Raw genomic sequence first — 55564 nt, forward strand, 5'->3', positions numbered from 1 at the left:
CAACTTCGCCCGAGCACGGTTCACTTCATGTGCATCCACACACCCAACATGCCCCCGAACAGGACCGCGAGACAGACGTAACGGAGTCCTACTAGGCGTCTGGCGCGTTGGGTGACGAGCGATGACTGGTCTGCCCTAGACGATGCTGCTAGGGCAGCCGCCGTGGGCCAGTTCCGTCTGGCTGTCGTTCAGGTTTTCGCCGCTGTGGGGGCCGGTATCGCCCTGACCTATACCGCCCGTACGTTCCGGCTCACTCGACGCGGCCAGGTCACGGACCGCTTCACAAAGGCACTGGAGCGGCTGAGTTCAAGCGAACCGTATGTGCGTCTCGGGGGAGTCCTGGCGATGGAGCAGATCGTTCAGGATGCGCCGGATCAGGGCGATCATGCGGCACGGGTCCTCAACGCGTTCGTGCGAGAACAGGCACCGGCCGCCGCGACGACGCCAGTTGCGGCGACGCAGTTGGTGAGGAAGCCAGATGAACAGGTGCAGGAGGCTCTGCGCGCGCTTACGGTGGCACGCTCGCGGCGCGGTGGCAGGCGGGCGCCCGTGGATTTGGCTGGTCTCCATCTGAGAAAGGCACAACTAGCGGACGCCTATCTGAACGGTGCTCTCCTGGAGGGCACTACTCTCAGTGAAGCGAACCTGCGCGGCGCGCGACTGAAGGGCGCCGATCTCAAGGGCGCCGATCTTAAAGGGGCGGATCTTACAGGCGCTGGTCTCAAGGGCACCGATCTGACCGGCGCTGACCTGTCCACGGCATTGGGTCTGACTGTCACCCAGGTCCTTCAGGTCAAGAGTTTGCTCGGGTGCCAGCTGCCGAATGCCCTAGCGGCAGACAGCTCAGTTGCCGCACGGCTTACCACGAGTGAGTGAACGGCACCCGCCTCAAGCCTTCATTCCGCCTCGGCCGGCTGTGGGCCGGAGGCACCGGAAATCAGGCTTCCAGCGCCCAGTCCGCGATGGGCTCCGGCAGGCGATCCAGGACCTCCGTGCGAGTGGTCAATTCGCGCAGATTCTGCCAAAAGCGGCGTCGGATCATCTGTGGTGTCGTGGCGTGCAGCTCGGCCAGGCGCTGTTCGAGCCGGGTGACCACTCCTGGACGGGTCGCACCGGTGGCCCGCCTGCTGGCGGGAAAGTCGGTTTCGGGCAGCAGTCGCTGCAGGGGAAATGCGGCCAGGACATCGTCTGGCATGGCGGCGTTCACCGAGAAATAGGCACCTAGGTCGATGGCCTGCTTCTGCTCTGCGGGGCTTCCGAGGAACCAGTGCAGGATGATCCCTGGATGCGGGTGACTGGTGAGCAGGTCCATGAGTGGGCCGGTGCGCCCGCTGCTGTGCACAGAGAGAATGACTGGTTCGTCGCGCGCAGCGGCGAGGATCTGGGCGAGGACGGAACGCTGCGTTTCGAAGTTGCCACGTCGGTCGAGCCCGACCTCTCCGATGAGACAGGTCTGCTGCAAGGTGGTCCGGAACTGCTGTGTGTTGAAAGCCTTAAGGGCGGTAGGCACCGCTGGATGTACACCGGTGCCCCAGACCAGGGTGGTATCCCGGCGTCGGATGGCATGGCTCGTCTCGGCCGGTGTACGGGACATCGCGAATACAACGGCGCCGTTCAGTGCCTCGACCTGAGGGGCAGTCACGTCAGGCGCAATATGAGCGTGGCAGTCCAACGCAGGCAGTTCGTTAGGGAAGAGGGACACGGCTCAGTTCCTGAAGGCCGCGCTGACACAGGTCCGCGACGGCGTCGAAGTCGGTCTCGGAAGGCAGATCACCCAGGGCGAGGATATCTATCTCGTCGATGCCACGGAGGACGGCCTGTTGGACATCCAAGACGTCTCTGCGGCGGCGCCTGAGCAGCGACTCCCGCGCAGAACCTGCAAGATGCTCGACGAGGTAGATGGTGCGGTCCTGGCGAGGGCCGACGGTGAACGAACCCCGGCGGACCAGACAGGCCACGCACAGCCCGCAGTTGAAGTTGGCGTTGCCACCCAGGTAGCGGGCTCCGTCGAGTTTGCCGCACGACACTGTCGCGGCGGCCACGGCGAGGAGCGCGTCGCCGACTCGGTCGTGAGCCCGTTCCAGCAATTCTCCCTTGGTGCAGTGGAGATAGGGATTGCCGACCGTGACGGGGATGTCCACGGCGGTCAGGAGCGCATTGAGACGGCTGAAGGTTCCGGGGTGGGTGGACCGAGTGGTCAGGGTGCCCCCGCGGGCGGTGGTTAGCGGCGGATTGATGCTCGTGAAACCGTTCTCCGGCACCGTGACCTGTGGGCTTGAGACGGTGGCCGCGGTCGCGGCTGCGAGCGCGGCGAACAGCAGGCTCCGGCTCCGCGAGGTGGGTTCACCAGGGGTGCCGTTCTGGCGGATCTTGATGCTGTGGTGCCGCAGGCGATAAGAGGCGTGACTTCGCAGCCAGGATCCGGCAGTGGTCTGCGCGCGGCGTACCGCGGTGCTGCCGTCGTGGTGGCTGAGGTGGATCCGTGCCCTTCCGTCCGGAAGGTGGTCGACGGCGCCGCACAGCGAGTCGAGACCGCCGCTGAGAAGCATCACGTCGTCGGCTGGTGGGGCGGGCGTGAGGGTCCGGTCGGTGGGGGTGGCGGGCACGGCGTGCAGATGCCAGACATCACCGGTGAGCCAGTGCAGGAGCTCTTCGGTGAGCTCGCCGGGTGCGCTGTTCCAGGGTTCGGGATTGACCGTGTGGGCAGTGAGCTCGATCGTTCTGACGAAGGTGGTGGGACGGGGAGTTCTGCGGTCGGCGAGATACGCCGAGACGGCGACGCGCACGAGGTCGGCGGCTGCCACAGGGACAGGGCCGATCAGGTCGAGGTCCCATCCAAGAGTGCCAGCCACCTCCGGGGTGGGGCTGTTGGCGGAGGTGCGAGCCCAGTGCAGGTGCGTGGCGGAGCGTTCATGCTGCTGAGCGTCGTGCGGCAGTACTTCGATAGCGGTTGTCATGAGCGTCGCGCGCGGAGCATGCGCAGTGCCTCCCCGGTCACCTCGGCTGCTGTTGCGGTGAACTCCCGCACGGTCATGCGTCGCGTGTCGGGCACGTTGATCTGTTTCAGGCGACGCTCCAGCCAGGAGCGGACCAGTCGTTGTTTTCCGATCGCTTCCTGCGCGGTCAGGTTGCCTTCAGCCTTTTGCGATCCGAGCTCGACCAGGGACAGCTCGTAGATCCATTCAGTGACGAGTCCCCGCAAGGCGTCCTGCTGTACGAGTGGTTCAGGATCGACGAGGACGGCCTTGACATATCTTGTGGCAGCCTTTCGTAGAGCAGCCTCGTCGGGGTGGCCTGCGTCGCCGAGGACTGCCTGCAGGATGCGGGAGACCTGCGCGAGCGGGCGCAGGCTGCGCAGTTCGGTGAGATCCAGGCCGAGTTCTTGCAGGCTGGCTGCGTCACCGTTACGTAGCGCGTAGGCGCCGGCCAGGGCAGCAGCGCCGCGGGCAGAGCCTTTGATGACTTGGCGTCGTGATCCTGCGCCGGCTCTTCCGGTGGGTATGCGTGTCCCTCCGGCCCCTCCTCCCCCGCCGCGGCCGCCCCTGGGGGAGGTCAGCAGGGCGGAGAGCGGGTATCCGCTGGCGGGTGGACTTCCGTGGTCCGCATCATCTTTGTGCAGTGCCGTAGACAGCGCGCTAAGGAGGTTGTCGAGGAGCTGCTGCTGACCATCCGTGGTGTCGGGCGGGTTTTGGAGGCCGGTGCCGGAGGGCGAGGAGCTGGGCAGAGCGTCGAAGGCGTCATGGGCTTGCTTCCAGTCCGCGCTGCCGCTGCCTCCGTAGGAACCGGAAGTACCCATCAGCTTTTCCGCTCCACCGTGACCTGCGCGATTTCCTGCGTCGCCGGCTCGATATCGGTGGCCTTGGCCAGCCGGGGAATCAGCGCCTGCAGTTCCTCGACGCCGCTGTTGTCCATGTCGACGATGGCGCCAGGACCGAGGTATTTGCGGATCTCCCACAGTCCCTGTGCGACAGCTGGACGCAGCTGGGGGGTGTGGATCGCGATGTGCGCAAGTGATTCGGCCAGCGGGTCGGTTTCACTCTCGCGGCGCGCCCGCTGAACCAGCGCATCGACGACGGCCTGTTGGTCGGCGATCAGCGCGGCCACGATCTCGACCTGGGCATCACGTCGGTGAGGTTCGGAGGCACTGGCCAAGTCGCCCACCCAGGTGAGCTGTTGCTGAGTCAAAGAGGCTGCGGCGGTGAGGCTGACGAGGGATGCGGCCAGACTCAGATAGGGACCGATCGGAGCTGTGGTCAGGTCAGGGTCGGATGCGGCCCATTCCTTGCTGTCCTCAGTGACCTCGGCAGGCTTGTCCTTCTGTTCGTCCCGCCCCCAGGCCTGCCAGCGTTCCAGCAGCTCGACACGCTGAGCCTCCTGAAGTCGGACGAGGGTCTCGAAGTCCTTGGCGTGGCTGTCTTCCAGCAACATGAGCTTGGCGATCACCGAGGGGTCGATGTTGATGCCGTGCCGTTCGGCAATCCGAGTGCGGAGCGCGAACGCGTTGAGGAATCTCTTGATGCTGCGAGGGCTCCCCGAGCGGTGTGCGGCCAGACCTGCCGCGAAGCGGCTGGCCAGCCCCAGGGTGACGGCGTCGGGCACCCACGGCAACTCCTGCATGTCGGCCAGGACGGGTGAGCGTCCTAGAGCGCGACGTTGCTGCGCGTGAGTGACCAACTGCCTGTAGTGGTCTTCCTGTTCGCAGCGGCGTTGAGAAAGAAGAAGAGCGATGAAGGCACCTGCTTCGTCCGTGCTGATGCGCGGCAGCGACAGCGGCAGTTGGACAATCTTCTCCAGATAGCGGAGCGCGAACTGGTCACCCCGCCCTGTGGCGTCAAGGCTGACAGCAATGGACTCCCGCACCATCTCCTGATCGGCCGCCAGGACGAAGGCCACCTTCTTGACCGACAAGAACAACTTGATGGCTTCCAGGGTGGCCATCACTGCATCTGGCAGGCATCGGTCGAGGTCGTCCACGAGGACGACCAGACGCTTTAGAGACCCCAGGCCCTGCAGCAGCTTGGCGAACTCACTGCGGAATCCCGCCAGGTTCTTCGCGTCCTCCCTCGGCTGCGGAGTGAACGCTTTGACGAGCTCTGCGGTCTGAGCCACCAGTTGGCCGCGGGCCATGCTGGCCGCGACACGTGCCCAACTGATGCGCTCCAGAAGCCCTTTAACCGGACCCTCAAGCTTCTCCTGCTCTTCCGGGTAGGCGGTTAGCAGGTCCTGCAATACTTCACCGACGACGGCGCCGCGTACGTCGAACTGGTCGTCGAACTCCCACGGATCGAGGCGGATGACGCGATAACCGTCCTCCCCTTCCAACGCACTCTTCAGGAGGCCCAGGACGGTGGATTTCCCTCCGCCCCATGGAGCGTTAATCCCAATGGTCACGGGGTCCAGAGACGCCGACTGCAGGGCAGCAACGACAGTCTCGACGATTGAGGTGAACCCCAGGAGGTCATCCGTGGTGGGGTTGTCGTCCCACAATTGCAGTTCGCTCATCAGGCGCCCCCCGGCAGGCCGATCCTCGCGCTCCCCGTCTCGCCTCGTCAGCCGGGCAGATCTCAACGAGCCGAACGGCAGGTAGAGCAGCGCCGCCACGGCAGCGGGCCTAGGTGTTCGAACGCATGCAGAAGACTCTGATGTCAGCCTCACTGCACATCATCTTCATCAGGACCATGCTTATCACAGCGCTGATGTGGCCCGAGGACGCGACACGCCGCCCGGCACGTCGTCGTATCAGGTCCCCGTCTACCCAGGACCCCCGCCGGAGCAAGCCGACGGAGGTTCTCACGTGTTACGAACAATCACAGGCGGGTCACCAACCCGGCGGACCCAGCATCCCCTCCAGGGAGCAGCACCAAGGCGCTCCCGCTACGGCCACCCACACCTTGTGGAACTTCCACAAGACGACAGGCCGAGCATCAAGTCCCCGTACCGGCGTGTGACTCGGTCACTCGCCAAGTCGAAATCCGTCCGGTGGCCACCCAGCCTGCAACGACCGCCCTACCGCCACAAAGGCAGAACACTAACCCTGCCTGACATCTGATGACGCGTCAGTAGAGTTAGCAAAGGGTTAGCAAGAGTCCTGCCACAGCCACCCACAGACGGAGACACCGTGGAATGGCGCAGCACCGCACATCGGGCGTGCAACGCGCCCAGCCGCCCTCCCGCACACGACGGAACTGCGGAAGACAACGCACGGCGGCGAGTCATCACCCGTCACCGACCAATCAGCCGTTTCCGCAGGTCAGCGCACCCTTCCCCGCGGCTTCAGACGCGTCACCGGCAGGTCTGGAGCCGGCAACGGGCCCCCGTCGTACCCCTTCACCTCGCCGAACCGTGTCCCTTCCATCCAGTCCCGGCGGGCCTGTACGATCTCCTCCTGCGACCGTCCGATCCAGTTCCAGAACATGATCAGTTCCTCCTCGAACGGCTCGCCGCCCAGGAGCATCAGGTTCGCGTCCGACTCCGCACGCAGGGGCAGTTCGCTGCGGCCGCAGCCGAGGTAGAGCATGGAGCCGGGGAGGACGGGGACGCCGTCGACACGGGCCTCGCCGGACATCGACAGCACGGCGTACTCGAAGTCCCGCTCCAGGGGGAGGCGTACGTCCGCGCCCCGGGCCAGGGCCAGGTCGGCGCCGACGATCGGGGTGTAGGCCGTGCCCGGTGAGGTCGCGCCGTCGAGGTCGCCGAGGATCAGCGTGGCCGTGAGGCCGGGTGCGGTGACGACCGGCAGATCGGCGTGGTGCTCGAAGCGCGGCTCGGTGTGGCGGTGAGCGTCGGGGAGTGCGACCCAGAGCTGTGCGCCGTGCAGGAAACGGGCGTGGTCTCGCGGGCTCTCCTCCGAGTGACTGATGGCCCGGCCGGAGGTCATCAGGCCGAGTTCGCGCGGGCGGATCGTCTGGAGGCTGCCCGTGGAGTCGCGGTGCAGTACCTCTCCTTCGTGCAGCCAGCTCACGGTCTGCAGACCCATGTGAGGGTGCGGCGGCACCTGCATACCGGGCTCGTCGGCGATGTCGTCGGGACCGTAGTGGTCGACGAAGCACCAGGCGCCGATCATCCGGCGGCCGAGGTTGGGCAGCAGTCGGCGGACCTCGCTTGACTCGCCCAGCTTCACCCGGCGGGGGCTGAGGAGTTCACGCACCGGCTCCGCCACCACGAAGCCACGGCCACCGCACAGGGAGGGGGCCGCCTCGCGCTCAAGATTGCTCATGGCGCACAACCTAGTCCGGCACGAGGGCCTGCGTCAGCGTCACGTTCGGGCCGCGCCGCGGGCACCCTGAAAACAGTAGCCAGGTCGTCCACGGACTCCTCCAGCAGATCCTCCGTCCCCTCGGCGGCCTCGACGGCCAGCGCACGCGGGAACTCACGCGCGAACTGACGGCCCTGCTCGACGCACCTCTTGAACCCTTCAGCGAGAACGAGGCGCAGCAGTCATGACCTCGGCCACCACCACACCCCTCGTCGATCCCCGTGTCATCGCCCCGGCCCGCCAGGCCCTCCCCCTGACTCCCCCCGACACCTGCCGGCGGAATACCGGACGGGCGGATTCGGTTGTCGGCCTCGAAGGAGGCCCCGAGTGAACACCACGCAGGACACGACGTACTACGCCCACGGCACCCCGGCCGAGCGCTGGGAGCGCGCGCAGCTGTTCTTCGACGCCAAGGACTACGCCGCCGCCGCGCGCGTCCTGGCGGGGCTGGTCGAGGAGGTGCCCGAGCAGACCGGGCCCCGGCTGCTCCTGGCGCGCTCCTACTACCACTCCGCCCAACTGCGCCGCGCCGAGGGCGAGTTGCGGACGATCGTCGAGCGGGACCCCGTGGAGCACTATGCCCGGCTGATGCTCGGCCGCACCCTCCAGCGGCAGAACCGGCACGAGGAGGCGGAGTCGCACCTGCGGATCGCCTCGGCGCTCGCGGGTGACTTCGAGGAGCGCTGACCCGGGCCGTGACCGAGGATGCCCGGCTCCGAAAGGAGCCGGGCATCCGTGCGCCGGGGTTCCGCTACCCGGCCGGCGTCCCGTACGACCGCCGCCCCCGCCGGTGGGCGATCTCCCCCAGCAGGATGTCGACGGCGAGGAACGCCGCCAGCGGAATGCCGAACAGGGGCAGGAAGTACCCGAGTACGGCGATGCCCGCGAGCAGCGGTACCAGGATCTGCGGCGGGACCTGCTGCCAGGCGCCGCGCGGGACCGGGCGGCCGAAGGCGCTGCCGCGGCCGCGCTGCCACCACATGCGGTAGCCCCAGACGATCAGCAGGATCAGGGACAGCGCGAGCAGCATCAGGGCGATCTGGTTGGCCAGGCCGAAGAGGATGCCGGTGTGCAGGTCGATGCCCCAGCGGGTGAGCTTCGCGAGCACGGGGTGGTCCGCGAAGCGCAGCACGTCGACGACCTGCCCGCCGGCCGGGTCGACGGCGACGGCGTCCTGCTTCGACGGCCAGCTGCGCTGCACCTGCCTGACGACGTACGCCGAGTTCGCGTCGGCGGGCGGGACGATCTCCACCGGGTCACCCAGCCCTTGGGCTCGCGCCTCCGCCAAAACCTTGTCCAGGCCCACGCCGTGCTTGGCGTCGCCCGCCTGCCCGGCGGCGGAGTCGTGGCCGTGGTGCTCACCGCCGGCGGACGCCGAGACCGACGGCGTGGCCTGGCCCAGCGTGGTCCGCAACTCGTCGATGTGGGCACCGGCGTGGGCCGACCAGGTCAGACCGGTCGCCGAGAGGAAGAAGAACCCGGCCGCCGCCCACACGCCGACACTGCCGTGCAGCCCGAGGGTGCGGCGCCGCCCCTTCGTCCCCCGTACCTTGCGCAGGGCACGGCGGCGGGAGAACCACAGCACCAGTCCGCCCGCCGAGATGACCCCCAGCCAGCTGGCCGCCAGCTCGCTGTACAGCCGCCCCGTCTCCCCCAGGTGCAGATCCCGGTGGAACTCGTCGATCCAGGTGCGCAGGGGCAGCGCGCCGGTCGAGCCGTACTGTTCGAGGGAGCCGCGCACCTTCGCGGTGTACGGGTCGACGAACACGGCGAGCGTGTGGCCCTCGCCGACGCCCGGGACGCCGGACAGCATCACCCTGGTCGTCGCGTCGGCCTCCGGTGAGGGGCGTACGGCCGAGATCGTGCCCTCGGGGTGGGCCTTGCGGGCGGCGGCCACCTGCTCGCTGATCGGCAGCTTGTCCCCGCCCACGGGGACGGTCATCTCGTGGTCGTACACGAGCTTCTCGGCCTGGAAGGAACCGGCGTATAGCAGGCCGGTGACGGCGGCGACGAGGAGGAAGGGCGCCACCAGCACCCCGGCGTAGAAGTGCAGGCGGAGGATCAGCGGGCGCAGGGGTGCCCAGGCGCTCTTCGACGGTGCCGGGGCGGCTGGTTGGGGGGCCTCGTCCGTGGTGGTCGGGGGAGCGGTGGTCATCGGCGGGCTTCTCCGGGTGATGTCTTCTGGGCCGTTGCGGTCTCGGCGGTGGCCGTTGCGGTGCAGTAGTCGGGGCAGCGGGGCGTTGAGTTCCCGGAGAACCCATGTGACGTGCATCACGTGGGAGCGGTGGGTGCCGTGCCATGCTGACGCGATGGGAACTCCGGACGATCGCGCACCCCTGGCCGAGCGGGTCGGGCAACTCCTGGAGCGGGGTCTGCCGTTGGCCATCGTCGCGGCCGGTGACCCGGTGCTGAGGCGCGGCACCGAGCCGTTCGACGGTCAGCTGGAGCCCGCCCTGCTGGCCCGCTTCGTCGAGGCCCTGCGGATCACCATGCGCGCGGCGCCCGGGGTCGGTCTGGCGGCGCCGCAGGTCGGCGTGCCGCTCCGGATCGCCGTGATCGAGGATCCGGCGCCGGTACCGGAGGAGGTGCGCCTCGTCCGCGGCCGGGTGCCGCAGCCGTTCCGCGTCCTGGTCAATCCCTCCTACGAGCCCGTCGGTGACGTGCGGGCGGCGTTCTTCGAGGGCTGCCTGAGCGTGCCGGGCTGGCAGGCGGTGGTGGCGCGGCACGCCGAGGTGCGGCTGACCGGGCAGGACGAGTACGGGCGAGCCCTGGACGAGGTGTTCTCGGGCTGGCCGGCCCGGATCGTGCAGCACGAGACGGACCACCTCGACGGCGTCCTGTACCTGGACCGCGCCGAGTCGCGTTCACTGTCCTCCAGTCAGGCGATGGCGGAGCGCTGGGCGCAGCCGGCACCGGAGGAAGCGGCGCGGGAGCTGGGCTTCGAGCTGCCGTAGCGGGCAGTTCCGTCCGGCCGGAATGCGGAGGCGTCCGTCGGGGCGCCTCCGCTGCCATGACCGCATGTCTACGCCCACTGGACCCGGCCTCCCCGGGCGGAGGTCCTGGCCGCGGTGGGCACGTACCCGGGCGCGGTCGTCATGGTCACGCACGACGAGGGCGCCGTCGACGCGCCGCGGCCGGACCGCGTGCCGCTCCTGCCGGAGGCGGAGGAGGACCTGGCGAAGGAGGACCTGTGGGACGGCGAACACCGTGGGCTGGTGGTGCCCCGCCGACGCGTGATTCCAGGCTGCGCCGACCGGGGCGCCGACCGATCGGCAGGTCACGCGTCCCGGTAGGCCTCCAGCAGCCGCAGCCACACCTCGCTGATCGTCGGGTACGACGGGACGGCGTGCCACAGGCGGCCGACCGGGACCCGGCCGGCGACCGCGATGGTCGCGGAGTGGATGAGTTCGCCGACGCCGGGGCCGACGAAGGTGACGCCCCGCAGGATCTCGTCCTCGATGTCGACGACCATGCGGGCGCGGCCCTGGTAGCCGTCGGCGTACAGGCCGGCTCCGGCGACGGTGGACAGGTCCACGTCGACAGCCCTCACCCGGTGGCCCGCCTCTTCCGCCTCGGCCAGGGACAGGCCCACGGCCGCCGCCTCCGGGTCGGTGAAGACGACCTGGGGGACGGCCGTGTGGTCGGCGGTCGCGGCGTGGGCGCCCCAGGGCTCCGCGAGGAGGGCCTCCCCAGTGGCCCGCGCGGCGATGGCGGCGCCCGCGATGCGTGCCTGGTACTTGCCCTGGTGGGTGAGGAGGGCGCGATGGTTCACGTCGCCGACCGCGTACAGCCAGTCGTGGCCGGTCACGCGGAGGCTGTCGTCGACGGACAGCCAGGATCCGGGGGCGAGGCCGATCGACTCCAGGCCGATGTCGTCGGTGCGCGGGGCGCGGCCGGTGGCGAAGAGGATCTCGTCGGCTTCGATGCGGTCGCCGGTCTCGGTGACGGCCACGACCGTCCCGTTCTCCCGGGTCACCGACTCCACCGAGGTGCCCGTGCGGACGTCCGCTCCGGCCTCGCTGAGCGCCTCGGCGATCAGCTCCCCGGCGAAGGGCTCCATTTTGGGGAGCAGGCCCTTGCCACGGACCAGCAGCGTGACCTGCGAGCCGAGGGCCTGCCAGACCGTGGCCATCTCGGTGGCGACCACGCCGCCGCCGATCACGATCAGCCGACCGGGGATGGCCTTGGAGCTGGTGGCCTCCCGGCTCGTCCACGGCTTGACGGCGTCGAGCCCGGGGAGGCCGGGCAGGGCGGCGCGGCTGCCGGTGCAGACGGCGACGGCGTGCCGGGCGGTCAGGACGCGCTCGCCGCCGTCGGGGCCGGTGACGGTCACCGTGCGCGGGCCGCTGAGTCGGCCGTGCCCGCGGTGGAGGTCGGCGCCGATGGAGTCGAGCCAGCCGACCTGGCCGTCGTCCTTCCAGTCGGAGGTGTAGTAGTCCCGGTGGGTGAGGACCGCGGACGCGTCGAGGGGGCCCTGCACCGACTGGCGCAGGCCCGGCACGCGGCGGGCGTCCGCGCGGGCGATGACCGGCCGCAGCAGGGCCTTGCTGGGCATGCACGCCCAGTAGGAGCACTCGCCGCCGACCAGTTCGCTCTCCACGACCGCGGTGGTCAGTCCGGCGGCGCGGGTGCGGTCTGCGACGTTCTCCCCCACGGGCCCGGCACCGAGCACCACGACGTCGTACACGTTGGTTTCCGTTTCCGTCATGGGGTCAGTCTGGTGGGTGGTGTGCGCCCTGGCCACATGGGTAGGGGCGCGGAATACGTGTCCGGTCGGCCGTGTTGTGCCGACGGCTTGACCCCACTGCAGGAAGAGGGATGTACGCCATGAGCAGCACCGTGGAGCTCACCAAGGAGAACTTCGACCAGACGGTCACGGACAACGAGTTCGTCCTGATCGACTTCTGGGCCGACTGGTGCGGGCCGTGCAAGCAGTTCGCCCCGGTGTACGAGAAGGCGGCGGGTGAGAACCCTGACCTGGTGTTCGGCAAGGTGGACACCGAGGCGCAGCCCGAGCTGGCCGCGGCCTTCGGTATCCAGTCCATCCCCACGCTGATGATCGTCCGTGACCAGGTCGCCGTGTTCGCCCAGCCGGGGGCCCTGCCCGAGGCCGCCCTGACGGACGTCATCGGGCAGGCCCGCAACCTCGACATGGACGAGGTGCGCAAGTCGATCGCCGAGCAGCAGGCCCAGGAGGGCCAGCAGGCGGGCTAGCGGACCCCCGGGGCGGCCACCTGGAGCGGGGCCGCCCCCAGGAGCGGCCACCCCCTCCCTAGAAGGGGTACGGGGCCACGTCTCCGCGTACCGTCGTCCAGCGCAGGTCGGTGAAGGCCTCCAGGTTGGCCTCACCGCCGAAGCGGGCGCCGGTGCCGGAGGCGCCGACTCCGCCGAAGGGTGCCACGGCCTCGTCGTTCACGGTCTGGTCGTTGATGTGGACGATTCCGGTCGGGATGCGCTCGGCGAGGTCCAGGCCGCGGGCCGGGTCCCTGGTGACGATGCCCAGGGAGAGGCCGTAAGGGCTCTGCGCGGCCAGGGACGCCGCCTCGTCCGTGGTGGTGAAGGAGCGGACCGGCGCGACGGGTCCGAAGACCTCCTCCGTGTACGCCGGGGTGCGGTCGTCGACGTGGGCGAGGACCGTCGGCCGGTAGAAGAGCCTGTCGTGGGTGCCGCCGGCGGCGAGCTTTGCGCCCGCGCCCGTGCTGGCCTCGACCAGGCCGCTGATCTTGTCGAGCTGGCCCGAGTCGATGATGGGGCCCAGGTGGACCTGGTCCCGGTACGGATCGCCGACGGCGAGAGAGTCGGCCTTGGCGGCCAGCCGCTCGACGTACTCGTCGTAGAGGGACGCGTGCACCAGGTGGCGTCCGGTGGTCATGCAGATCTGGCCCTGGTGGAAGAACGAGCCCCAGGCGGCCGTGGAGATCACCGCGTCGAGGTCGGCGTCCTCCAGCACGATCATGGCCGAGTTGCCGCCCAGTTCCAGGTGGGCCCGCTTGAGGTGGCGCCCGGCGGCCTCGCCCACGGCCCGTCCGGCGGCGGTGGAGCCGGTGAAGGAGATGACCGGCACGCGCGGGTCGGCTACCAGGGCCTGTCCGGCGTCCGGGCCGCCGGGGAGCACGTGCAGCAGTTCCTCCGGCAGGCCCGCGGCGGCGAAGACCGCGGCGAGGGACAGCCCTCCGCAGACGGCCGTGCGCGGGTCCGGCTTCAGCAGGACCGCGTTGCCCAGTGCCAGGGCCGGTGCGACGGAGCGGATGGACAGGATCAGGGGGGCGTTGAACGGCGAGATCACGCCCACCACACCGGCCGGGACGCGGCGCGTGTACGACAGGCGCGGCGCCTCGCTGGGCAGGACCTGGCCGGCCGGGCGGGAGGCGAGCGCGGCGGCCTCGTAGCACTCCTGGGCGGCCACGTGCAGTTCGAAGTCGGCCTTGCCGGGGACCGAACCCGATTCGCGGACGAGCCATTCACGCAGTTCGTCGGCGTGTGCGGTGAACAGGTCGCCCGCCTTGCGGAGCACGGCGGCACGGGCGAAGTGCGGGGTGCGTGCCCACTCCCGCTGCGCGGTGGCGGCCCGCCCGGCGGCGGCCCCGACGTCCTCCGGGCCGGCCAGGGCGAGGGTGCCGAGGGCCTGGCCGGTGGCGGGCTCGGTCACGGTGTACCCGGGCCCCGCGAGGCGGCGGGGCTGCCAGGTCCTGGTGTCGAGCAACGGCATGACGGCTCTCCGATCGATCGTCACCGGCTCACGGGGTTGATGGAACTCCCGTATGTGCGCGGCCGGTTCGGCGGTCACATGGCGGGACGCGCCGGGCGGGCGCGGCGGTGTGCCGCGGCCCGCACAGGAATGCGCCCCCGTTTTGTTGAGCATGCAACATCCTAGCCGTGCCGCGACACGAAAACCTGGTCCCCCGCCGCCTGTCGGCCGGGTGAGTGCCGAGGCGTCAGCTCGATTCGCGGTGCAGCACCGTCGCCCCCAGCACCTTGTGCGTCTCGGGTTCGGTGGCGGGCTTGCGTACCGCGCGGTCGACCAGTTCGGCGAGTTCACGGCCGCAGGGCAGCTCCAGACGGACCGTGCTCAGCCGGGGCCGCAGCAGCCGCCCGAGCACCAGGTCGTCGGCGCCGACCACGGCCGTCTCCTCGGGGATCCGGACGCCCTCGTCCAGCAGGGCCCGCATGAGCAGCATCGCGTACTCGTCGTTGTAGGTGAACACGGCGTCCAGGCCCAGGGTCCGCCAGCGGGCGGCGAGGCGCGCCGCGGCCTGTTCGTCGTAGGCGAGGGGCAGTTCGGTCACCGTGGCGTCCGTGCCGCGCACGGACTGGCGCACGCCGTCGAGGCGGGGCGCGGAGAACGTCTCCAGGCCGGGCTCCTGCGGGACGACGACGCCGATCCGCCGCCGACCGCGGTCGTAGAGGTGGGCGCCCGCGCTGTGGCCGACGACGTCGTGGTCCATGAGCAGGGCGTGCGCGCCCTCGATGGTCTCGGGACCGAGGGTGACCACGGCCCGCGCCCCCGAGCGCTTGAGCACCGCCACCCCGCACGGGCCGAGTCCGGAGCCGGGCACGAGCACGGCCACGGGCCGCAACTCGGCCCAGGCGCGGGCGGCTTCGTCGCCGTGCGGGTCGCCGGTGCCGTGCTGCACGACCGTGTAGTCGAGGGCGGCGAGCGAGTTCTGGAGGTCGGTGAGGAACCGGCTGTAGAGCGGGCCGACGGGGAAGGTCGGCGCCGGGATCAGGACCATGCGGCTGTGCCCGGCGCGCAGGCTGCGGGCCGCCGCGTGCGGTACGTAGCCGAGCTCCTTCGCCGCCTCGTGCACACGGCGGCGGGTGGGTTCGCTGATCCGTACGGCGCTGGTGTTGTTGAGGACGTAGGAGACGGTCGCGCGCGAGACGCCGGCCAGGCGGGCCACATCGGCGCTCGTGGGCACGGAGCGCGACGGTGCGGGGGACGGGGGCGCGGGCGTTTTCGGTATCTGCACCATGACGTACGGCATCTTGGCAGAAGCCCCAATGCGCGCCTTCGGCGGGGGAGTTGTGAGGAAGCGGTGAGCGGTCACGGCGATCAGCGAGCGGACCTCAGCGGGTCGGGGCCGTACCCGTCACCCGGTCGACCAGGTCGGTCCACGCGCCCTCCAGGCGGGCCATGGGCAGACCGCACTGCTTCGTCAGGTGGTGGATCAGGGCCGGGTCGAGCTGGCCCATCAGCGCGTGGGAGAGCAACTCGCAGTCGGCGTCCGGGGCCGCCTGCCGCAGCAGCATGGCGACGTGGTGGCGCAGCACGCTGCGGGCGGGGTTGGTGAAGCGGCGGGGCGCGCACGGCTCGGCGGCCAGCTGGAGCTCCAGATCCTCGGCCGACCGGCGCAGCATCGCGCAGCCGAACGCCCGCAGCCGCTCCACGGGCTGCGCTCCCGGCCCGAGCGGCGGCGGACCGGTGAGGAACGAGGCCTGGAACTTCTTCTCCGAGTGGTCGAGCAGCGCCGTCAGGAGGCCGGTACGGTCACCGAACCTGCGGAAGACCGTGCCCTTGCCGACGCGGGCCTCGGTGGCCACCGCCTCCATCGTGACGGCTTCCGCGCCGCGCTCCGCCACCAGCCGCGCGGCGGCCTCCAGCAGCCGGGCGCGGTTGCGCGCGGCGTCGGCCCGCAGGCACGGCTCGTCGCCCTCCAGGGCGGTCCTCAGCTGCACCAGCTCAGGGTGGCCGACGGACTCCTGGGGCGTCGGAACGGGGGGCGGGACGGCGGACATGAAGCCAGCGTAAAGCATCGGGAACAAAACTGGACCACGGTCCGGTTTGATGCTACAAAGTTTAAGCGGACCCCGGTCCGGATCTTCAGCAGCCTTCGAATCAGTGCCTCAGATGTGGGAGTCAGCATGTCCGTTCGTATCCTCGCCCTCGTCGGCAGCCTCCGCGCCGGTTCACACAACCGCCAGCTTGCCGAGGCGGCCGTCAAGCTCGCCCCCGAAGGTGCCGAGGTGGACCTGTACGAGGGTCTCGCCGAGATCCCCTTCTACAACGAGGACATCGACGTGGAGGGCAGCGTCCCGGCCGCAGCCGCGCGGCTGCGCGAGGCGGCGAACGCGGCGGACGGCCTGATCCTCTTCACCCCCGAGTACAACGGCACCATCCCGGCCGTCCTGAAGAACGTCATCGACTGGCTGTCCCGCCCGTACGGCGCCGGTGCCCTCAGCGGCAAGCCGGTCGCCGTGGTCGGCACCGCGTTCGGCCAGTACGGCGGTGTCTGGGCGCACGACGAGACCCGCAAGTCCGTGGGCGTGGCCGGCGGCAAGGTCCTGGAGGACGTCAAGCTGTCCATCCCCGGCTCGGTGACCCGCTTCGCCGAGACCCACCCGGCCGACGACGCCGAGGTCGCCCAGCAGCTGACCGAGGTCATCGCCCGGCTGCACGCTGACGTCTCGGAGCCCACCGCGGCCTGACCGTCCTCACCCCGCATCCACGAAAGGGGCCGCGGCCGGCAACGGCCGCGGCCCCTCCGGCATGCCCGAGCCGGGTCGCCGACGGCCGCCCGGGCCGTTCAAGCGACCGCCGTAGGTGCCAGGACCCGCAGTTCCTCCAGGGCCGCCGCCACCGCCGGCCGGGCGTGCCCGCCGCCCCGGGTGCAGGTCAGGAGCTTGCGGTGGGGGTTGCCGGTGCAGCGCACCCGGGCGATCGGCAGGTGCGGGGTCAGATGGGCCAGGCGCGGGATGAGGGCGACGCCGAGCCGGTGGGCCACGAGGTGGGCGCTGACGTTCCAGTCGAGGGCGTGGTGGACGACCTCGGGGGTGAACCCGGCCGCGCCACAGGCGGAGAGGACGTGCGGACGGCAGGGACTGTCCTCGACGGGCGCGATCCACGCCTCCCGCGCCGCCTCGGCGAGATCGACCCGGGCCCGCCCCGCCAGCCGGTGTCCTTCGGGTACGACGAGGTCGAACGGGTCGTCGAGCAGCGGCTGCTGGTCGAACCGCGGGTCGCTCAGCGGCGGGTTGTGCGGAGTCGCCTCGACGACGGCCAGGTCGGTGCCGCCCTCGAAGAGCAGATCGAAACTCTCCGGAACGCCCGCCTCGGTGATCCGGACGGACAGCCGCGGATGCCGCTCCCCCAGCCGGGCCGCCATCGGCGCCAGCAGCACCGAGACGGCCACCGGGAAGCCGGTCACGCGCAGCACCCCGGAGGGCGCCCCGCAGTCGACCCGCAGATCCAGTTCCGCCTGGTCCCAGCGGGCCTGGATGGCGTCGGCGTGCGCGATCAGACTCTCGGCGGCCGGGGTGAGCCGCACCCCGCGCCCCTGCGGCTCCAGCAGGTCGACGCCCAGGTCCCGGGCGAGCTGCCGGACCTGCTGGGAGGCGGCGGACGGGGTGAAGTGCAGGGCTTTCGCGGCCGCGGTGACCGTGCCGTAGTGGGCGACCGCCCTCAGGACGTGCAGTCGGCGCAGGTCAATCATGAAGGCCAGCCTTCACAGTGACATCCGGAAAGTCAACCTGGACGTGTACGGACTGCCGGACGCACCCTGGCTGTGTCGCGACGGTCAAACCAGCCACGACGTACGAGGAGTCAGCCATGCCCAGCACCGACGCCACCGCCTGCCCGCACTGCGGCTGGCCGGACCGGGGCGAGCCGTTCCGGGTGCTGTCCCGGCACGCCACCGCGACGGGCCACACGGAGTGGACGCGCTGCGGATGCGGCTCGCTGCAGGTCCGGGTCGCCGACGGCCGCGGCACACGCGTCGTCTCGCGGAGCGGACCGGCGGACGGACGGGTGGCGCGAGCCGCTGAGCGCGGCACCGGGGCTTCCCGAAGCCACCTGGCACCGTGACACCGGTCATGACGGGTCGGGACGGGTCACGTCGGGTCGGGCGGGGTCGCGACGCGTCACGAGGGGCGCGTCTCGTCTCGAGAAGTCGCGACGCGTCACGAGGGGCTATGCCGGGTCACGACGGGTCATGCCGCGCCCTGCCGGGTCACTACCGGACACGACCGGTCAGGGGCAGTCGTACGCGAAGCCGGTGGTGGCCGTGCGCGCGGTCCCGGAGAGGATGCGCAGCTCGGCCTCTGCCGTGTGGTTCCCCGGCCCCTGGAAGGTCCAGCGCAGGTGGAGGCGAGCCTGCCGCTGACCCCGGACCAGCACTTCCTTCAGCACGCCCGAGGCGGTGCCGTCGCTCCGGATCCAGCGGTAGGACAGCGTGCCCGGGCGGCCGTTCGTGGTGACGAGGCCGACAAGGTCCGCGGTGCCGTCACATCCCAGGGCCGTCGGCCGGGCCGTGACCGTCACCGTGGTCACCCTCAAGGGCGGGCCGAGGCGCTGCCAGGCGAGGAACGCGAGGACGCAGACCACGACCAGCGCGGGCAGGGCGTGCCTGCGCAACCGCCGGTGCCGGGGCGCGGGAGGCGGCGGTACGGCGGGGAGCGGCGGGTGGGTGCGCTGCCGGGCGGCGGCGGTCACCCCCGGGCCGAAGCGCAGCACGCTTCCTTCGACCCGGTCGGGGGGCGCCGGCCACGCCGGTCCCTTGTCCGCGGCCGGCCGCTCGACGCGGGTCTCATCAGGCCCGGGTCGCTGGATCCAGTGGCTGGCGAGCACGGTGGCGCTGTATTCCGCGTCGTCCGGGCCGGGCCGGGCACTCGGGGCGGAGCCGTCGGCCGGCCTTTCGATGAGGCCTTCCGTGGGACCTTCGGTGGGGACTGCTGTGAGGCCTTCCGTGGGGCCGCCCGTGGGGCTCTCGATGGGGCCATGGAAGGGGCCATCGAAGGGACCATCGGTGAGGCCGAGTACCCGGGTGCGCTCACCGGCGGCGTCCAGCACTTCTGTCCGCTCGTCGGCCGGCTCGGGCGTGCGGTCGTCGTCGTGTGCGGTCATCTGAGGTCGCACCGCCTGGTCAGGAGTTCCTGCGAGGCGCCGCCGTCGGCGGCGGCGGGGGTCGTGGTGGCCTGCACCGTCCAGTAGCAGCCGAGGGTCTGGAAGGTGTGGTCGACGGTGAGGGTGTACTGGGTGGCGCCGCTGCGCTCGAAGGTCTGGGACGCGCCGTCCGGGGCGCCCGGCTGCCCCGCCGTGTTTCCCGTGAACCAGGAGACGGTGATGGAGACCGGGCCGGTGCCGTCCGTGGTGACGCCGAGGGTCGCCGTGGCGGTCGTGGGGCCCGTCTGCCGGAAGGCAGACACGGCGACGTCCTTGACGGCGGGACCGGCGGGCGGGGCCGCGGTGGTGGGCGTCGGCGTCGCCGCGGTGGTCGTCGCACCGGGCGCGGCCGTCTCCTCGCCGCCGGGCGGGGTGGCGGAGACCGGGGGCGCAGCGGTACCGGTGGCCGAGGGGGCCGAGGCCGACAGGGCGGGGGACGGCGATGGGCCGTCCGACGTGCTGGGGGTGGCGGACGGGGACGGGGAGGACGTGGCCGGGGAGGCGGAGGCCGCCGGCCCCGCGGCGGACCCGGTGCCGGTGGTGGCCAGGGCCTGCGCCGCCCGTTGCGCCGCGGTGCCCGGGTCGTACGGCAGTCCGTACGTGAGGAGGGCTCCGAGGACCACGGCGGCGGCGGACACGAGCAGTCCGGGGCGGCCGGGCAGCCACGGGTGCGCCCGGCCGGGGTCGGGCGTCCGGCTCAGTACCGTCCGGGCGGTGTCCGTGGTGCTCCGGGGAGCGTTGCGGGCCGAGGGCAGGAGCAGCGGGAGCAGGGCCACCAGCGCGGCGAGCCTTCCCCGGCCGCGTTCCTCCCAGTCGGGGCCGTAGGCGGTGCCGGCGACCGCTTCCAGTTCGGCGACGAACGCCTCGGCCTGCACGGGCCGTTCCGCCGGGTCCTTGGCCAGACCGCGCCGCACCAGTTCCCGCACCGCCTCCGGGGCCTCCTCGGCGGGGACGGGCGCGTCGAGGTGCCGCAGCGCGAGTTCCGCGACGTTGTCGCCCGCGAACGGCTTGTGGCCCGTCAGGCACTCGAAGAAGGTGGCCGTGGCCGCGTACACGTCGGCGGCCGGGGAGGCGGGTGCGCCGGTCCACTGCTCGGGTGCCATGTAGGACGGGGTGCCCGCCACGCCCGCGCTGGTGCCCGCGTCCACCGCGATGCCGAAGTCGACCAGCTTGGAGGATCCGTCCGGCGCGACCAGGACGTTCTCCGGCTTGTAGTCGCGGTGGACGACCCCGACGCGGTGTGCGTCGGCCAGACCGAGCAGCGATCCCTTGAGGACGACGAGCGCGGCCTCGGGAGCGAGCGGGCCTTCCCGCCTGAGCAGCGTGCGCAGCGGGACGCCGTCGACCAGCTCCATCACGATGGCGGCGCCGTCCGGGCTTTCGACGTACTCGTACAGCCCGGCGACATGAGGGCTCCCCAGCCCGCCGAGCAGCCGCGCCTCCGCCCGGAAGTCGTACACGAAGCCCGGCCGGGTGCGCAGCGACTCGCTGAGGTACTTCACGGCCACCGGCACGCCGGTCTCCTCGTGCACGGCGAGGACCACCCGCCCGCTCGCCCCCGACCCGAGCTCAAGCGACTCGGTGTACCCGGGCACCGCCCATGCGTTCATGTCCCGTCCCCCCAAAGCGGCCGCTCCCCAGCGGCCGGTCACGCTCGGACACCCATGATTCGGCCACTGCGGTCGCATGGCCAGAAGTACGCGCCAGGCGTACCCGGACCGTGACAGAGGCCGGTACGGCTGTGACGGACGGCGGGCCCGGCGGTCCGACGACGCCCCCACGGAGCGGGCAGGAGCCGGCCTCTCCTGCCGTGCGCGTCCTGCCGGCCGCTACGCTGACCGCCGAGCCGGCGGCGGGCGTGCGCTCTCCGGCTCCCTGCTCACCGCGGCGCACCCCGCCCGGCCCCGAGGCACCACCCGCCGGACGGCGGGCAGGTTCCGCCGTCCGGCGGCACCCGCGGCCGGGGCCACCGGGCCGACCATGGCCGTCCGAGCCGCCGCGACCTCGCGTGAGGAGACGCCATGACGCACGTACCTCCCCCGTTCGACCCCGAACTCGCCGCCGCCCTGGAGCTGATCAAGGACATGATCAGCCCGGGGCTGACCCTCGACGAGATCGCCGAGGTGCGCCAGGGCCCGGGCATCCGGATGCTGGCCGATCTGGATCTGACCATGGGCGGGGCGTTCGAGGTGGAGGACCGGCAGGTGCCGGGGCCGGAGGGCGAGCCGGACATCTCGCTGCTGATCTGCCGCCCGGCCTCGGCGGGGTCCGCCGGGCCGCGCCCCGTCATCTACCACGTGCACGGCGGCGGCATGGTCATCGGGAACAACCGGGTCGGGGTGGACGTCCCGCTGGCGTGGGCACAGGCGCTGGACGCGGTCGTGGTGTCCGTGGAGTACCGGCTGGCGCCGGAGCACCCGCATCCCGCGCCGGTCGAGGACGTGTACGCCGGGCTGCTGTGGACGGCGGATCACGCGGCCGAGATCGGCGCCGACCCCGAGCGGATCGTCATCGCGGGTGCGAGCGCGGGCGGCGGGCTGTGCGCGGCCCTGGCCCTGCTCACCCGGGACCGCAAGGGGCCGCGGCCGATCGGGCAGGTGCTGATGTGCCCGATGCTCGACGACCGCAACGACACGCCCTCCACCCACCAGATGGCGGGCCTCGGAGTGTGGGACCGCACCGCCAACGAGACCGGCTGGACCGCGCTGCTGGGCTCGCGCCGCGGCGGCCCCGACGTACCGGCGTACGCGGCTCCGGCCCGCGCCGAGGACCTGACGGGGCTGCCTCCGGCCTTCCTCGACGTCGGCTCGGCGGAGACCTTCCGGGACGAGGTCGTCGCCTACGCGTCGCGGATCTGGCAGGCCGGCGGGGTGGCCGAACTGCATGTGTGGCCGGGCGGCTTCCACGGTTTCGACGGGTTCGCGCCTCAGGCCGCGGTGTCGCAGGCGGCCCGCGGGGCGCACGTGGCCTGGCTGCGGAGGCTGCTCGGGATGTGAGGGCCGGGGGCGGCGGGCCCCGGTGCGGCAGTCCAACACCCACGGCCGCCCTACACCGCACCATGGGCGGCACATACGGCCCGGCACGCCGCTCGGGACCCGAGGGCCCAACGCGGAGAACCCCGGTGCGGCAGCCCAACACCCACGGCCGCACACCGCACCATGGGCGGCACATACGGCCCGGCACGCCGCTCGGGACCCGAGGGCCCAACGCCTCGGGCTCCGGTGCGGCCGTCGAACGCCCGCGGCCGCAAGAGCGGCCTCATACCGCACTATGGGCCTATGAAAGAGCTGGCCGGGCGGCTGACCGCCCTCGATCCGGATGCCGGTGCGGCGGTCCGGGTCATCGCCTACTTCGACCGCCTGGCCGAGTCCAGGGCCGGGGTGGAGGCACTCGTACGCGGTGCCGCGGTCCTGGCCGGCTGCCCGGCCCGGCTGGTGGACCCCGAGCGGCGCGTACACGTCCGGGTGGAGGCCGACGGCACGCGGCATGACACCGGAACCCCGCCCGACCCGGCCTGGCCCTCGGCGGAATTGAGCCCGGGCGGCGCGGGGGTGCTGTGGCTGGAGCGGGGACGTGACGGAGCCGAGTCCGGGGGTCCCGCGCCGACGGGGCGGGACCCTCGCTACGGCGCGCCCGCGCCCGTCGCCCCCAGCGTCGTCGACGCCGTGATCCTCGAACGGGCCGCCGGTGTCCTCCGGCTGGTTCTCGACCGCACCCGTGGGCGGGCCCCCGCAGACGACCCGGCACTGGTCGAAACCCTCCTCGACGCCACGGCCCCCGAGCAGGCCCGCCTGCACGCCGCCCGCCGCCTCGGACTGGACCCCGCTGCCCCGGCCCGGGCCCTCGCCCCGCTGAACGGCCGGCCACGGGTGATACCCGCCGCCGCGGAGACCGCCCCGCTCGCGGGCCGAACGGCCGCGGAAGCCGGCGCCCGGCCGTGGACCGGCCCGACGAGCCCGGCAGCCGCTCCACTCCCCGCCACCGTGCGCGGCACGGCGAGCACCGACGCCACCGCCGCCCGGCCCGGGCGGGAGCGCGCGGGGGCCGCGACGCCCTCACGGACCGGCGAACCCTCACGGTCCGGTGAGCCCACCCGCCCGGCCCCCCGGTCGGCGCCGGGACTGCGCACCGGCTCGGGGACACCCACAGCCGAAGCCGGCCCCTCAGCCGAGCAGGCCGCTCGACGTCCCCGGACCGGGCCGACGGCCGAGCCCGCCTCCGCCGTCGCCGGTCCCCGGGCCGCTCCCCCGGGCCCCCGTCTCCCCGCCGGGCGTCTCGGTGTCGGACCCGCCGTCCCCGTGCTCGAGTTGCCCCGGTCCTGGGCCGAGGCCCGGACCGCGCTGCGGTTCACCGCCGAGGGCACGCCGCAGGACCCCGGGCCCCAGGTCGTGCACGCCGACGAGCTGGGCGGGATCGCCCTCCTCGCCGGTCTCGTCGCGCCGGGCTCCGAGCCGCCACCCGACGTCCGTGCCCTGGAGGCCGCCGCGGCGAACGCCTCCTGGCTGCCGGCCACCCTGCACGCGGTCGCGTCCACGGGGAGCCTGCGGGCGGCCGCCGCGGGGATCAACGTCCACCACTCCACACTCCAGGACCGCCTGACCCACGCCGAGCACCTTCTCGGCTGGCCGCTGCGCACCCCGCAGGGCCGGCTCCGGCTGCACCTGGCCCTGACGATGCGCCGGCTGACCCGGCCGTGAACGCCGCACACCCGACGTGATCCGGATCGCGCCGGTGGCCCGCCCGGCCGCCCGTTCCCTGCGGCAGACTGTCCGAGCGCCCTCCGTACACGATCCAGGAGCTTGAGGCATGAGCGTGCAGCGGTATCCCCTGGCCGGGGTCACGGTGGTCAGTCTGGAGCAGGCCGTGGCGGCGCCCTACGCCACCCGGCAGCTCGCCGACCTCGGCGCCCGGGTGATCAAGGTGGAGCGGCCGGGCGGCGGCGACTTCGCCCGCCGGTACGACACGACCGTGCACGGCCACTCCAGCTACTTCGTCTGGCTCAACCGCTCCAAGGAGTCCCTCACCCTCGACCTCAAGGACCCCCGAGGGCACGAGATCCTGCACGACCTCCTCGACGGCGCCGACGTCTTCGTGCAGAACCTCGCCCCGGGCGCCGCCGCCCGCCTCGGGCTGGACGCCGCCACCGTCACCGGCCGCCGACCGGGCCTGATCCCGTGCACGATCTCCGGCTACGGCACGACCGGCCCCTGGTCCGACCGCAAGGCCTACGACCTGCTCGTGCAGTGCCAGACCGGGCTGGTCTCGCTGACCGGCACCCCCGAGGGGACCGCCCGGACCGGGATCTCCGTCGCCGACATCGCCGCCGGCATGTACGCCTACAGCGGCGTCCTCACCGCCCTGTACACCCGCGCCACCACCGGCGAGGCGCACCCGGTGGAGGTGTCCCTGTTCGAGGCGCTCGCGGAGTGGATGGGGCAGCCCGCGTACTACACCCGGCACGGCGGTACGCAGCCCCCGCGGCTCGGCACGCAGCACGCCACCATCGCGCCGTACGGGACGTACACCGCCGCCGACGGCCAGGAGGTGCTGTTCTCCATCCAGAACGAGCGGGAATGGGCGGCCCTGTGCGCCGAGTTCCTCGGCCGCCCGGAGCTGGTGGACGATCCCCGGTTCGCCACCGGCTCCGACCGTGTCGCCCACCGCGAGGAGCTGAACGCCGTCGTCGCCGGGCGGTTCGCCCGCTCCGGCTCGGACGAGATCCTCAAGGACCTGGAGCGCATCGGCATCGCCTGCGCCGGGGTCAACGACGTCGCCGCCTTCCTGGACCACCCCGTGCTGGCCGCCCGTGGCCGCTGGAGCGAGGTCGAGGTGCCGGGCGCCACCGTGGAGGCACTGCTCCCGCCCGCCGACCTCGCGGGCCTGCCCGCCCGCATGGACCCCGTGCCGGCCGTGGGTGAGCACACCAATGCGATCCTCACCGAGCTGGGCCGCACCGCCGATGAGGTGGCGGCCCTCCGTGCGGACGGCGTCGTCTGACGGCAGGGCCCTCCCCGGCCCGCATGGCGTGACTCACCGGCCGCCCAGCTCGACTCACCGGCCGCCCAGCTCGACTCCCCGGCCGCCTAGCGCGACTCACCGGCCGGCCGGGCCTCCTCCTCGGCCGCCTGCTTGCGCGACGCGCGCAGGCTGGTGAACGTCGTCACCGCCAGGACCAGCACGATGAAGCCCAGCGAGAACGGGATGCCGATCTCGGGGACGTGGACGCCCGACTCGTGCAGGGCGTGCAGCACCAGCTTCACGCCGATGAAGCCGAGGATGATCGACAGGCCGTAGGAGAGGTGGACCAGCTTCTTCAGCAGGCCGCCGATGAGGAAGTACAGCTGGCGCAGGCCCATCAGGGCGAAGGCGTTCGCGGTGAACACGATGTACGGGTCCTGCGTCAGGCCGTAGATGGCCGGGATCGAGTCGAGGGCGAACAGCACGTCGGTGGAGCCGATCGCCAGCATCACGACCAGCATCGGAGTCATGATCCGCTTGCCGTTCTCGGTGATGAACAGCTTCGTGCCGTGGTAGCGGTCGGCCACGCCGAAGCGCTCCTCCGCCATCTTCAGCAGCTTGTTCTCCTGGTACTCCTCCTCGTGGTCCTGCTTGCGGGCGTCCTGCACCAGCTTCCAGGCGGTCCAGATCAGGAACGCGCCGAAGAGGTAGAACACCCAGGAGAAGGTGGAGATGATCGCCGCGCCCGCCGCGATGAAACCGGCCCGCAGCACCAGGGCCATCAGGACGCCGACCATCAGCACCCGCTGCTGGTACTGCGAGGGCACCGCGAACTTCCCCATGATCAGGACGAACACGAAGAGGTTGTCCACGCTCAGCGACTTCTCGGTGATGTACCCGGCGAAGAACTCGCCCGTGGGCCCGCTCCCACCGAAATACCACAGCCCCAGCCCGAACAGCACGGCCAGGACGATCCAGACCACCGTCCACGTCCCGGCTTCCCTGACGGACACGTCGTGCGGTTTGCGGCCGACGAAGAAGTCGACGGCGACGAGCACGCACAGGGCTGCCACGGTCAGCAGCCACACGGACAGCGAGACGTTCACTTGTTGCTCCTGATGCAGGTGTGGGGAAGGGACATCCTCGTCCGGCGTGGCTGATTTCCGCCACTCCCGCCAGGTGAACAGTTGGTCAAAGCTGCACGTGCAGCGCTTCCAGGACGTCCTGGTCCGTCAATTGCCCGAAGTCCTCGTACCAGAGGCCCACGGCCATGAACGCGGCCGGCCGGTGCAGGCAGATCACCTCGTCCGCCTCGGCGCTCATCAGGCCGGCCCCCTCCGGGGAGCAGACGGGCGCGGCCAGCAGCACGCGTGCGGGTGCCTGCCGGCGTACGAAGCGCAGTGCGGCGCGGGCCGTGGAGCCGGTCGCCAGTCCGTCGTCGACGACGATCACGGTTCGTCCGCGCAGGTCCGGGGCGGGCCGGCCCTGCCGGTACAGCCGCTCGCGGCGCCGCAGTTCGGCGCGCTCGCGCTCGATGACGCCGGTGAGGGCGGCCTCCTCGATGCCGAGGTGGCGCAGGGCGTCCTCGTCGAGGAGCGGCACCTCGTCCCCGGCCATCGCGCCGACGCCGAGTTCCTCCTGGTGAGGAGCCCCGATCTTGCGTACGACGAGCACGTCGAGCGGGGCGCCCAGCGCCTCGGCGACCTCGCGTGCCACGGCGACGCCGCCGCGGGGCAGAGCGAGGACGAGGGGATCGGGCAGGGCCCCCTCCCGCTGCCGGGCTCGCAGTGTTTCGGCCAGTTCCTCACCGGCCTGCCGACGATCACGGAACCGCATGACGGTCACCTCTGCTTCCCGCACGGAGAGGGGCTCCGGCCGGTCCGGCTTCCGCGTACCCCCGGGTCAGCCGGACGATGCGCGTCGAGCGGTCAGCGGCCCGGGGTCGTCCGTAGCTGCTCGTCGCACCACTGCCGGGCGGCTTCGGTGACCTCGTCGAGTGCGCCCGGTTCCTCGAACAGGTGGGTGGCGCCGGGCACCACGTGGAGGGCGGTCGGCGTGGGCAGCCGCCGGGCCGCCTCCTCGTTGAGCCGCAGCACGTGCGTGTCCCGGCCGCCCACGATCAGCAGTACCGGGGCCCGTACGGCGTCCAGGGCGTCACCCGCCAGGTCGGGCCGTCCGCCGCGCGAGACGACCGCACGGACCCGGCCCGGCCGTTGTGCGGCGGCGACCAGGGCCGCACCCGCGCCGGTGCTGGCGCCGAACAGGACGACGGGCAGGCCGGCGGTGCCGGGTTCCCGCGCCAGCCAGTCGAGGGCGGCCACCAGCCGGCGGCCCAGCAGGGAGATGTCGAAGCGGAGTTCGGCGGTGCGGGCGTCGAGCCGTTCCTCCTCCTCGGTGAGCAGGTCGATCAGCAGGGTGCCGAGCCCGGCGGTGCGCAGACCGGCGGCGACCTCGCGGTTGCGGGGGCTGTGCCGCGAGCTGCCGCTGCCGTGTGCGAACAGCACGACGGCGCGGGCGTCCGGCGGCACGGTCAGATCGCCGGTGAGGGCTGCGTGGCCCGCGGGCAGGGTGACCGTCCGGGAGATCATCGTCAGCCTCCTCTCCCCCGGTTCCCGTGGTACCCACACCGCGGTGGGCGTCCCATGGCGCGATCTGTGGGTTGCGTGTCGTTGACGCCGTACGGCGGGCCGGTGGAGCGTGAGGGGCGTGACCGATCGCCGTGTCGTCTTCGTCGTCTTCGATGATTTCCAGCCCCTCGACCTCACCGGACCGCACGAGGTGTTCCACAACGCGGGCGAGTACGCCTGCGACGTCGTGGCACCCCGGGCGGGGCCGGTCCGGTCGGCGAGCGGGCTGCTCGTGCACGCCGGGCACGGTGTCGCCGACCTCGATCCGGCCGGGACGGACACCCTCGTGGTGGTCGGCGGCCAGGGCGTCGACCGGGCCCGCGAGGACGCGGAGCTGGTCGCGTGGGTCGCCGCCGCCGCGGCCGGTGCCCGGCGGGTGGCCTCGGTGTGCAGCGGGGTGTTCCTGCTGGCCGCCGCGGGGGTGCTGGACGGGCGGCGGGTCACCACGCACTGGGCCCGCGAGGATCAGCTGGCCCGGGAGCATCCCGAGGTGCGGGTGGACTGCGACCCGATCTTCGTCCGGGACGGGCGGGTGTGGACGTCGGCCGGGGTGACGGCCGGGATGGATCTGGCGCTCGCCCTGGTGGAGGACGACCTGGGCCGGGACGTGGCGCACGAGGTGGCCCGCCGGCTGGTGCTGTTCCTGCGCCGTCCGGGCGGTCAGTCGCAGTTCAGTGTGGCTCTGTGGTCGCGGCAGCCGGCGACGGACCCGGTGCGGGCCGCGGTCACCGCGATCCACGCCGATCCGGGGGCCCGGCACGACATCGCCGGCCTCGCCGCGCACGCCGGGCTGAGCCCGCGTCATCTGCAGCGCCGCTTCACCGCCGAAATGGGCGCGCCGCCGGCGGCGTACGTCGAGCGGGTGCGCGTCGAGGCGGCGCAGCGCGCCCTCACGGACGGGGACGAGCCGGTCGAGGCCATCGCCCGTCGCTGCGGCTTCGCCACGGCCGAGACCTTGCGCCGCACGTTCCACCGCCGGCTCGGCGTCGCGCCGTCGGACTACCGCGCCCGGTTCCGCTCCACCGCGGAACCCCTTGAACCCCCGGCCCTCCGGGGCCCCTTGCCGGATTCCGCAGAGGAAGGACGAACCGCATGACGATCTACGGCCTGCTGGTCTTCGAGGACGCCGAGGAGCTCGACTTCGTGGGGCCCTGGGAGGTCTTCACCGTCTCGGCCCGGCTCCGGGAAGCCGGCGACACGGCGGTGCTGGTCTCCGAGCATCCGGGGCCGGTGCGTTGCAACAAGGGCCTGCGCGTCCTGCCCGACCACACCTTCGACGACCATCCGCCGCTGGACGTGCTGCATGTGCCGGGCGGGCGGGGCGCGCGTGAGGCCCAGCTGCACAATCCGGTGGTCACCGACTGGATCGGGAAGACGGCGGAACGGGCCGCGTGGGTCCACGGCGTGTGCACCGGCACGTTCCTGCTGCATGCCGCCGGACCCGCCCGGGGCCGCCGGGTGGCCACGCACTGGAGCCAGGAGGACACCCTGGAGACGCTGGGCGACGTGACGGTGGTCCGGGACGTCCGCTACGTCGTGGACGGGAACCTGGTCACCAGCCAGGGCGTCTCGGCCGGGATCGACAGTGCGTTGTGGCTGGTCGGGCGGTTGCACGGCCGGGAGCACGCGCGGGCCGTACGGCGATACATCCAGTACGACCCGGCGCCGCCGTACCTCGCGGACGAGCCCGTCTGATCCGCACGCGCGGTCGCCCCCGTCGGCGGGGACGGCACGTCCTGCGCGCGAGCCGCGCGGGACGTGGCCCGCGCGGCCGCATGGGAGAGCGCGCCTCGGGCAGGCGATGTTCATGGGCGGCGACACGGACGACGGCGGGCAAGGGCGGAAGCCGGGCGAGTTCGGGCACCGGGCGGTGCCGCATCCGGGTGACATCCGGATCGAGGCGTGGGCGGCGTGCAGAGAGCATTGTCTGGCGGAGGCCGTGCTGGCGATGGTGGAGTGTTTCGCCGACGTCTCCGGGGTGCGGCCCACCGCCGTGGACCGGGTGCGGCTGCCCGAGGCCAGCGACGACGACCTGCTCGCCTCGCTGCTGGACGAGGTCATCTTCCGGCTGGAGGTGTACGGGCAGATGCCCGTGGACGTGGAGGCGGACGAGGCCGACGGTGGCCTGGACGTACGGCTGGCCGTCACCGGCATCGCGGACGTGGAGATCACGGGGGCGGTCCCGGTGGCGGTGGCGTGGAACCGGCTGCGCATGGGCCCCGACCCGTACGGGTGGTCGTGTGCGGTGACGGTGGACGCCTGACCTTCCGTGGTCGTGTGAGGCGTGCGGACGTGGAAGGCCGGGGGGGGAGGTCAGCCCGCCCACGCCACCAGCCGTTCGCGGCTTTCCGGCTCCCGCAGCCGGGCCAGCGACTCCTTCTCCAGCTGGCGCACCCGCTCACGGGTCAGGCCGACGCGCCGGGCGACCTCGTCGAGTGTGCGGATGTGCCCGTCGTGCAGCCCGTAGCGCAGGCTGAGGATCATGGCCTCGCGGGGCGCGAGCGTGCCGACGGCCTCGCGGAGTTCCTCGGCGAGCGCCCGGAACTCGGCCACCTCCGGGGCCTGGAGCACCTCGGTGTCGGCGATGAGGTCGCCGACGACGGTCTCGCCCGACTCGTCCAACGGCGTGTCCAGGCTGACGGCGTCCCGCCCGACGTGGCGCAGCCAGCCGATCCTGTCCTCGGCGAGGCCGCTCTCCCGGGCCACCTCCCCGACGCTCGGCTCACGCCCCAGGTCGAGGCGCAACCGCCGCTCGACCTTGGCGGCCTTCTGCAGCTGCTCCACGACGTGCATCGGGAGCCGGACGGAGCGGGCGTGCGCCGCGAGGCCCCGCTCGATCGCCTGGCGGATCCACCAGGTCGCGTACGTGGAGAACTTGAAGCCCTTGGTGTGGTCGAACTTCTCCACGGCCCGGATCAAGCCCAGGTTTCCCTCCTGGATGACGTCCAGCAGGGGCAGACCGCGGTGGGCGTGCCGTTTCGCCATCGACACCACGAGCCGGAGGTTGGCCCGGACCATGTGGTCCTTGGCCGCCCGTCCGTCCCGGGCGGTCTCCTCCAGGTCCCCGCGCCCCCGTGCCGTGAGGTCGAGTTCCCCGGCGTCGGCCAGGTCCAGTCGCTCCCGTGCCCGCAGGCCGGTCTCCATCCGCCGGGCCAGCCGTACCTCGTCCTCCGCGGTGAGCAGCGGGGTCGCCGAGATCTGTGCGAGGTACTGGCCGAGGAGGTCCGGTTCCTCGTCGGGCTCGGGGATGCGCCTGCGCAGCCGGGCCGTGCGGGCCGGGGCGCGCCGGTCCTCGCGGACCTCCGCCGCGGGGTCTTCCGCCAGGGGAGACATCGTCGTGTTCCTCCCTCCCCCGCCTCGTTCCGGCTCGCCCCGGCGGGTACCCGGGGGAATCAGGCCGAATCGTGTGCCCCGGGGCCCTCGGGGGTACCCCGGGGCACATGACCGGCATCGAACTCAGCAGCAACGCGTTCAACGACCACTCCTTCATCGCGCGCCGGCACGCGTACGAGGGACCGAACGTCTCTCCGCCGCTGACCTGGAGCGGTGTGCCGGACGACGCGGCCGAACTGGTCCTGCTGTGCGAGGATCCCGACGCCCCGTCGGGCACCTTCGCACACTGGGTCGTGGTCGGCATCGACCCGCGCAGTGACGGCGTCGAGGCCGGGCAGAGCCCACCGGGCGGCACGGAACTCGTCAACGGCTACGGGCAGCACGGCTGGGGCGGCCCCCATCCGCCGCCGGGGGACGACGCCCACCACTACTTCTTCCGGCTCTACGCCCTGTCCGAGCCGTGCGTCCTGCCCGACACGCCGCGCGCGGACCAGGTGCACTAGGAGGTCGAGAAACACCGCCTCGCGGACGGGACGCTGGTGGGGCTGTACCAGCGCTGAGCCCTCACCCCGCCTCGCCCTCACTACAACGGTCGGTTGTGGAAGGAGGGCTGGACGGTTGTTTGCCCGGCCTGCGTGCTTCTCGCTTGGATGACTCCCGGACAACACCGGGTTGTCCGGGAGAGCGGGGAGTGCGCCGGGTATGGCGGGCAGACGGTCGCTGGGGCGGCGGTTCGGGTGGCTGTGGGGTGCGTACGCGGTCAGCACGGCCGGCACATGGCTCGCGTTCGACGCGTTCGCCCTGATCGCGGTCCTGGCCCTGGACGCCGGGCCGGCGCAGGTGTCGCTGCTGGCCGCGGTCGGACCGGCGGTCGGCGCGGCGGTGTCGGTGCCCCTCGGGCCGTGGGTGGAAGTCCGGCGCAAACGGCCGGTGATGATGGCGACGGACCTGGTCCGGTGCGTGGTGCTGCTGAGCATCCCCGTGGCGTTCGCGCTCGGCCGGCTGAGCTTCGGCCAGTTGCTGCTGGTGTCGGTGGCCGTCGCGGCGGCCGACATCACCTTCGGCGCGGCGGCCGGGGCGTTCCTGAAAGATCTCCTGCCACGGCAGGACCTGCTCGTGGCGAACGGGCGGTTCGAGGCGACGACCTGGACCGCCAGCATGGTCGGTCCGCCGCTGGGCGGGGCCGCGATCGGCCTGTTCGGTCCGGTGACGACGGTGGTGGCCGACGCGGTGAGTTATCTGCTCTCGGCTGCCGGCATCCGGGCGATCGGCGACGCCGAGCAGCGCCCGGCCCGACCGGAACCCGCGGTGACCCGGGCCCGCGACCTGCTGGAAGGCTGGCGCCACATCCTGGCCGATCCGGCACTTCGCCCGCTGTTCTTCAACACGCTCCTGGTCAACTCCCTGATCATGGCGGCGTCTCCGCCGCTGCTGATCCTGATGGTCGACGACCTGCACTTCGCTCCCTGGCAGTACGCCCTCGCCTTCGCGCTGCCCTGCACCGGCGGCCTGCTCGGCTCCCGGCTGGCCCCACGCCTCGTCGCCCGCCACGGCCGGCACCGGGTCCTGGTCACGGCGGGGGCCCTGCGGGCCTGCTGGCCGATCGGCCTGGTCTTCACCGGCCCCGGCACGCCCGGCCTGGCCCTGGTCATGCTGGTCGAGTTCGGCCTGATCACCTGCTGCGCGGTCTACAACCCGGTCCTCGCCACACACCGCCTCGACCGCACCCCCACGGGCCGGGTCACCCGCACCCTGTCCGCCTGGTCGGCCACCGGCAAGGCCACCACCGCGACGATGACCGCGCTGTGGGGCGTACTGGCCGCCCTGACCGGTCCCCGCACGGCCATCGCGCTGGCCGGAGCCCTGCTCCTCGTCACGCCGCTGCTGCTCCCCCGCCGGGACCACGCCACGGAGGCCGGCGGTGAACCGGCCTCCGTGGCAGTGCGATCGGACGGGGGCTGACCGGACCGGGGCCGGGTCAGACCGCCCCGGGCACGTCCTCGGTGACCCCGTTCAACTCGGAGGCCGGGTCCGTCCCGTAGGGGCGGGTGAGGATCTCCAGGCCGTGGCCCGCCGGGTCGAGGAAGTAGACGCCCCGGCCGCCGTCGTTGCGGTTGATGCGGCGGGGGTGGTTGCCGTGCGGGTCGGCCTGGATGGGGACGCGGGCCTTGACGAGACGTTCCAGGGCTTCGTCGAACTCGTCCTCGGAGACGAGGAACGCGTAGTGCTGCAGGGGGATGTCGGCGTCGATGGTGAGGAAGTCCAGCGTGACGCCGTTGGCGGTCGTCACGGGCAGGAACACGCCGGTCGGTGCCCCGACCTCCAGTCCCAGGATCTCCGCGAGGAAGTGAGCGGACTTCTCCCGGTCACGGGACAGGACGATGGTGTGATTGAACTCGACTGACACGGTTGAATGCCTCCACGGGCATCTCCACGGCGCCTCCATGCCTCACCCGGACGGTGACCGGCACGCGATGCCGCGCGGTGGATCGTAGACAGGGCCCGCCGCGGTCGTCGAGCGGTTTTCGGCCGTACTCGAGGCCGGGACGGCCCCGCCCGCCCCTGGTGTCCGGTCCTGACAGTTGTCAGGACCGTGTGGCCCGTGCTCCCCCTACGGTTCTGGAGACCATTCACCTTCGTCCTTCGGGGGACAGACACATGCAGCGACTGATCAGCCGTGCGGCCATGGGCCTCGCCGTGACCGCGCTCGCCGTCGGCGGCCTCGCGACCTCGGCGCAGGCGGCCCCGGCCGCCGCGGCCGGCAACGGCGACCCGACCCTCACCGACGTCTACATCTGGGCCACCGACGTCAACCTGCGCCAGCAGCCGACCACCGCGTCGCCGCGGCTCGCGGTCCGTTCGCAGTGGTGGGGGGACGCCCTCTGCCAGAAGCAGGGCCAGACCGTGCACGACCCGGCCGTGGGCACCAACAACTGGTGGACCGCCGTCATGGAGTTCTCGGGCAGCGACATCGCCTGGGTGAACAACCTGTACATCCGCGGCGGGCAGAAGATCGCGGGAGTCCCGGACTGCTGACGCACCGCCGCCTGAACGCGCCTGCTGCGGACCACCGCGAGATCGGTGGTCCGCCGCAAGCGTGTGGCGTGCCGGGCTCAGTACCAGGCGGTGTTCACCAGGTCGTGGCCGTCGCACGAGAGCAGGGCGCGCGAGACCCGGCCGTTGAGGTTGTTGCCCATCTGTGTGTAGGCGTAGTTGATGCCGGAGTCCACGGTCTCGGAGACCCAGCCGTCATTCCGGCCCGTGCTGTTGTTGGAACGCTGCAGTACGGCCGCACAGCCGGGCCGGGAGTTCTCGATCCGGGCGAACGAGCCGCACTTGTCGGAGTAGAAGTACTTCAGGGCCATGCCCTCGGCGTGCTGGGTGGGCCCGATCTGCCGGAACGTACCCGAGCAGAACGAGGTGGTGGGGTACTGCCCCTCCATGCCGTAGAGGCCGTAGTTGCCGCCCGAGAACGCCTGGGCCTGGGCGGCGGTCGGAAGGAGCGCCATCACCGCGGCGGCGCCCCCGGCGGCCAGCAGTGTCGTGAGTGATCGGCGGCTCATGAGCCCTCTTTCGTTTCGTTGCCGTGGGGTGGTCAGGTCGAGCACGGCGACCGGCTCCCCGGGCCGGCCGTCGCTCGCTGCCGTGACCGTACGGGGCGTCACCGCACCGCCGACACCTGACACCTATCAGGGTCGAAGCCTCAGGTCGCCCGCTCTGCCGCAGCCCTGACATCCGTCAGGAGCGCCCGTCCCGACGGGGCTCCTATCGTGGCGCCGCGGGCCGAGGTCCCGTCGGACAACCGGGCGATCCAGGAAGGGCAACCATGCGCATGCTCCTGCGCGGCGCCGCCGCGCTCGCGGCCGTCGTCACGGTCGCGTCACTCACGAGCGGTGCCGCGGCACAGCCCCGGACGGAAAGGGCGGCCGGGACCGTCCAGAGCTCAACAGCCGCCCTGATCCCGCCCGGTGTCACCGCCGGCGTCGCCGTCTTCGACCGCCAGACCGGCACGTTCACCGAACGGGTCGACGACAGCGCGCGGTTCCGGTCCGCATCGGTCGTCAAACTCCTGCTGGCGCTGGACTTCCTGTGGAATCGCGGGCCCGACTACGTCATCCCCGCGGCCGACCGCGCCCGGCTTGAGCCCATGCTGCGCGGCAGCGACGACGACGCCGCGAACCACTACTGGTCGACGTACGGCGGCCCGGCGATCATCGAGCGGATGCTCGACCGGCCCGAGGTCGGTCTGCGCGACACGGCGGCACCGCCCGCCGAGTACGCGGGCTTCTGGGGCTACACGGCCATGTCCGCCCGGGACACGGTGGCCGTCTACCGGTACATCCTGGAGAAGGCACCCGCGCCCGTTCGCACCTTCATCATGGACAACCTGCGCCGCTCCACCCGTTGCTCCGCCACCGACCAGTTCGACCAGCACTTCGGTGTCGCGGGGTCGTTCGACCGGCCCTGGGCGGTGAAGCAGGGCTGGTCCGGGAAGTACGCGAAGGGCACGTGCGGATCCCAGGCGACCTCCTCGGCGACGACCGCGCAGTCAGCCGCCGCTCCCGGTGCCGCCGCCGTGGACCTCACCCGCCCCGCACTGCACACCACCGGCACGGTGGGCGCGAACGACCGCACGATCGTGGCCGTGCTGACACTGCACGCGTCCGGCACGTCGTACGGCAAGGCGTACACCGACATCGGCCGGCTGACCCGCTCGCTGAACGTGCCGGGCGGGGTACGGCCCGCCGGTACCTGGTTCGGCACCTGGGGAGAGCTCGTCAACGTCCGCAAGGGACCTGCCACGGGCGACGAGCGGATCACCCGGCTCCCCGCCGGGGTCGAGGTGCTGGTGGGCTGCCAGACCCGGGGCGAGGTGGTCAGCGTGCCGCCCTACACCAACGACTGGTGGGCCTATCTGCCCCAGTACGGGGGCTACATCTCCAACATCTACATCAGCTCGCCGGACAACCGGCTGCCGAACGTCCCGGAGTGCGGCTCGCCGCGGCCGTGACGGGAACGGGGGACGAGCGGTGGGTGGGGCTGCGGCCCCGCCCACCGCTCGCGTCGATACGTCTCAGTCCTCGTACTCGGCGAGGTAGCGCAGCACCTTGTCCACGTGCGGCCGCACCCGCTCCGGCACGCCGCGCTCCTCGATGACCGCGCGGTCACTGGTGCGGTAGCCGGCCGCGACGAGCGCGGGAAGGTCCTTCTTCGGCAGACCCTCCTGCTTGAAGCGCTGGTCGAGCCAGCACACGTACAGGCTCATGGTGGAGATCGCGTCCGGCGGTGACATGTGGTCCTTGTCGCCGTCACCGTCCCCGTCGATCGCCCAGGCCCGGAACACCGACGGCGTCCACATGGCGATGCCGTACTCCTCGCTCTCCGGGCGGGAGGCCTTGGCGTCGAAGTTGCTCTCCGCCTTGATCAGCGCGGCAAGCAGGGCGGGCGTGATCTCCTCGTCGGTGCAGCGGTGGGCCGCGCGGGCGATGACGGGGCGCAGCGCCTCGGGTACGTCGGAGTCCTCAGGGATCTCACCGGCCGGCGGGCTGGGCGTGCCGGCGGCCGTGGGGGTGCCGCGGTCGCGTTCGTCGTCCCGGGTGAGGCCCCCTTCGCCTCCGCCGAGCAGGGCCGCCCCGGCCACCGCGGCGGCCGTCAGGACGACGAGCCCGGCCGCGACGGCGGGCACCCGTCTTCGGCGGCGGTGCGGACCGGCGGTGGCGGCCTCGACGCGGGCGGCGACGCTGCCGGCCGTGTGCGGCAGACGGGCGGCGTGGTCCGGGGCCAGGCAGTCGGCGATCAGCCGGCGCATGTCCTCGTCGAGGCCGGCGTCGAGCCGCAGGGGCGCGGTGCCGCGCGCGTAGGCCTGGGCGGCGAGCGAGCGGGCCCGGGCCGTCGCCCCCGGGAAGGGGTGGAGCCCGCCGGTGAGGACCTGGTGGGCGAGGACGCCGAAGGCCCAGATGTCGGCGGTGGGCCGGACGACGGCGCCCTGGGTGCCGGTGCGCTGGGACCACCACTCGGGCGGCAGGTGGTCGAGGGTGCCGAGCGGCGGCAGGTGGGCGTGGGTGCCGTCGAGTTCGGTGGCCAGGCCGAAGTCGGCCAGCCACACCCGGCCGCCCGGGCCCAGCAGCACGTTGGCGGGTTTGAGGTCACCGTGCACCCATCCGGCGTCGTGCATGTGGGCAAGTCCGGCGGCGACTCCGCGCAGCACGCGGCCGGAGTCGGCGATCGGCCCGCCCGTCCCGGCGGCGTCCAGTACGTCCTTCAGGCTGGCCTCGGCCCGGTCCATGACCAGCGCGATCGCGCCGTCCAGGGCGGGCAGTTCCGGTGCCTCGACGGTGCACACGGCGTGGGTGCGGACGAGGTGGGGATGGTCGGCCTCCGCGCTGAACCGGACCTCGCGCGCCACGAGTTCACCGAGCGCCGCGCGCTGCCCGGGCCCCAGGGCGCCGGTCGGGAGCACCTTCACCGCGACGGGCGTGCCGTCGGCGACCGTTCGGGCCTCGTACACGGTCCCCCAGCCGCCGGAGCCGATGACCGCGCCCACTTCCCAGCCCTCGATGCGGAAGCCCTCCGGGAGCCCGGGCGGGCGGGGCGCTTCCAGCTCGTCGTCCCGTTCCTCGGGCGTCGTCATGCCCGGGCCTCCTGCGAGTCGGAGAGGCGGCCCGCGCCGCGCGGCGGCAGCAGACCGAGGTGCTCCTCGCCGACGAGACCGAAGCGCAGGGCGACGGAGGCGAGCCGGGTGCGCTTGGCGCCGGTGCGGCCGCCGTCGGCCGCCGTCGTGGCTTCCTCGCCGAGGTCCAGGCGCAGTTTGGCGAAGGCCAGGTAGTCGATGTGGTAGTTGACCGCGGAGCGGGTCAGGTCCCGGCAGGACTCCAGGGGCCGCAGCCGCTCCACGATCTGGCCGACGCCGGGAAGCGCCGAGTCGGAGGGGTCGCGCAGGCGGGGTTCGCACAGGGCAACCAGGACGAGGAAGTACTTCGACGTCGGGTCCAGGGCGAAGGGGTGGACGGTCTGTTCGCCGCCGCCCGGCACGGACTGCTCGCCGAGATAGGCGTGCTGGGGTGCGAACACCTTGAACGTGGCGGTGCCGGACAGGGCGGGCAGCACCACACGGGAGAACTCGAAGGGCACGGGCGCCCCGAGGCGCCCGGGTGCGACGGTGAGGTACTCGCCCGCCCCCTCCAGGTTCTCCACCACGTACGACACGCTGCGGCTGAAGTTGGACAGCCTCCAGTAGTCACCCGCTGCTTCCAGTTGCCCGGCCCGGCGGGAGATTCCGGGGTCGGTGAGCACGATGCGCACTCCCGTCCCGCCGCGTCCGAAGTCCGCGATGTCCCCCGGTCCCAGGTGGATCAGTTCGGGACTGCCCGTCTCCCGCGCACCCCACTGTGTGGGACCGGGCAACTGCACGATGATCGTTTCCACGCGGACTCCCCCGCTGATGTCGCCCCCGATTTGGTCGCGAGGATTGTACGGTCGGCCTCCGCCCGCCGCGCAGCAGGCCGGGCCGCCTCAGGGGCGGTTTCCCGGCGGTGCGCGACGAGTTCGGAGACGGTCGTACGGGGCCTCGCGGTTCCGGTTCGGCGGGGCGGTCGCGCGCGGCCCCCGGTTACCGGTGGCCGCGTGCTCTCAGCCGAGGCAGATGACGAGCAGGCAGAGTTCCTTGGGCTTGGTGTCGGAGGGAGACGTCTCGGGCGGAGTGGTCGCCGCGGGCGGGGGTGTCGAGGGGGACTGCGGCTGCTGCGCTTCCGAGTCCCCGGACCCGGCGGCCGGCTCCGTCGTCGGCTCGGTGGCCTTGGACGCGGCGGAACCGGCGTCGCCGGTGGCCGTGTCGACGGTGTCCGTGACGGTCTTGCGCCGGGGCGGGGTCGTCAGCGGCAGTTCGCGGGGCGTGGCCGCCGCGTCCGTCCGCGGGGCGGCCGGCGTGGTGCGGGGGTCGGCGGCCCGGGACTGCTGGTGGCGCGACGCCCGGTCGGCGCCGGACGGCGTGGTGGGGGCGGACTCGGAGCGCGGGGCTTCGGCCTGCTTCGACGTCGGTTCGGTGTACGTCGGCGCCTCCCCCACGGAGCCGCCCATGGTCGTGTCCTGCGGCGTCGTGGCCGCCTGCACGCCGGGCTTCGCGTTCCCGTTCATCGCGGCGACGGTCAGACCGCCTCCGACGAGCGCGACCGCCGTCGCGACCACGGCCCGGCGCTGGTTCTTCTTCCAGCGGGCCATCTGGCGACGCCGGGCCGCCCGCCCCTGCGGCCGGGCCTCGAAACCCTCGGCCGAGTCGGTGTCCGGGGAGTCGTACGCGTCGGACGAGCCGGAGCCGGGGTCCTCCGGTGAACGCGCGGGGGTCTCGTCCCAGACGGTGCCGTCGTGCCAGGTGCCGGTGGCGGCCGGGTACTCCCAGGCGGCCGGTGCGCCCGGAGCCGTGGTGGGCACGAGGGCCGGGCCCGGCCGGCCGTCGACGGCACCGGGGTCGATGTCCGGGGCGTAGGCGCCGCACCCCGGGCAGACCAGGGCGCCGTTGAGGTGGCGACGGCACGACGAGCAGTAGTCCATGTGTGCTTTTCCCGATCTGGCTGTTCCGGCGGCTCGCCGGCCGCGGCCTGGTCACGTTCGCACGTGGGATCGAGCCGTAACGCTAACGAGACTTTGGAAGGGTGGTGTGCAGTCTGTGTGACACCCCTGCACAGATCCTCTGGATCTCACGTGTGCCACAAGTGACTCGCGAGTAAAAGGGACGCAGTCTGGGAACGCTGTGGCACCCGTGGTCCCGCCGAGCGCCCTCCGCTCGCACCGTCCCCCAACTCCCCTGATTTTCCTGCGAACTGACGCACAACCCTTTGCATGCCCCGCGGGTCACACCATGCAGGAGCAACCACCTCGAAGAGTTGCAAGGGGGAAATATGCGATTCACCCGTTCCGTTCTGGCTGCGTCCGCCGTGGCGGCACTGTCCGTGGGGACCATGACCGCCCTGGCGTCGCCGGCCTCGGCCGCGCCCAACACCACACCGCAGAAGGTCTGCGGGAGCGGCTACAAGACGGTCAACTCGGCGACCGTCGGCTCGTTGGGGACCGTCTACCTGACCTACAACGCCTCCAACGGCCAGAACTGCGTCGCGACCATCCGCAACAACCCGGGCAAGGCCGTGAACATGTCCGCCTGGATCTACGTCCCGGACACCGACGAGAGCCACTACGACGAGGGCCTGTTCACGTCGTACGCCGGACCGACGTACGCCTACGGCAAGGGCCACTGCGTCGACTGGGGTGGCAGCATCGCCAACACGTACGTGCAGGTGTACGGCTCCAACTGCGGTTCCCTGAAGGAACACCGGGTCACCTTCACCCGCTGAGCCCCCTCCAGCCGGGCCATCACCTACCCCTGCCGCAGGTCACGGGGAACCGTGGTGGCCCGGCCCCCTTCCCGGCAGCCGCTTCTCCAGGAAGCCGCTGTTCGCTCGGCCCGCCCGGGCTGGGCCACGCCGGAAGGGACACCGCCGCCGGGTGATGCGCCATCAAGCCAAAGTCGCGCCCGTCACCTTCCGGGATCGTCGCCTCGCCCCTATCGTCGTGCGCCCGTGTTACCGACGGTAAGGGGAAGCGATGAGCGGCACCACGCGCAGAAGATTCCTGGGCACCGCCGCGGCTGCCGGCGGGGTCGCCCTCGGAACGACTCAGCGGGCTTCGGCCGAAAACGGCGCGGCGGCGCCGACCGTGGCCGTACTGGGCGGCGGCGTCGCCGGGCTCACGGCCGCGCACGAACTCGCCGAGCGCGGCTTCGGGGTGACGGTCTACGAGCGCAAGGCACTGGGCGGCAAGGCCCGCAGCATGGACGTACCCGGCAGCGGCACGGGCGGTCGCCGCCCCCTGCCGGGGGAGCACGGCTTCCGCTTCATCCCCGGCATCTACCACAACCTGCCCGACACCATGCGGCGCATCCCGTTCCCCGGCAATCCGGGCGGTGTCCACGACAACCTCGTCGCCCCCAAGGAAATGCTCTTCGCCCGGTCGGGCGGCCGCGAGGACATCCGGATCCCGCTCCCCTGGCCCGGCAACACCCCGGCCGAACTCACCCCCGACGAGATCCGCCGCGCCTTCACCTCGGTCCTGGACACGGCCTTCAACCTCCCCCTCCACGAGGCCCTCTACTTCGCCAACCGCTTTCTGGTCTTCCTCACCAGCTGCGACGAGCGCCGCGACGACGTATGGGAGCGGACGCCGTGGTGGGATTTCGTACGGGCCGGACGGATGTCCTACGACTACCAGCGGATACTCGCCGTCGGCATCACCCGCAACATCGTGGCCACCAAGGCGGAGGAGGCCAGCACCCGTACGGTCGCCACCCTGCTGGAGGCCTTCGTCTTCAACCTCCTCGGGCGCGGCGCTGACGGACCACTGGACCGGATCCTCAACGCGCCCACCAACGAGGCCTGGATCGACCCCTGGGTGACGTACCTGGGATCACTGGGGGTCGAGTTCCGCGTCGGCTGGACCGTACGGGACCTGACCCTGGACGGGGGTGTGATCGCCGGGGCCGTCGTCGAGGACCCCCAGGGCGCGCGCCGGACCGTCACCGCCGACCACTACATCTCGGCGATGCCGGTCGAGCACGCCCGCCGCACATGGAACTCCGCCGTGCGCGCCGCAGACCCCCAACTGGCCGAGTGCGACAGGCTGGAGACGGACTGGATGACCGGCATCCAGTTCTATCTGACCGAACGCACGCCGATCCTGCACGGCCACCTCGACCTCATCGACTCCCCGTGGTCGCTGACCGCGATCGCCCAGGCCCAGCACTGGCCGGGCCACGACTTCCCGGCCGACTTCGGCGACGGGACGGTCGCGGACTGTCTGTCCGTGGACGTCTCCGAGTGGGACCGTCCGGGCATCCTGTACGGCAGGACGGCCAAGCAGTGCACCCGTACCGAAGTGGCCCGCGAGGTGTGGGCGCAGTTGAAGGCGTCGCTCAACGACAGCGGCCGTACGGTCCTCAAGGACTCCGTGCTGCACTCCTGGTTCCTCGATCCGGCCGTGGACGGACTCGGCACCCCGCACCCTGTCAACGAGGAGCAACTGCTCATCCATCCGGTGGGGACCTTCCACCACCGCCCGCGGTCGGCCACGAGGATCCCCAACCTCTTCCTGGCCGGTGACTACGTGGCCGTGCCCATCGATCTCGCGACCATGGAGGGCGCCAACTCCTCGGCCCGGCAGGCCGTCAACGCCCTGCTGGAACAGACCGGATCGACCGCCGAACGGTGCACCGTGACCCCCTTGTACCGGGCTCCCGAGCTGGAGGCACTCAAGCGGCACGACCGCACTCGGTACCGCCTCCGCCTGCCGAATGTCTTCGACGTCGGCTGAGTCCCGCTTCCCGCCGATGATGAACGCGCGGCCGACCGGGGAGGGGTGACTTGAAGGGTTCGGCGCCCGCGAGGAAGGACCTTGCCCTACTGTCTGGCCCGGGGGAAGCCGCGGGGCGACGCGTTCGGGGGAAGGGGGCCCTCCTTCATGGTGGGAGACGGCCGGCGTGTCGTGTTGCTGGAGTACGTCAGCATGTCCGGACGGCTCGCCGTGTTCGGTGTGCGGGCCGACTGGGACTGCCCGAAGGCGGCGCTGCTCGACGTGAGCCAAGAGGAACTCGCGCTGTTCGTCTCGGCCAACCTCGACTCGCACCGCAGCGTCCGGGACCTCGCCGAGATGCCCGAACTCCTGCACCAGTACGACGATGTCGTGCGCCCATTGGCCGAATGGAGCGAGCCGGGCGATATCGTCTGCCTCGTCCCCCATGGCGCCCTGCACCGTCTGCCCCTGCACGCGCTGCGCGTCGGCGGAGAGCATCTGATCGAGCGCAACCCGGTGGTCTACGCACCGAGCGTGACGGTGTTGCGCCACAGCCGGACCGGCCGCGAGCGTGCCGTACCCGACCGGCCGAGGACGATGGCGGTCTTCGGCGACTCGCGGCAGAACCTCCCGGACGCGGCGGCCGAAGCAGCCATGCTCGGCGACCGGTTCGGTGCCGAGGTGCGTCTCGGCGCGGCCGTCACCCGGGGGAACCTCCAGCGAGCCCTGGCCGACGCCGACCTGGTGCACATAGCGGGACACGCCGCCTTCGACCCACGGGATCCGCTGCGGTCCGGACTCGAACTGCACGGCAGCGACGTACTGACAGCGGGTGAGATCTTCGGCATGCCGCGCATGCGCGCCTCACTGGTCACGCTGAGCGGGTGCGAGACGGGGATCAGTCTCCATCACTCGGGCGACGAGTTGATCGGCCTCACCCGTGCGTTCCTTTACGCGCGGGCCTCGTCCCTGCTGGTGAGCCTGTGGTCCGTCGCAGACGACTCGACGGCGTTCTTCATGCGTCGGTTCTACGACCATCTGCTGAGCGGTCCGGGTTTCGCCAAGGCCGATGCGCTGAGGGCCGCCACGCTGGAGACGATGAGGGTGCCCGGCTGGGGCTCCCTCTACTGCTGGGCGCCGTTCACGCTGATCGGCGACTGGTGCTGACGGAAACGGGTGAGGAGCGACGCCATGACGACCGACGCGAGGTACCGGGCACTGTTCGACTCGGAATTGGAAGTCGACGAGGCGGACTTGAAGGCGATGGTGCGCCGCGGCGAGGTCGTCGTCGACGATCACGACGTGGCGTTGCTACGACACCGCAACCGGGTGGCGCTCGCCCTCGGACCGGTCGAGCGTGTGACAGACGCCCCTGCTTCTGAGCTGGGCCCGGGCGTCGCGCGCTGGGACATCTCCCTGCTGTGCGTACTTCATCCGAGCCCTGGCTGCGCTTTCCGCCGGGCCCGGCTGACGGTCGACCTGAGGCCCACGGCGTCCGCCGTCGTGCGGGACATGTCCCCGCGCGAGGTCCACGGCGACCAGCCGCTCGAGATCACCACCACGGTCGAGGCCGGCCTGAAGTTCGCCGTGATCCCCTCGGTGCTCGAAATCGACACCCGCCGTGAACGGGCCAGCACACGCAACGTCCACGAGCCCACGGTCGTCACGTCCGGCAGGGGATTCTCCCGGGCGTTCTGGGACTTCCGCTCAGGCGGCGGTCGTCTGCAACCGGACCGGGAACTGCGGCTCTTGGTGGACGCCCCGGACGGCGCACCCCTCCTGGCCCGGTTCAACCTCACGGCGACCGTCGCCGTCGACGGAGCCGCGCAGCTGATCCCCCTGCTGCGCAGACGCGCCGAGATCGACCAGACCTACCGGCTGGCCTGAGGAGCTCCCGTGAGTGCGATGCGCCACCTTCTTCTGGTCCTGGCCGGACTGCTCGTCCTGGCCTTCGCCGACGGCACGGGTTCGGCCCTGAGCGTGGCACTGGCCCTGACCGCGTGTGTCGCGGTGAACCGTTCGGCTGCGCTCTTCCGCGCGTCCCGCAACGCCGGCCCGATCATCACAACGCTCCTCGTGCTGAGCCTCGCTCTGAGTCTCGGCAGTGCCGTGGTCCTGTTCACGGCCCGGGGATGGATCGCGTCGCTCGGGTTCGTGGTGCTGCTCCTGGTGTACTTCGGCTCGGCCGAGCCGTCCGACGCCAGGGCGCGCCGACGTGCGGAGGCACTGCGCGGCGCTCTGCTGGAACTCGTCCGCGCACGTCTCGCGCGCACGGTCACGGAGGAACAACTGACGGCACGCACCGAGCGTCTCCTGGAAGAACAGCTGCGGGGGCCCGACTTCTACGGCGTTGCCGGACGTGAGGCACTCACGAGCTCTCAAGGTATGACAGGGGAAGAGCACCGGCGACTGCTGCAGGCTCTGCAGCGTCATCTGATCTCAGCCGAGCGGCGCCGTCCCCCGTCCCGGCTGCACCAAGCGGTGCGTCAGCGCCTGGACGCGGCCTGATGGCAAGGACACGCGGCGTGCGGAAGTGGCTCGGGGAGCGTCGGGTCGAAGGGGTGCTGCGGATCCTGGAGCGCTCACCCGACCGTGGTGCGGCTCTCGTCCGGCTGTCCTCCGGTGTCGACGACGATGTGCTGGCCGGCATGCTCGACCTCAGCCGGGCGGCCCAGAAGCGAGGAGACGACAACGAGTGCCTCGCCTGGGCGGAACTCGCCGTCGAGGCAAGCCTGCACGGCGGCACCCTGACGGGCCGGTCCGGGACCCTGCTCTGGCAGGCCCGCATGTACCTCGACCACCGGCCGAGCGGTCCCACCGACAGGATCCGCCGGCTCAAGTCGGCGCAACGCGGCATCGAGGAGGCCTTCGGCATTCTCGACGAGATCGGGACGCCCGAGGACAGGACGGTCGCGCTGAGCCTGCGCGCCCGGGCGCACGCCGCCTTCGCCAGGCGCCATGAGGCCTTCCAGGACAGCGTTTCGGCCACGGAGCTGGCCCTGCAGAGCGACGACGAGGATCTGCTCGCTCATGTCACCGATCATCTGAGCAGACACTACGGCCGGCTGCCCGACGATCCCGAACTCTCCGTTCCCAGGCAGCTCCTGGCCGTCGGTGAGCGAGTCCTGCTGCGGATCGGCGACGGCCCGCCGTCGGCGGGGTTGCACGACGCCCTCGGCGACGCCTACCGGCAACTGGACGACGAGCAGGCGGCACACGACCAGTGGAACGCCGCACGGCGCCTGTACGCGGCACAGGGCGATCAGGCCGGGGTCTTCGAGATGAACCTGCACCTCGTGGGACTCGCCGTCGAGGGGGAACGGTACGCGGAGGCGATCGTGGTCGGCGAACGCGTGCTCGCCGACCATCCTTCGGGGGTCAGGCCACAGAGACTCGCCCGGCTCCACCATATGTTGGGCGCGATGCACCGCGAACTGGGGCAGCCCGACGAGGCGTTGGACAGGTACGAGCAGGCCATCGCGCTGGCCGAGGCCGATCCGCAACCAGCGCCGGTCTCTGCGTACCGTCTGGACGCGGCGCTCTACGCGATCGACATCGCACGCCCCGCCGCGGCCCTCCCACATCTGGAGAAGGCCTACCGTTCGTCGTCCGGTCCCGTGTCCTGGCTCGCCGCCCTGACCCTCACGGAACTGCACATCGTCCACTCCGGCGACATGGCGTCGGCCAAGGCGTTCGCGGAGCGGGCGCTCGCCGGGGCGGTCCTCGACACGCACACCGGCTCCACCGAGGTGATGAAGCATCCCGCCGTGCGCGCCTGCTCGCTGCACCGAGCCGGCGTTGCCGCATTCAGTGCCGGTGATATCGAGACGGCCTACCGGCGGTTCCACGACCTGGTGCCGCTGCTGACCGAGGATACGACGCCACCGCTCATCGAACTCACCTCGACGTACGCGCATCCCGTCGTTCCCCCCTCGCTCGCCGACGGCATCTGGTGGGCGTATCTGACCAGCCGGCAGACGGGGAGGGAGCAGGAATCACGGGCTCACCTCGCCCGCTACTCGGAGGTGCTCGACACCGGCACGGCCGCGTTCCACGGCTTCGCGCTGGTGAGGACGGATCCGGAACGTGCACTGGATCAGCTCCGCGCCACCCTCGACACCTTGTCGTCGTTCACGCCGTCGCCCGGCTCCCTGACAGGCCTCGTCCACTCCGCCATCGGGACGTGCCATCTGCGACTCGGAAGGCTTCCCGAGGCCGGAGCCGCGTATGAGACGGCTCTGGCCACGGTGAACGGTCCGGGCGACCACTGGGAGGTGGAGGCGTCGGCCCGGCACGGCCTGGCGGCCGTCGCCGAGTCGAGCGGAGACCTCATCCGGGCGGAGCAGCATCTGGCCCGGGTCGTGGAGCTGATGGAGAGGTCCCGTGGTTCCCTCACCTGGGTCGAAGAGCGCATTGGATTCCTGGCTGGCCGGCTCGACGCGTACGAGCGGCTGATCCTCCTGCGCGTCCGTCTCGGTCGGACGTCCGAGGCCTACGGGACGATCCAGCTCGTCAAGTCCCGGACTCTCGGCGAACTGCTCACCGGTGACGAACACCGGCCCATCGATCACGCCCTGGAGACCGAGGTCTCCGCTCTGCGCAGGGAGCAGGACGATTGGCTGAGCACGCATGTGGCCCGCCCGGCCGACCCTTCGAGTGAAGCCTTGCTGAGCATGCTCCAGCCCGAACAGCGCCGCAGGGACCGGCAGCGCGCCGCTGAGGACTCGCGCAGACAGCGCAAACTGTTCACCGGTCTGCCCGCTCCCGAACGTCCTATGTCGTTCGCCGAAGTCCGGGCACTTCTCACCTGACGGCCGGACGGCGAGCGGTTCCCTCGGTACCTGCCATCGCCGCGCCACCTGGGCGGCCAGGTCTCCGAGAACGCCAACCGCTCGGCGCTGGCAGCAGCTCGAGGCATGTTCCTGGCGGTTCGGCGGGGCAGGAGCCCGGCGACGGCCACTGTGGTGGCGGGCACTGGCGGGCACAGATTGTGAATCCGGCGGGTTACCCGGGGCCGTGGTGGAGCAGGCCCAGGGTGAGGGCGGCCACCGCGGTGGCCAGGAACGCGATCCCGCCTACGATGTCGCGGGAGCCCACCCGCAGGTGGGCGATGATCGCGCCGATGAAGTACAGCACGAGGCCGGAGGCGGCGAGAGTTCCCAGTAGTGGCACGGCGAGCCCGGCCAGCAGCCCCACCGTGCCCGCTGCCAGCAACGTGCCCAGCGCCGGTACATACTTCCGAGGTATGCCCTTCATGTCCGCCTGGGTCTTGGGGTATTCATGGCCGATCAGGTACGTGACGGCGGCGGCACCGTTGAAGACGGCGCCGAGAATGGTGACCGTGACGAAGGCGACTGACACGTTGTCTCCGCTCTGTGGGGACGATGTTGCTGGGCGCCCCGTTGTGGGATGCCGTCCTCTTGATGACAAGCCGGCGACTCGATTCGTGACATCGGTCGGCCGCCGGGGGCGGTGGTCGGCGCGGTGATGGCCGTCGGTGCCTCCGCCCGGTCCTGCCGCTTCCGCCGCAGCACCCGGTCGGTTCTCCGGGGTCCGGCGCGCGGTGGCCGCACGCACGGCGTGACCCGGTGGCGGTCAGACGGTCATCCGATCGATCGGCCGGCCGGCGCCGCGGGAGCGGGTCAGCGCCCGGCGGCCGAGGAGCGCGGCGCCCAGCCCCAGCGGGAGGGCGACGATGGCGCCGACGAGCCCGTTGCCGGTGCCGGGACCGCCGCTGGAGGTGGCCAGGTGCAGCACCGCGAGGGCCGTGCCGGCCAGACCCACCGCGATGGCCCACATCCCGCCGGTGCGCGCGTTGCCGATGCTGATCCGACCACCGGCGCGGGCCAGGGCCAGCCAGCCGACAGCCAGGCCGAGCAGCCCTGCCGCCAAGGCCAGGTTGGCCCCGGTCCGCCCGTCGCCGATGATCCCGCCCTCGGCGGCCACCATCAGCACTGCTGAAGCACTCATGCCGTTCTCCTCCTTCTCCGTCGCTGACTGCGAGGTTCGATGCGTCTTTCGATGCATCCTGAGCATGCGCGCCGGGCCCGTGCCGATCGTCCAGCGGACGCAGGCACTTTCGCCTGCCGCATCCGGGGCATCCGGATACCGCGGATGCGGCAGACGGCGCGCCGATACCGCATACGCGGTAGCCGATCACTCGTCCAGGAGCCGGACTCGCCCACAACCGCACCCGGTTACCGTGCACCCATGGACAAAGGACGGTTCGCTCTCCCGGCCCCGGTCACCGACTGGGCGACAGCCGTCGGCGTGGCGGCGCTGCTGCTGGGCACCGGGCTGTCCGGGCAACCCCCGGCCGGGAGCCGGGGGTTGCTCGGCTGCGTGCTGCTGGCGGCCGGCGGGCTGGCGCTGGCCGCGCGCCGCCGGGCACCGCTCGTGGTCCTGGCCGTCACCGGGCTGGCTGCGGTGGGCTCCCTGGCGGCCGGGTTCGAGGTGCTCGCCGTCTCCTACCTGGTTGCCGTCTACGGCGCGGTACGTGCCGGACACCGCGCCGTCGCGGTGGTCGCGTCCGTGGGCCTGGTGGCCGTGCTCCACCTCACCGCCCTGGTCTTCCACGACGGGCCCGCGCGCGAGGTCGTGGCGCAGGCCCGCAACACCCTTGAGCTCGCCTGGCTGATCGCCGCCTTCGCCGCGGGGGAGGCGGTGCGGCAGGCCGAAGGGCGGGCGGACGAGGCCGAGCGCACCCGCGAGGAGGCCGCCAGGCACCGGGCCGACGAGGAGCGGCTGCGCATCGCGCGGGAGCTGCACGACTCGCTCACCCACCAGATCTCGGTCATCAAGGTGCAGTCCGAGGTCGCCGTCCACGTGGCCCGGCGCCGCGGCGAGCGGGTGCCGGAGGCCCTGCTGGCGATCCAGGAAGCCGGCCGGGAGGCGAGCCGGGAACTGCGCGCGACCCTTGAGGCGCTGCGCGACGACGACACCACCCCGCCGCACGGACTCGACCACATCTCGAACCTGGTGAAAGGGTTCCGGACAACCGGCCTCGAGACGACGCTGACGACCGAAGGACATCCGCACGCCGTGCCGGCCGCGGTGGGCCGTACCGCTTACCGGATCGTTCAGGAGTCGCTCACCAACGTCGCCCGGCACGCCGCCGCGACCACTGCCTCGGTGCTCATCGAATACCGGCCGGACACCCTCGCCATCCGCGTCGACGACGACGGAAAGGCCACCCCGCTCCCCGCGCCGACGCCCGGCCTCGGGCTGCTCGGCATGCGCGAACGCGTCACGGCCCTGGGCGGCCGATTGCGCACCGGGCCGCGCAGCGCCGGCGGCTTCACCGTCCAGGCCGAACTCCCCACGAACGGAGCGTCGTGATCCGGGTCCTGCTGGTCGACGACCAGCCGCTCATCCGCAGCGGCTTCCGCGCGCTGCTCGACCTCGAAGACGACATCGAGGTCGTGGCCGAGGCCGCCGACGGCCGAGAGGGCCTGGCGCTCATCAAGGAGCTGCTGCCCGACGTCGTGCTCATCGACATCCAGATGCCCGTCATGGACGGCATCGAAGCGACCCGGCGCGTCGCCGCGGACCCGGCCCTGGCCGGCGTACACGTCGTCGTACTGACCAACTACGGCATGGACGAGTACGTCTTCGACGCGCTGCGCGCCGGCGCCGCCGGGTTCCTCGTCAAGGACATCGTGCCGGGGGACTTCCTGCACGCCGTACGTGTCGCCGCCCGCGGCGACGCCCTGCTCGCGCCCGCGATCACCCGCAAGCTCATCGACCGGTACGTCACCCAGCCACCCCCCGTCCGCGCCGGCAGCGGGCTGGAGGGGCTGACCGGCCGGGAACGCGAGGCCGTCGCCCTCGCCGCACAGGGCCTGTCCAACGACGAGATCGCCGACCGCCTGGTCATCAGCCCGTTGACCGCCAAGACCCACATCAACCGGGCCATGGCCAAGCTCCATGCGCGTGATCGCGCCCAGCTCGTGGTCCTTGCCTACGAATCCGGCCTGGTGACCCCGCGCACCTCCTGAGGGGCGGCTGCGCCCTTCTGCCGCTCAGCCGGAACCGCAGGACCAACAGTCGAGTTTGGCGCTTTCCCCAGCCGCTGGAGCCGACCGGTTGTGGGTGTCGGGCACCCGCAGAACTGGGCATCGGACCGATTGGACGCCGCGAGGCTGCGTGTGATGGTGGCACACGACTTCGAGATGCTCTCCGCGCTCGGGCTGGTACTCCTGCTGTTCTACCTGGGCCTGGAGTTCCACCTGGACGACCTCAGAAGCGGCGGCAGACGTCTGCTGACCGCCGGCGGAATCTACCTGCCGCTGAACGTCGGCGCGGGACTCGGCTTCGGTTTCGCCCTGGGGTGGGGCGCACGCGAGGCCCTGGTGCTCTCCGGGGTTCTGGGCATCTCCTCCTCCGCGCCATGGCCGCCGGCGCAGGCCTCTCGACGGCCGCCTCGCCCCGTTCATCGCGAGCTACGTCCTCGTCCTTGCCGTCCTCAGCCCTATCGTCGCCGGACGCTCCCACCTGCTCGCACGCGCCTCGAGGGCCACACCATTGCCGCCGCCCGAGGACCGAGCACGATACGCCGAAGCCGCCATCCCACCCGCCGATCCGTCACCGGACGCGCCCGAGACCACCGCTTGGTCCTCCCCGGGCGACACCACGCCGGCACCTTCGTCTGCTCTGTCCGCGAGGACGGAGCGACAACCGCCCTGTGCCGCCACCGGATCGGCGCCGCCAGCGGGGCTGGTTCATCCTGCGAACTCGGGGGCGGTCAGCCAAGGTGCTCGCTCGACGTCAGGGGTTCGCGGGGTGTCCGGTATACGGCCCGGCCCCGGGCCGGGCCGTCCTGCGTCATGTGGTCACAGCAGGGGGAGGCTGTCGCCGCCGAGGAGTTGCCATCCGGAGGCGGGGAGCCCGAGCTGTGAGGTGGTGAACATCTTGCTGCCGGTCGCGGTGGGCCGGGTGGTTCCTCCGGGCAGGATCCACGCGGCCCCGGCGTAGTTGTTCTCGCCGTGCGCGGTGACGGTGAGTTCGGGGCGCCCGTCGCGGTTCACGTCACCGGCCGAGATGGTGGTGCCGAAGTGGTCGCCGCTCTCGCTGCCGCCGGGGACGCCGGTGGTGTCCTGGCTGTAGGAGTAGGCGCCGGAGCCCGGGGTGCCGGTGCGTTTGCCGGGGATGATCGTCACCATGCCGGCACCGGCGATGGTGCCGAGTTTCTCGCCGGGCGCGCCCACCGTGATGTCGCCGACGCCGTCGCCGTTGAAGTCCGCGACCACGACCGATGCGCCGAACTTGTCGCCCTTTTCCCCGGATCCGGGGACGCCGGTGGTGTCCTGGGAAATGACGACGGGCGTGGCGTCGGTCGGTATCCCTGCCGAACTGCCGTACCAGATGAGGATGCGCCCGCCGTGCTCTCCGTCGACGCCGCGCTGTCGGGGCTCGTCGGGGTCACCGGCGACGATGTCGCCGTATCCGTCGCCGTTGACGTCGCCGACGGTGGCCACCAGGGCGTCGCCGTGGGTCAGGGGGACGCTCCACTGCGGTTGGTTTTCGGCGTTGACGTGGATCCGGCCGCCGGTGTACCCGCCGGCCCGCCCCGTCACCGCCACCGTGTCGGCGCGACCGTCGCGGTCGAGGTCACCGGCGGCGACGGAGCCGAACCACTCGCCGAGTCCCATTTCCGCGGAGGCGGGCCCATTCGATCGGGTGAAGGGGCCCCGGAGGGTCTGGGTGTAGTTCCAGCCTCCGACCGTCACCAGACTGGTGGACGAGATTCCCTTGCCCGCGGCGGCCACGTCCCGGCCGATGCGGTCGAAGTCCTCGGGGCTGCCGGACGTCGGCAGAGTCCGCCCGGACACCAAGCCCGATCGGCTGCCCCACAGGACCGTGACCATGCCCTTGTCCTCACCCTGGTCGAGATCCTCGTAGGGCGCGCCGACGACCAGGTCGGCGTATCCGTCCCGGTCGAGGTCGGCAGAGGCGGTGGAGGCACCGAAGTGGTCACCCCGCTCGGCGCTTCCCGGGACGCCGGGGGAGTTCTGGGTGATCAGGGCGCGGGACTTCGGCGAGAGCCCGGAGGCAGAGCCGTACAGGACGATCACGGCGCCCGCGTCCTCGCGTCCGGCGATGTCGGCGGCGGGCACCCGCAGTACGACGTCGCGGTAGCCATCGCCATTGAAGTCCGCAGGGACGGTGTCCCCGGCGGCGTGCGCGCTCGAGATAGGCAGGCTGCCGAGCAGCCCGGCGAACACAGCAGTGGCGACGGCCCGAGATCTGCCGCCGCCGTCTGTCTTGGTCATCTGAGTCTCCCCCACGTCAGGGCTGCCGTCGACGAACGGACGGCAACTGGAAAATCGTCTAGGCATGGAAAGGTGCGAGGCGGGTCAGGACAAGGCGACCTGTCCCGTACCCGAGTACTGCCGTTGGCCTTGCGGGAGATCAAGTCCGCTCTTCAACGTCGGTGATGCCGCCGACGAGAGGGGTGCGAGGGCCGGTTGGGCGGGCTGACAACTCCGCGCCGTTGGCCCCCTCCCGCAAAGCGACCTGTTCTCGCCCAAGTGAGCGGATATTAGCAGCGGGTTGACGGTCATCTCCACAGGTCGGCATGGGGCGTACGGCAAGGGTCCGACATGGATACTCGTAGCGGGTTCCGGTGGTCGTGGCTCATGGTCTGACTGATGTCCTGCTGGGCTGTCCTGCGACTGTTCTGTCCGGCTGCCGGGACCCGTTCTCCATGGCTCCGGCCAGGTGGAACATGACCTGATAGGAGCTTGGCCGGAGGCCCCCTCAATGTCCTGTCTGACCCACCTGGCTGGTGTGAGACATCCACTCAGACGGACAACTGACAACCCACAAACACCGTCAGAGCCATCCTTGCGAAAACCGTTGGTGCCCGGCTTGCTCCGCTGATGGACTGACGTCCTGCCGTGAGTCTGCCGCGTGACGGAGGTAGTGGTTGTGACGGGCTATGACGTACTTGCCGAGGTGTACGAATGGCTCATCTCGGATGCAAAGTTGCCTCCAGCCGAGTTCGCTGCGTCGTTCGACGACGTCCTCAGTCTCCTGCCGTCGAACGCTCACATCCTCGACTGTTCGTGTGGAACCGGACAGTTGGCGGTTGGCCTCGCCGGTCGTGGCATGCAGGTTGTCGCAACTGACGCCAGCGAGGCGATGGTTCGTCGGACTGCGGAGTTGTCTGAGGAGTTCGGGGCATCCGTCCGGGCCGTACGGGCGAACTGGGAAGAGTTGCCCGACCATTTCCAGGACAACACGTTCGACATGGTGTTCTGCGTTGGCAACTCGCTTCACCATGCCGCGGGCGCGACAGGCAGGGGTGCTGCTCTGGAGTCGATGTCACGGCTTCTGCGCCCCGGCGGGCGCTTGGTACTCACATCCCGCACTTGGGAACTCGTGAGGGCCAGAGGTTCCCGGCTGGAGATCAGTGACCGACTCGTCCGCCGGAACGGTCGCGATGCCGTCGTGGTCTACCGCTGGGAGATCGCGCCGCATTGGGAGGAGGAGCACCACATCGAGATTGCGATCGCGCAAGTTGACGCGACCGGGTTGGTGCTTGTCCGCTCGGAACTGCTGTCCTGCTGGCCCTACCGGTACGAGGAACTCGAAGTCGAGCTGCACCGGGTCGGACTCCAAACGGAACTGAGCACGTTCGATCTTGAGGCCGAGAACTACATGGTGGTCGCGAGCAAGGTATGAACACCGGACTCTCAGTCTCTGGCCGGACCGCGCGGTTGCTCACAGGATGCTTGCGCCCTCTCATCGGTGCGGGTTCAAGTGGTCAACGCAACGCCTCGGACGAGGAGTGCTCGTCGATCAGACGGCGGTAGATCCGGGGTGACGGTGTGGCGCTGTTTCCTGGTCGCGGTCAGATCGCGAACAGAGCGCCGCCACGCTGCCCACCCAGGCGGAACTGCCCAGTGGGCCCCGCCGCACGTCGTCGGCCGACTGCGCGAGGCGAGTGAGTACCTGGCCGACGCCGACCGCGAGTCGCTGCGCAGGCCGGCCGTTGATCACAGACAGGCGGCCACGCCGGGAACAGCCGGCCCGCCCGGCATGGTTACACCGACCGAGGGACCGGCGCCGCACGGGCGGGGAACACCGAGACCACAAGGTCGTCGGCCCCACCAGGATCCGGGCCCCGGGATCGCGGTACGCCCGCCGCGCACTCGGACCAGGACGTATTTCTGCAGGAGGACGTTTCATGACTGACCGACCCTTGACGCTCATGGCCGTACACGCCCACCCCGACGATGAGGCAACCGGAACCGGAGGCGTCCTCGCCCGGTACGCGGCGGAAGGCATCCGCACAGTTCTCGTGACGTGTACCGACGGCGGTTGCGGTGACGGACCGGGCGGTGTCAAGCCGGGTGGTCCCGGGCACGATCCGGCGGCGGTCGCCAAGATGCGCCGTCGAGAACTCGAGGCGAGCTGTGACGTCCTGAAGGTCAGCGATCTGGAGATGCTGGATTATGCCGACTCCGGGATGGCGGGCTGGCCGAGCAACGACGCCCCCGGATCCTTCTGGCAGACCCCGGTGCCGGAAGGCGCGGCCAGACTTGCGGAACTCATGCGGCACTACCGACCTGATGTGGTCGTCACCTACGACGAGAACGGCTTCTACGGTCACCCCGACCACATCCAGGCCCACCGCATCACGATGGCGGCGCTGGAGATGACCGCGCTGACACCGAAGGTGTACTGGACCACGATGCCCCGCTCGATGATGCAGCGGTTCGGCGAGATCATGCGCGAGTTCGGTGAGGACATGCCGGAGCCGGATCCTGCGGAAGCCGCCGCGATCGCCGAGATCGGCCTCCCCGACGATGAGATCACCACGTGGGTGGACACCACCGCGTTCAGCGGCCAGAAGTTCGACGCGTTGGCCGCGCACGCCAGCCAGGGCGAGAACATCTTCTTCCTCAGGATGGGCAAGGAGAGGTTCGGTGAGCTGATGGGCATGGAGACCTTCGTACGTGTCCAGGACGCCACCGGCGCGGCCGTACCCGAAACCGATCTCTTCGCCGGACTGCGCTGATCCGAGCGCGGAGGAGTCCCTCGGCCTCGTCGGACGGGCCGCCGCTTTCATAGCCGTGGCGGGGATCCTGTTCGGATTCTTCTGCTGGTGGACCTGCGGTGGAGACATCCGGCGCTGCCGCGACTGACACACCGTCACGGGCCAGGGCGCGCCCG

51 protein-coding genes and 2 pseudogenes are annotated in these 55564 nt (G+C 71.5%); 28 read left to right on the top strand and 25 right to left on the bottom strand.

Annotated features, from left to right (window positions below; all coding sequences use genetic code 11):
* The first annotated feature begins 162 nt into the window (after positions 1 to 162).
* Entirely contained in the window at positions 163 to 876 is a 714-nt protein-coding gene (locus ACFY9S_RS37295; RefSeq protein ID WP_391137954.1) for a pentapeptide repeat-containing protein, read from the top strand.
* Between the two features lie 61 nt (positions 877 to 937).
* Here the strand turns inward: ACFY9S_RS37295 and ACFY9S_RS37300 are convergent, their stop codons facing one another.
* From ACFY9S_RS37300 to ACFY9S_RS37320, 5 genes are all read right to left on the bottom strand, one after another.
* Complete coding sequence (locus ACFY9S_RS37300) at positions 938 to 1702, bottom strand: TatD family hydrolase (protein WP_391137957.1); 765 nt, start codon at positions 1700 to 1702, stop codon at positions 938 to 940.
* Positions 1686 to 2957 (bottom strand): hypothetical protein, encoded by a 1272-nt coding sequence (locus ACFY9S_RS37305; protein ID WP_391137960.1) that lies wholly within the window; start codon positions 2955 to 2957, stop codon positions 1686 to 1688. The genes ACFY9S_RS37300 and ACFY9S_RS37305 overlap by 17 nt, the downstream gene beginning before the upstream one ends.
* Positions 2954 to 3796 (bottom strand): hypothetical protein, encoded by an 843-nt coding sequence (locus ACFY9S_RS37310; protein WP_362238435.1) that lies wholly within the window; start codon positions 3794 to 3796, stop codon positions 2954 to 2956. Before ACFY9S_RS37310 ends, ACFY9S_RS37305 begins: the two co-directional genes overlap by 4 nt.
* Positions 3796 to 5601 (bottom strand): P-loop NTPase fold protein, encoded by a 1806-nt coding sequence (locus tag ACFY9S_RS37315; RefSeq protein ID WP_391137963.1) that lies wholly within the window; start codon positions 5599 to 5601, stop codon positions 3796 to 3798. Before ACFY9S_RS37315 ends, ACFY9S_RS37310 begins: the two co-directional genes overlap by 1 nt.
* 649 nt (positions 5602 to 6250) lie before the next feature.
* On the bottom strand, positions 6251 to 7216 hold the full coding sequence (locus ACFY9S_RS37320) for a pirin family protein (RefSeq protein WP_391137966.1): 966 nt from the start codon (positions 7214 to 7216) through the stop codon (positions 6251 to 6253).
* Positions 7217 to 7582: 366 nt separating this feature from the next.
* Here ACFY9S_RS37320 and ACFY9S_RS37325 point away from each other — a divergent pair, with 366 nt between their 5' ends.
* On the top strand, positions 7583 to 7942 hold the full coding sequence (locus tag ACFY9S_RS37325; RefSeq protein WP_391137969.1) for a tetratricopeptide repeat protein: 360 nt from the start codon (positions 7583 to 7585) through the stop codon (positions 7940 to 7942).
* A 64-nt stretch (positions 7943 to 8006) separates the two neighbouring features.
* Here the strand turns inward: ACFY9S_RS37325 and ACFY9S_RS37330 are convergent, their stop codons facing one another.
* On the bottom strand, positions 8007 to 9410 hold the full coding sequence (locus ACFY9S_RS37330) for a PepSY domain-containing protein (RefSeq protein ID WP_391137972.1): 1404 nt from the start codon (positions 9408 to 9410) through the stop codon (positions 8007 to 8009).
* A 154-nt stretch (positions 9411 to 9564) separates the two neighbouring features.
* On the opposite strand from ACFY9S_RS37330, the gene ACFY9S_RS37335 reads away from it, so the two are divergent.
* Both ACFY9S_RS37335 and ACFY9S_RS37340 read left to right on the top strand, forming a co-directional pair.
* Positions 9565 to 10209, top strand: coding sequence for a peptide deformylase (locus tag ACFY9S_RS37335; RefSeq protein ID WP_391137975.1), 645 nt, complete (start codon positions 9565 to 9567; stop codon positions 10207 to 10209).
* Positions 10210 to 10286: 77 nt separating this feature from the next.
* Positions 10287 to 10473 (top strand): annotated as a pseudogene (locus ACFY9S_RS37340) (ABC transporter ATP-binding protein); the annotation flags it as partial.
* Positions 10474 to 10532: 59 nt separating this feature from the next.
* On the opposite strand, the gene ACFY9S_RS37345 reads toward ACFY9S_RS37340, so the two are convergent.
* Positions 10533 to 11963: an FAD-dependent oxidoreductase gene (locus ACFY9S_RS37345; RefSeq protein WP_391137978.1), complete on the bottom strand. Its 1431-nt coding sequence runs from the start codon at positions 11961 to 11963 to the stop codon at positions 10533 to 10535.
* Between the two features lie 119 nt (positions 11964 to 12082).
* On the opposite strand from ACFY9S_RS37345, the gene trxA reads away from it, so the two are divergent.
* The gene (gene trxA / locus ACFY9S_RS37350; RefSeq protein WP_062930599.1) at positions 12083 to 12469 is read left to right on the top strand and encodes a thioredoxin; all 387 of its coding nucleotides are present in this window, start codon (positions 12083 to 12085) and stop codon (positions 12467 to 12469) included.
* A 58-nt stretch (positions 12470 to 12527) separates the two neighbouring features.
* On the opposite strand, the gene ACFY9S_RS37355 is transcribed toward trxA, so the two are convergent.
* The 3 genes from ACFY9S_RS37355 to ACFY9S_RS37365 all read right to left on the bottom strand — a co-directional run bounded on the left by ACFY9S_RS37355 (position 12528) and on the right by ACFY9S_RS37365 (position 15991).
* Positions 12528 to 13964: an aldehyde dehydrogenase family protein gene (locus ACFY9S_RS37355; RefSeq protein ID WP_391137981.1), complete on the bottom strand. Its 1437-nt coding sequence runs from the start codon at positions 13962 to 13964 to the stop codon at positions 12528 to 12530.
* Between the two features lie 226 nt (positions 13965 to 14190).
* The gene (locus ACFY9S_RS37360; protein ID WP_391137984.1) at positions 14191 to 15240 is read right to left on the bottom strand and encodes a substrate-binding domain-containing protein; all 1050 of its coding nucleotides are present in this window, start codon (positions 15238 to 15240) and stop codon (positions 14191 to 14193) included.
* Positions 15241 to 15322: 82 nt separating this feature from the next.
* On the bottom strand, positions 15323 to 15991 hold the full coding sequence (locus tag ACFY9S_RS37365; protein WP_391137987.1) for a TetR family transcriptional regulator: 669 nt from the start codon (positions 15989 to 15991) through the stop codon (positions 15323 to 15325).
* A gap of 126 nt (positions 15992 to 16117) precedes the next feature.
* On the opposite strand from ACFY9S_RS37365, the gene ACFY9S_RS37370 reads away from it, so the two are divergent.
* Positions 16118 to 16681 (top strand): NAD(P)H-dependent oxidoreductase, encoded by a 564-nt coding sequence (locus tag ACFY9S_RS37370; RefSeq protein ID WP_391137990.1) that lies wholly within the window; start codon positions 16118 to 16120, stop codon positions 16679 to 16681.
* Between the two features lie 98 nt (positions 16682 to 16779).
* Here the strand turns inward: ACFY9S_RS37370 and ACFY9S_RS37375 are convergent, their stop codons facing one another.
* Positions 16780 to 17685 carry a LysR substrate-binding domain-containing protein gene (locus ACFY9S_RS37375; RefSeq protein ID WP_391137993.1) on the bottom strand — a complete coding sequence of 302 codons (906 nt, stop codon included), beginning with the start codon at positions 17683 to 17685 and terminating at the stop codon, positions 16780 to 16782.
* Between the two features lie 116 nt (positions 17686 to 17801).
* Here ACFY9S_RS37375 and ACFY9S_RS37380 point away from each other — a divergent pair, with 116 nt between their 5' ends.
* Complete coding sequence (locus ACFY9S_RS37380; protein ID WP_391137995.1) at positions 17802 to 18056, top strand: hypothetical protein; 255 nt, start codon at positions 17802 to 17804, stop codon at positions 18054 to 18056.
* A gap of 165 nt (positions 18057 to 18221) precedes the next feature.
* Here ACFY9S_RS37380 and ACFY9S_RS37385 read toward each other — a convergent pair whose 3' ends face one another.
* Together ACFY9S_RS37385 and ACFY9S_RS37390 are read right to left on the bottom strand one after the other, a co-directional pair.
* Positions 18222 to 19094 carry a hypothetical protein gene (locus tag ACFY9S_RS37385; RefSeq protein WP_391137998.1) on the bottom strand — a complete coding sequence of 291 codons (873 nt, stop codon included), beginning with the start codon at positions 19092 to 19094 and terminating at the stop codon, positions 18222 to 18224.
* Complete coding sequence (locus ACFY9S_RS37390) at positions 19091 to 20743, bottom strand: protein kinase (protein ID WP_391138001.1); 1653 nt, start codon at positions 20741 to 20743, stop codon at positions 19091 to 19093. The genes ACFY9S_RS37385 and ACFY9S_RS37390 overlap by 4 nt, the downstream gene beginning before the upstream one ends.
* Before the next feature lie 411 nt (positions 20744 to 21154).
* On the opposite strand from ACFY9S_RS37390, the gene ACFY9S_RS37395 reads away from it, so the two are divergent.
* The 3 genes from ACFY9S_RS37395 to ACFY9S_RS37405 all read left to right on the top strand — a co-directional run bounded on the left by ACFY9S_RS37395 (position 21155) and on the right by ACFY9S_RS37405 (position 25130).
* Positions 21155 to 22129, top strand: a complete 975-nt coding sequence (locus ACFY9S_RS37395) for an alpha/beta hydrolase fold domain-containing protein (protein WP_391138004.1) — start codon at positions 21155 to 21157, stop codon at positions 22127 to 22129.
* A 282-nt stretch (positions 22130 to 22411) separates the two neighbouring features.
* Positions 22412 to 23830 (top strand): helix-turn-helix domain-containing protein, encoded by a 1419-nt coding sequence (locus ACFY9S_RS37400; RefSeq protein ID WP_391138007.1) that lies wholly within the window; start codon positions 22412 to 22414, stop codon positions 23828 to 23830.
* A 109-nt stretch (positions 23831 to 23939) separates the two neighbouring features.
* Positions 23940 to 25130, top strand: coding sequence for a CoA transferase (locus tag ACFY9S_RS37405; RefSeq protein WP_391138010.1), 1191 nt, complete (start codon positions 23940 to 23942; stop codon positions 25128 to 25130).
* 86 nt (positions 25131 to 25216) lie between these two features.
* On the opposite strand, the gene ACFY9S_RS37410 is transcribed toward ACFY9S_RS37405, so the two are convergent.
* From ACFY9S_RS37410 to ACFY9S_RS37420, 3 genes are all read right to left on the bottom strand, one after another.
* Positions 25217 to 26197: a TerC/Alx family metal homeostasis membrane protein gene (locus ACFY9S_RS37410; RefSeq protein WP_391138012.1), complete on the bottom strand. Its 981-nt coding sequence runs from the start codon at positions 26195 to 26197 to the stop codon at positions 25217 to 25219.
* A gap of 85 nt (positions 26198 to 26282) precedes the next feature.
* Positions 26283 to 26927 carry a phosphoribosyltransferase family protein gene (locus ACFY9S_RS37415; protein ID WP_391138015.1) on the bottom strand — a complete coding sequence of 215 codons (645 nt, stop codon included), beginning with the start codon at positions 26925 to 26927 and terminating at the stop codon, positions 26283 to 26285.
* 92 nt (positions 26928 to 27019) lie between these two features.
* Positions 27020 to 27679 (bottom strand): alpha/beta family hydrolase, encoded by a 660-nt coding sequence (locus tag ACFY9S_RS37420; protein ID WP_391138018.1) that lies wholly within the window; start codon positions 27677 to 27679, stop codon positions 27020 to 27022.
* Between the two features lie 118 nt (positions 27680 to 27797).
* On the opposite strand from ACFY9S_RS37420, the gene ACFY9S_RS37425 reads away from it, so the two are divergent.
* The 3 genes from ACFY9S_RS37425 to ACFY9S_RS37435 all read left to right on the top strand — a co-directional run bounded on the left by ACFY9S_RS37425 (position 27798) and on the right by ACFY9S_RS37435 (position 29981).
* The gene (locus ACFY9S_RS37425) at positions 27798 to 28814 is read left to right on the top strand and encodes a DJ-1/PfpI family protein (protein ID WP_391138021.1); all 1017 of its coding nucleotides are present in this window, start codon (positions 27798 to 27800) and stop codon (positions 28812 to 28814) included.
* Complete coding sequence (locus tag ACFY9S_RS37430; protein ID WP_391138024.1) at positions 28811 to 29413, top strand: DJ-1/PfpI family protein; 603 nt, start codon at positions 28811 to 28813, stop codon at positions 29411 to 29413. Before ACFY9S_RS37425 ends, ACFY9S_RS37430 begins: the two co-directional genes overlap by 4 nt.
* Positions 29414 to 29525: 112 nt before the next feature.
* Complete coding sequence (locus ACFY9S_RS37435; protein ID WP_391138027.1) at positions 29526 to 29981, top strand: archease; 456 nt, start codon at positions 29526 to 29528, stop codon at positions 29979 to 29981.
* 50 nt (positions 29982 to 30031) lie between these two features.
* On the opposite strand, the gene ACFY9S_RS37440 is transcribed toward ACFY9S_RS37435, so the two are convergent.
* On the bottom strand, positions 30032 to 31051 hold the full coding sequence (locus tag ACFY9S_RS37440) for a sigma-70 family RNA polymerase sigma factor (protein WP_391138030.1): 1020 nt from the start codon (positions 31049 to 31051) through the stop codon (positions 30032 to 30034).
* A 107-nt stretch (positions 31052 to 31158) separates the two neighbouring features.
* Here ACFY9S_RS37440 and ACFY9S_RS37445 point away from each other — a divergent pair, with 107 nt between their 5' ends.
* Together ACFY9S_RS37445 and ACFY9S_RS37450 are read left to right on the top strand one after the other, a co-directional pair.
* Entirely contained in the window at positions 31159 to 31554 is a 396-nt protein-coding gene (locus ACFY9S_RS37445; RefSeq protein WP_391138033.1) for a YbhB/YbcL family Raf kinase inhibitor-like protein, read from the top strand.
* A gap of 199 nt (positions 31555 to 31753) precedes the next feature.
* Entirely contained in the window at positions 31754 to 33013 is a 1260-nt protein-coding gene (locus ACFY9S_RS37450) for an MFS transporter (protein WP_391138036.1), read from the top strand.
* A gap of 16 nt (positions 33014 to 33029) precedes the next feature.
* Here ACFY9S_RS37450 and ACFY9S_RS37455 read toward each other — a convergent pair whose 3' ends face one another.
* On the bottom strand, positions 33030 to 33458 hold the full coding sequence (locus tag ACFY9S_RS37455; RefSeq protein ID WP_391138039.1) for a VOC family protein: 429 nt from the start codon (positions 33456 to 33458) through the stop codon (positions 33030 to 33032).
* Positions 33459 to 33709: 251 nt separating this feature from the next.
* Here ACFY9S_RS37455 and ACFY9S_RS37460 point away from each other — a divergent pair, with 251 nt between their 5' ends.
* The gene (locus ACFY9S_RS37460; RefSeq protein WP_391138042.1) at positions 33710 to 34087 is read left to right on the top strand and encodes a peptidase M23; all 378 of its coding nucleotides are present in this window, start codon (positions 33710 to 33712) and stop codon (positions 34085 to 34087) included.
* Positions 34088 to 34164: 77 nt separating this feature from the next.
* Here ACFY9S_RS37460 and ACFY9S_RS37465 read toward each other — a convergent pair whose 3' ends face one another.
* Positions 34165 to 34614: a hypothetical protein gene (locus tag ACFY9S_RS37465; protein WP_391138045.1), complete on the bottom strand. Its 450-nt coding sequence runs from the start codon at positions 34612 to 34614 to the stop codon at positions 34165 to 34167.
* A gap of 263 nt (positions 34615 to 34877) precedes the next feature.
* On the opposite strand from ACFY9S_RS37465, the gene ACFY9S_RS37470 reads away from it, so the two are divergent.
* Positions 34878 to 36062: a hypothetical protein gene (locus tag ACFY9S_RS37470; RefSeq protein WP_391138048.1), complete on the top strand. Its 1185-nt coding sequence runs from the start codon at positions 34878 to 34880 to the stop codon at positions 36060 to 36062.
* Between the two features lie 63 nt (positions 36063 to 36125).
* On the opposite strand, the gene ACFY9S_RS37475 is transcribed toward ACFY9S_RS37470, so the two are convergent.
* The 3 genes from ACFY9S_RS37475 to ACFY9S_RS37485 all read right to left on the bottom strand — a co-directional run bounded on the left by ACFY9S_RS37475 (position 36126) and on the right by ACFY9S_RS37485 (position 39598).
* Positions 36126 to 37682 (bottom strand): protein kinase, encoded by a 1557-nt coding sequence (locus ACFY9S_RS37475; RefSeq protein WP_391138051.1) that lies wholly within the window; start codon positions 37680 to 37682, stop codon positions 36126 to 36128.
* On the bottom strand, positions 37679 to 38476 hold the full coding sequence (locus ACFY9S_RS37480; protein WP_391138054.1) for a serine/threonine protein kinase: 798 nt from the start codon (positions 38474 to 38476) through the stop codon (positions 37679 to 37681). Before ACFY9S_RS37480 ends, ACFY9S_RS37475 begins: the two co-directional genes overlap by 4 nt.
* A 204-nt stretch (positions 38477 to 38680) precedes the next feature.
* A complete protein-coding gene (locus ACFY9S_RS37485) occupies positions 38681 to 39598 on the bottom strand; it encodes a hypothetical protein (RefSeq protein ID WP_391138057.1) in 918 nt (305 codons plus the stop codon).
* A gap of 347 nt (positions 39599 to 39945) precedes the next feature.
* On the opposite strand from ACFY9S_RS37485, the gene ACFY9S_RS37490 reads away from it, so the two are divergent.
* From ACFY9S_RS37490 to ACFY9S_RS37515, 6 genes are all read left to right on the top strand, one after another.
* A complete protein-coding gene (locus ACFY9S_RS37490; protein WP_391138058.1) occupies positions 39946 to 40395 on the top strand; it encodes a spore-associated protein in 450 nt (149 codons plus the stop codon).
* A 250-nt stretch (positions 40396 to 40645) separates the two neighbouring features.
* Positions 40646 to 42406 carry an FAD-dependent oxidoreductase gene (locus tag ACFY9S_RS37495; RefSeq protein WP_391138061.1) on the top strand — a complete coding sequence of 587 codons (1761 nt, stop codon included), beginning with the start codon at positions 40646 to 40648 and terminating at the stop codon, positions 42404 to 42406.
* A gap of 147 nt (positions 42407 to 42553) precedes the next feature.
* A complete protein-coding gene (locus ACFY9S_RS37500; RefSeq protein ID WP_391138062.1) occupies positions 42554 to 43552 on the top strand; it encodes a CHAT domain-containing protein in 999 nt (332 codons plus the stop codon).
* 24 nt (positions 43553 to 43576) lie between these two features.
* Positions 43577 to 44272 (top strand): hypothetical protein, encoded by a 696-nt coding sequence (locus ACFY9S_RS37505; RefSeq protein ID WP_391138064.1) that lies wholly within the window; start codon positions 43577 to 43579, stop codon positions 44270 to 44272.
* A 9-nt stretch (positions 44273 to 44281) separates the two neighbouring features.
* Positions 44282 to 44893 (top strand): hypothetical protein, encoded by a 612-nt coding sequence (locus ACFY9S_RS37510; protein WP_391138067.1) that lies wholly within the window; start codon positions 44282 to 44284, stop codon positions 44891 to 44893.
* 17 nt (positions 44894 to 44910) lie between these two features.
* Positions 44911 to 47196 (top strand): tetratricopeptide repeat protein, encoded by a 2286-nt coding sequence (locus tag ACFY9S_RS37515; RefSeq protein WP_391138070.1) that lies wholly within the window; start codon positions 44911 to 44913, stop codon positions 47194 to 47196.
* Between the two features lie 193 nt (positions 47197 to 47389).
* On the opposite strand, the gene ACFY9S_RS37520 is transcribed toward ACFY9S_RS37515, so the two are convergent.
* Positions 47390 to 47746, bottom strand: a complete 357-nt coding sequence (locus ACFY9S_RS37520; RefSeq protein WP_391138072.1) for a DoxX family protein — start codon at positions 47744 to 47746, stop codon at positions 47390 to 47392.
* A 234-nt stretch (positions 47747 to 47980) separates the two neighbouring features.
* Positions 47981 to 48355 carry a DUF6223 family protein gene (locus tag ACFY9S_RS37525; protein ID WP_391138074.1) on the bottom strand — a complete coding sequence of 125 codons (375 nt, stop codon included), beginning with the start codon at positions 48353 to 48355 and terminating at the stop codon, positions 47981 to 47983.
* 240 nt (positions 48356 to 48595) lie between these two features.
* Between ACFY9S_RS37525 and ACFY9S_RS37530 the strand changes: the two genes are divergently transcribed.
* From ACFY9S_RS37530 to ACFY9S_RS37540, 3 genes and pseudogenes are all read left to right on the top strand, one after another.
* On the top strand, positions 48596 to 49723 hold the full coding sequence (locus ACFY9S_RS37530; RefSeq protein WP_391138077.1) for a histidine kinase: 1128 nt from the start codon (positions 48596 to 48598) through the stop codon (positions 49721 to 49723).
* Positions 49720 to 50382 carry a response regulator gene (locus ACFY9S_RS37535; RefSeq protein ID WP_391138080.1) on the top strand — a complete coding sequence of 221 codons (663 nt, stop codon included), beginning with the start codon at positions 49720 to 49722 and terminating at the stop codon, positions 50380 to 50382. The genes ACFY9S_RS37530 and ACFY9S_RS37535 overlap by 4 nt, the downstream gene beginning before the upstream one ends.
* 159 nt (positions 50383 to 50541) lie before the next feature.
* A pseudogene (locus tag ACFY9S_RS37540) lies at positions 50542 to 50772 on the top strand (cation:proton antiporter); the annotation flags it as partial.
* A gap of 444 nt (positions 50773 to 51216) precedes the next feature.
* Here ACFY9S_RS37540 and ACFY9S_RS37545 read toward each other — a convergent pair.
* Entirely contained in the window at positions 51217 to 52656 is a 1440-nt protein-coding gene (locus tag ACFY9S_RS37545; protein ID WP_391138083.1) for a VCBS repeat-containing protein, read from the bottom strand.
* Positions 52657 to 53314: 658 nt separating this feature from the next.
* On the opposite strand from ACFY9S_RS37545, the gene ACFY9S_RS37550 reads away from it, so the two are divergent.
* Positions 53315 to 54070, top strand: coding sequence for a methyltransferase domain-containing protein (locus tag ACFY9S_RS37550; protein ID WP_391138156.1), 756 nt, complete (start codon positions 53315 to 53317; stop codon positions 54068 to 54070).
* 505 nt (positions 54071 to 54575) lie between these two features.
* Positions 54576 to 55409, top strand: a complete 834-nt coding sequence (locus ACFY9S_RS37555) for a PIG-L family deacetylase (RefSeq protein WP_391138086.1) — start codon at positions 54576 to 54578, stop codon at positions 55407 to 55409.
* The last annotated feature ends 155 nt before the right edge of the window (positions 55410 to 55564 follow it).

It is taken from the genome of Streptomyces sp. NPDC012474 (assembly GCF_042955185.1).
In the GTDB taxonomy this organism is placed as follows: domain Bacteria; phylum Actinomycetota; class Actinomycetes; order Streptomycetales; family Streptomycetaceae; genus Streptomyces; species Streptomyces cahuitamycinicus.

Coding starts and splice junctions, on each gene's coding strand:
- ACFY9S_RS37530 (WP_391138077.1), top strand. CDS start 48,596: ATGGACAAAGGACGGTTCGCTCTCCCGGCCCCGGTCACCGACTGGGCG.
- ACFY9S_RS37310 (WP_362238435.1), bottom strand. CDS start 3,796: ATGGGTACTTCCGGTTCCTACGGAGGCAGCGGCAGCGCGGACTGGAAG.
- ACFY9S_RS37365 (WP_391137987.1), bottom strand. CDS start 15,991: ATGTCCGCCGTCCCGCCCCCCGTTCCGACGCCCCAGGAGTCCGTCGGC.
- ACFY9S_RS37490 (WP_391138058.1), top strand. CDS start 39,946: ATGCGATTCACCCGTTCCGTTCTGGCTGCGTCCGCCGTGGCGGCACTG.
- ACFY9S_RS37430 (WP_391138024.1), top strand. CDS start 28,811: ATGACGATCTACGGCCTGCTGGTCTTCGAGGACGCCGAGGAGCTCGAC.
- ACFY9S_RS37370 (WP_391137990.1), top strand. CDS start 16,118: ATGTCCGTTCGTATCCTCGCCCTCGTCGGCAGCCTCCGCGCCGGTTCA.
- ACFY9S_RS37470 (WP_391138048.1), top strand. CDS start 34,878: ATGCGCATGCTCCTGCGCGGCGCCGCCGCGCTCGCGGCCGTCGTCACG.
- ACFY9S_RS37400 (WP_391138007.1), top strand. CDS start 22,412: ATGAAAGAGCTGGCCGGGCGGCTGACCGCCCTCGATCCGGATGCCGGT.
- ACFY9S_RS37360 (WP_391137984.1), bottom strand. CDS start 15,240: ATGCCGTACGTCATGGTGCAGATACCGAAAACGCCCGCGCCCCCGTCC.
- ACFY9S_RS37500 (WP_391138062.1), top strand. CDS start 42,554: ATGGTGGGAGACGGCCGGCGTGTCGTGTTGCTGGAGTACGTCAGCATG.
- ACFY9S_RS37435 (WP_391138027.1), top strand. CDS start 29,526: ATGGGCGGCGACACGGACGACGGCGGGCAAGGGCGGAAGCCGGGCGAG.
- ACFY9S_RS37335 (WP_391137975.1), top strand. CDS start 9,565: ATGGGAACTCCGGACGATCGCGCACCCCTGGCCGAGCGGGTCGGGCAA.
- ACFY9S_RS37375 (WP_391137993.1), bottom strand. CDS start 17,685: ATGATTGACCTGCGCCGACTGCACGTCCTGAGGGCGGTCGCCCACTAC.
- ACFY9S_RS37440 (WP_391138030.1), bottom strand. CDS start 31,051: ATGTCTCCCCTGGCGGAAGACCCCGCGGCGGAGGTCCGCGAGGACCGG.
- ACFY9S_RS37380 (WP_391137995.1), top strand. CDS start 17,802: ATGCCCAGCACCGACGCCACCGCCTGCCCGCACTGCGGCTGGCCGGAC.
- ACFY9S_RS37390 (WP_391138001.1), bottom strand. CDS start 20,743: ATGAACGCATGGGCGGTGCCCGGGTACACCGAGTCGCTTGAGCTCGGG.
- ACFY9S_RS37420 (WP_391138018.1), bottom strand. CDS start 27,679: ATGATCTCCCGGACGGTCACCCTGCCCGCGGGCCACGCAGCCCTCACC.
- trxA (WP_062930599.1), top strand. CDS start 12,083: ATGAGCAGCACCGTGGAGCTCACCAAGGAGAACTTCGACCAGACGGTC.
- ACFY9S_RS37395 (WP_391138004.1), top strand. CDS start 21,155: ATGACGCACGTACCTCCCCCGTTCGACCCCGAACTCGCCGCCGCCCTG.
- ACFY9S_RS37330 (WP_391137972.1), bottom strand. CDS start 9,410: ATGACCACCGCTCCCCCGACCACCACGGACGAGGCCCCCCAACCAGCC.
- ACFY9S_RS37555 (WP_391138086.1), top strand. CDS start 54,576: ATGACTGACCGACCCTTGACGCTCATGGCCGTACACGCCCACCCCGAC.
- ACFY9S_RS37405 (WP_391138010.1), top strand. CDS start 23,940: ATGAGCGTGCAGCGGTATCCCCTGGCCGGGGTCACGGTGGTCAGTCTG.
- ACFY9S_RS37445 (WP_391138033.1), top strand. CDS start 31,159: ATGACCGGCATCGAACTCAGCAGCAACGCGTTCAACGACCACTCCTTC.
- ACFY9S_RS37320 (WP_391137966.1), bottom strand. CDS start 7,216: ATGAGCAATCTTGAGCGCGAGGCGGCCCCCTCCCTGTGCGGTGGCCGT.
- ACFY9S_RS37465 (WP_391138045.1), bottom strand. CDS start 34,614: ATGAGCCGCCGATCACTCACGACACTGCTGGCCGCCGGGGGCGCCGCC.
- ACFY9S_RS37415 (WP_391138015.1), bottom strand. CDS start 26,927: ATGCGGTTCCGTGATCGTCGGCAGGCCGGTGAGGAACTGGCCGAAACA.
- ACFY9S_RS37485 (WP_391138057.1), bottom strand. CDS start 39,598: ATGGACTACTGCTCGTCGTGCCGTCGCCACCTCAACGGCGCCCTGGTC.
- ACFY9S_RS37450 (WP_391138036.1), top strand. CDS start 31,754: ATGGCGGGCAGACGGTCGCTGGGGCGGCGGTTCGGGTGGCTGTGGGGT.
- ACFY9S_RS37475 (WP_391138051.1), bottom strand. CDS start 37,682: ATGACGACGCCCGAGGAACGGGACGACGAGCTGGAAGCGCCCCGCCCG.
- ACFY9S_RS37495 (WP_391138061.1), top strand. CDS start 40,646: ATGAGCGGCACCACGCGCAGAAGATTCCTGGGCACCGCCGCGGCTGCC.
- ACFY9S_RS37505 (WP_391138064.1), top strand. CDS start 43,577: ATGACGACCGACGCGAGGTACCGGGCACTGTTCGACTCGGAATTGGAA.
- ACFY9S_RS37460 (WP_391138042.1), top strand. CDS start 33,710: ATGCAGCGACTGATCAGCCGTGCGGCCATGGGCCTCGCCGTGACCGCG.
- ACFY9S_RS37545 (WP_391138083.1), bottom strand. CDS start 52,656: ATGACCAAGACAGACGGCGGCGGCAGATCTCGGGCCGTCGCCACTGCT.
- ACFY9S_RS37525 (WP_391138074.1), bottom strand. CDS start 48,355: ATGAGTGCTTCAGCAGTGCTGATGGTGGCCGCCGAGGGCGGGATCATC.
- ACFY9S_RS37355 (WP_391137981.1), bottom strand. CDS start 13,964: ATGCCGTTGCTCGACACCAGGACCTGGCAGCCCCGCCGCCTCGCGGGG.
- ACFY9S_RS37385 (WP_391137998.1), bottom strand. CDS start 19,094: ATGACCGCACACGACGACGACCGCACGCCCGAGCCGGCCGACGAGCGG.
- ACFY9S_RS37345 (WP_391137978.1), bottom strand. CDS start 11,963: ATGACGGAAACGGAAACCAACGTGTACGACGTCGTGGTGCTCGGTGCC.
- ACFY9S_RS37305 (WP_391137960.1), bottom strand. CDS start 2,957: ATGACAACCGCTATCGAAGTACTGCCGCACGACGCTCAGCAGCATGAA.